Origin of the sequence: Microbacterium resistens (assembly GCF_031456305.1) — a bacterium.
Lineage (GTDB): Bacteria > Actinomycetota > Actinomycetes > Actinomycetales > Microbacteriaceae > Microbacterium > Microbacterium resistens_A.
This window is the reverse complement of sequence record NZ_JAVDUM010000003.1, coordinates 1-57,671: the sequence shown is the minus strand read 5'-3', so window position 1 is coordinate 57,671 and position 57,671 is coordinate 1. Positions and strand designations below refer to the sequence as shown.

At 71.4% G+C, this 57,671-nt stretch carries 47 protein-coding genes; 21 read left to right on the top strand and 26 right to left on the bottom strand.

What is annotated here, in order from left to right; translation table 11 throughout:
• Positions 1–207: 207 nt before the first annotated feature.
• Positions 208–2,070 carry a phosphoenolpyruvate carboxykinase (GTP) gene (locus J2Y69_RS04150; RefSeq protein WP_310017869.1) on the bottom strand — a complete coding sequence of 621 codons (1,863 nt, stop codon included), beginning with the start codon at positions 2,068–2,070 and terminating at the stop codon, positions 208–210.
• A 109-nt stretch (positions 2,071–2,179) separates the two neighbouring features.
• Here J2Y69_RS04150 and J2Y69_RS04145 point away from each other — a divergent pair, with 109 nt between their 5' ends.
• Positions 2,180–3,622 (top strand): helix-turn-helix domain-containing protein, encoded by a 1,443-nt coding sequence (locus tag J2Y69_RS04145; protein WP_310017867.1) that lies wholly within the window; start codon positions 2,180–2,182, stop codon positions 3,620–3,622.
• Between the two features lie 565 nt (positions 3,623–4,187).
• On the opposite strand, the gene J2Y69_RS04140 is transcribed toward J2Y69_RS04145, so the two are convergent.
• From J2Y69_RS04140 to J2Y69_RS04120, 5 genes are all read right to left on the bottom strand, one after another.
• Positions 4,188–5,270 carry a winged helix DNA-binding domain-containing protein gene (locus J2Y69_RS04140; RefSeq protein WP_310017865.1) on the bottom strand — a complete coding sequence of 361 codons (1,083 nt, stop codon included), beginning with the start codon at positions 5,268–5,270 and terminating at the stop codon, positions 4,188–4,190.
• 177 nt (positions 5,271–5,447) lie between these two features.
• Positions 5,448–6,908: a glyceraldehyde-3-phosphate dehydrogenase gene (locus J2Y69_RS04135; protein ID WP_310017863.1), complete on the bottom strand. Its 1,461-nt coding sequence runs from the start codon at positions 6,906–6,908 to the stop codon at positions 5,448–5,450.
• A gap of 270 nt (positions 6,909–7,178) precedes the next feature.
• A complete protein-coding gene (locus tag J2Y69_RS04130) occupies positions 7,179–7,898 on the bottom strand; it encodes an alpha/beta fold hydrolase (protein ID WP_310017861.1) in 720 nt (239 codons plus the stop codon).
• Positions 7,899–7,905: 7 nt separating this feature from the next.
• Positions 7,906–8,541: a TetR/AcrR family transcriptional regulator gene (locus J2Y69_RS04125; RefSeq protein ID WP_310017859.1), complete on the bottom strand. Its 636-nt coding sequence runs from the start codon at positions 8,539–8,541 to the stop codon at positions 7,906–7,908.
• A gap of 119 nt (positions 8,542–8,660) precedes the next feature.
• Positions 8,661–9,260, bottom strand: coding sequence for a hypothetical protein (locus J2Y69_RS04120; protein ID WP_310017858.1), 600 nt, complete (start codon positions 9,258–9,260; stop codon positions 8,661–8,663).
• Positions 9,261–9,362: 102 nt separating this feature from the next.
• Here J2Y69_RS04120 and J2Y69_RS04115 point away from each other — a divergent pair, with 102 nt between their 5' ends.
• Positions 9,363–9,947, top strand: coding sequence for a TetR/AcrR family transcriptional regulator (locus tag J2Y69_RS04115; protein ID WP_310017856.1), 585 nt, complete (start codon positions 9,363–9,365; stop codon positions 9,945–9,947).
• 115 nt (positions 9,948–10,062) lie between these two features.
• The gene (locus tag J2Y69_RS04110; RefSeq protein WP_310017854.1) at positions 10,063–12,090 is read left to right on the top strand and encodes a primary-amine oxidase; all 2,028 of its coding nucleotides are present in this window, start codon (positions 10,063–10,065) and stop codon (positions 12,088–12,090) included.
• A 107-nt stretch (positions 12,091–12,197) separates the two neighbouring features.
• Here J2Y69_RS04110 and murQ read toward each other — a convergent pair whose 3' ends face one another.
• Complete coding sequence (murQ, locus tag J2Y69_RS04105; RefSeq protein ID WP_310017852.1) at positions 12,198–13,133, bottom strand: N-acetylmuramic acid 6-phosphate etherase; 936 nt, start codon at positions 13,131–13,133, stop codon at positions 12,198–12,200.
• Positions 13,123–14,091, bottom strand: coding sequence for a BadF/BadG/BcrA/BcrD ATPase family protein (locus tag J2Y69_RS04100; RefSeq protein WP_310017851.1), 969 nt, complete (start codon positions 14,089–14,091; stop codon positions 13,123–13,125). The genes murQ and J2Y69_RS04100 overlap by 11 nt, the downstream gene beginning before the upstream one ends.
• Positions 14,092–14,137: 46 nt before the next feature.
• On the opposite strand from J2Y69_RS04100, the gene J2Y69_RS04095 reads away from it, so the two are divergent.
• Positions 14,138–14,998 carry a MurR/RpiR family transcriptional regulator gene (locus J2Y69_RS04095; RefSeq protein WP_310017850.1) on the top strand — a complete coding sequence of 287 codons (861 nt, stop codon included), beginning with the start codon at positions 14,138–14,140 and terminating at the stop codon, positions 14,996–14,998.
• Positions 14,999–15,019: 21 nt separating this feature from the next.
• Here the strand turns inward: J2Y69_RS04095 and J2Y69_RS04090 are convergent, their stop codons facing one another.
• The 10 genes from J2Y69_RS04090 to J2Y69_RS04045 are packed head-to-tail and all read right to left on the bottom strand — an operon-like array spanning position 15,020 to position 25,216.
• Positions 15,020–15,991 (bottom strand): ABC transporter ATP-binding protein, encoded by a 972-nt coding sequence (locus J2Y69_RS04090; protein WP_310017847.1) that lies wholly within the window; start codon positions 15,989–15,991, stop codon positions 15,020–15,022.
• A complete protein-coding gene (locus J2Y69_RS04085) occupies positions 15,984–16,958 on the bottom strand; it encodes an ABC transporter ATP-binding protein (protein ID WP_310017845.1) in 975 nt (324 codons plus the stop codon). The genes J2Y69_RS04090 and J2Y69_RS04085 overlap by 8 nt, the downstream gene beginning before the upstream one ends.
• Before the next feature lie 2 nt (positions 16,959–16,960).
• Positions 16,961–18,007, bottom strand: a complete 1,047-nt coding sequence (locus tag J2Y69_RS04080; RefSeq protein WP_310017843.1) for an FGGY family carbohydrate kinase — start codon at positions 18,005–18,007, stop codon at positions 16,961–16,963.
• On the bottom strand, positions 18,004–18,735 hold the full coding sequence (locus J2Y69_RS04075) for a KDGP aldolase (protein WP_310017840.1): 732 nt from the start codon (positions 18,733–18,735) through the stop codon (positions 18,004–18,006). The genes J2Y69_RS04080 and J2Y69_RS04075 overlap by 4 nt, the downstream gene beginning before the upstream one ends.
• On the bottom strand, positions 18,735–19,844 hold the full coding sequence (locus J2Y69_RS04070; protein ID WP_310017838.1) for an aminotransferase class V-fold PLP-dependent enzyme: 1,110 nt from the start codon (positions 19,842–19,844) through the stop codon (positions 18,735–18,737). The genes J2Y69_RS04075 and J2Y69_RS04070 overlap by 1 nt, the downstream gene beginning before the upstream one ends.
• Positions 19,841–20,899, bottom strand: a complete 1,059-nt coding sequence (locus J2Y69_RS04065; RefSeq protein ID WP_310017836.1) for a glutamate cyclase domain-containing protein — start codon at positions 20,897–20,899, stop codon at positions 19,841–19,843. Before J2Y69_RS04065 ends, J2Y69_RS04070 begins: the two co-directional genes overlap by 4 nt.
• A gap of 2 nt (positions 20,900–20,901) precedes the next feature.
• Positions 20,902–21,750 carry an ABC transporter permease gene (locus J2Y69_RS04060; protein WP_310017833.1) on the bottom strand — a complete coding sequence of 283 codons (849 nt, stop codon included), beginning with the start codon at positions 21,748–21,750 and terminating at the stop codon, positions 20,902–20,904.
• A complete protein-coding gene (locus J2Y69_RS04055) occupies positions 21,747–22,679 on the bottom strand; it encodes an ABC transporter permease (RefSeq protein WP_310017831.1) in 933 nt (310 codons plus the stop codon). Before J2Y69_RS04055 ends, J2Y69_RS04060 begins: the two co-directional genes overlap by 4 nt.
• Before the next feature lie 13 nt (positions 22,680–22,692).
• Positions 22,693–24,324: an ABC transporter substrate-binding protein gene (locus J2Y69_RS04050; RefSeq protein WP_310017829.1), complete on the bottom strand. Its 1,632-nt coding sequence runs from the start codon at positions 24,322–24,324 to the stop codon at positions 22,693–22,695.
• Between the two features lie 43 nt (positions 24,325–24,367).
• Positions 24,368–25,216, bottom strand: a complete 849-nt coding sequence (locus J2Y69_RS04045; RefSeq protein ID WP_310017827.1) for a MurR/RpiR family transcriptional regulator — start codon at positions 25,214–25,216, stop codon at positions 24,368–24,370.
• A gap of 152 nt (positions 25,217–25,368) precedes the next feature.
• Between J2Y69_RS04045 and J2Y69_RS04040 the strand changes: the two genes are divergently transcribed.
• Entirely contained in the window at positions 25,369–28,185 is a 2,817-nt protein-coding gene (locus J2Y69_RS04040) for an FAD-binding and (Fe-S)-binding domain-containing protein (RefSeq protein WP_310017826.1), read from the top strand.
• Positions 28,186–28,303: 118 nt separating this feature from the next.
• On the opposite strand, the gene J2Y69_RS04035 is transcribed toward J2Y69_RS04040, so the two are convergent.
• On the bottom strand, positions 28,304–29,233 hold the full coding sequence (locus J2Y69_RS04035) for a LysR family transcriptional regulator (protein WP_310017824.1): 930 nt from the start codon (positions 29,231–29,233) through the stop codon (positions 28,304–28,306).
• Positions 29,234–29,311: 78 nt separating this feature from the next.
• Between J2Y69_RS04035 and J2Y69_RS04030 the strand changes: the two genes are divergently transcribed.
• Positions 29,312–31,066: an FAD-binding protein gene (locus J2Y69_RS04030; RefSeq protein WP_310017822.1), complete on the top strand. Its 1,755-nt coding sequence runs from the start codon at positions 29,312–29,314 to the stop codon at positions 31,064–31,066.
• Here J2Y69_RS04030 and J2Y69_RS04025 read toward each other — a convergent pair whose 3' ends face one another.
• A complete protein-coding gene (locus J2Y69_RS04025; protein ID WP_310017821.1) occupies positions 31,067–32,212 on the bottom strand; it encodes a DUF998 domain-containing protein in 1,146 nt (381 codons plus the stop codon).
• Positions 32,213–32,377: 165 nt separating this feature from the next.
• Here J2Y69_RS04025 and J2Y69_RS04020 point away from each other — a divergent pair, with 165 nt between their 5' ends.
• From J2Y69_RS04020 to J2Y69_RS03985, 8 genes are all read left to right on the top strand, one after another.
• Entirely contained in the window at positions 32,378–33,334 is a 957-nt protein-coding gene (locus J2Y69_RS04020; protein ID WP_310017819.1) for an AraC-like ligand-binding domain-containing protein, read from the top strand.
• 175 nt (positions 33,335–33,509) lie between these two features.
• Positions 33,510–34,322: a MoaF C-terminal domain-containing protein gene (locus tag J2Y69_RS04015; RefSeq protein WP_310017817.1), complete on the top strand. Its 813-nt coding sequence runs from the start codon at positions 33,510–33,512 to the stop codon at positions 34,320–34,322.
• Between the two features lie 49 nt (positions 34,323–34,371).
• Entirely contained in the window at positions 34,372–34,761 is a 390-nt protein-coding gene (locus J2Y69_RS04010) for a nuclear transport factor 2 family protein (RefSeq protein ID WP_310017816.1), read from the top strand.
• Positions 34,762–34,826: 65 nt separating this feature from the next.
• Positions 34,827–35,993, top strand: a complete 1,167-nt coding sequence (locus J2Y69_RS04005) for an ABC transporter substrate-binding protein (RefSeq protein WP_310017814.1) — start codon at positions 34,827–34,829, stop codon at positions 35,991–35,993.
• 64 nt (positions 35,994–36,057) lie between these two features.
• Positions 36,058–36,918 (top strand): branched-chain amino acid ABC transporter permease, encoded by an 861-nt coding sequence (locus tag J2Y69_RS04000; protein WP_310017812.1) that lies wholly within the window; start codon positions 36,058–36,060, stop codon positions 36,916–36,918.
• Positions 36,905–38,677 carry a branched-chain amino acid ABC transporter ATP-binding protein/permease gene (locus J2Y69_RS03995; RefSeq protein WP_310017811.1) on the top strand — a complete coding sequence of 591 codons (1,773 nt, stop codon included), beginning with the start codon at positions 36,905–36,907 and terminating at the stop codon, positions 38,675–38,677. Before J2Y69_RS04000 ends, J2Y69_RS03995 begins: the two co-directional genes overlap by 14 nt.
• A complete protein-coding gene (locus J2Y69_RS03990) occupies positions 38,674–39,366 on the top strand; it encodes an ABC transporter ATP-binding protein (RefSeq protein WP_310017809.1) in 693 nt (230 codons plus the stop codon). The genes J2Y69_RS03995 and J2Y69_RS03990 overlap by 4 nt, the downstream gene beginning before the upstream one ends.
• A 91-nt stretch (positions 39,367–39,457) precedes the next feature.
• Positions 39,458–40,108, top strand: coding sequence for an HAD-IA family hydrolase (locus J2Y69_RS03985; protein ID WP_310017807.1), 651 nt, complete (start codon positions 39,458–39,460; stop codon positions 40,106–40,108).
• Positions 40,109–40,884: 776 nt separating this feature from the next.
• Here J2Y69_RS03985 and J2Y69_RS03980 read toward each other — a convergent pair.
• Positions 40,885–41,700, bottom strand: a complete 816-nt coding sequence (locus J2Y69_RS03980; protein WP_310017805.1) for an SDR family NAD(P)-dependent oxidoreductase — start codon at positions 41,698–41,700, stop codon at positions 40,885–40,887.
• Between the two features lie 87 nt (positions 41,701–41,787).
• On the bottom strand, positions 41,788–42,618 hold the full coding sequence (locus tag J2Y69_RS03975; protein WP_310017803.1) for an SDR family NAD(P)-dependent oxidoreductase: 831 nt from the start codon (positions 42,616–42,618) through the stop codon (positions 41,788–41,790).
• Between the two features lie 287 nt (positions 42,619–42,905).
• Here J2Y69_RS03975 and J2Y69_RS03970 point away from each other — a divergent pair, with 287 nt between their 5' ends.
• From J2Y69_RS03970 to J2Y69_RS03960, 3 genes are read left to right on the top strand one after another with little or no spacing between them, the layout of a single operon-like run.
• Complete coding sequence (locus J2Y69_RS03970; protein ID WP_310017798.1) at positions 42,906–44,393, top strand: APC family permease; 1,488 nt, start codon at positions 42,906–42,908, stop codon at positions 44,391–44,393.
• Positions 44,394–44,443: 50 nt separating this feature from the next.
• Positions 44,444–45,280: a molybdenum cofactor biosynthesis F family protein gene (locus J2Y69_RS03965; protein ID WP_310017796.1), complete on the top strand. Its 837-nt coding sequence runs from the start codon at positions 44,444–44,446 to the stop codon at positions 45,278–45,280.
• Between the two features lie 9 nt (positions 45,281–45,289).
• Positions 45,290–46,939, top strand: coding sequence for an amidohydrolase (locus J2Y69_RS03960; protein WP_310017794.1), 1,650 nt, complete (start codon positions 45,290–45,292; stop codon positions 46,937–46,939).
• Between the two features lie 163 nt (positions 46,940–47,102).
• Here the strand turns inward: J2Y69_RS03960 and J2Y69_RS03955 are convergent, their stop codons facing one another.
• The 3 genes from J2Y69_RS03955 to J2Y69_RS03945 all read right to left on the bottom strand — a co-directional run bounded on the left by J2Y69_RS03955 (position 47,103) and on the right by J2Y69_RS03945 (position 50,615).
• The gene (locus J2Y69_RS03955; protein ID WP_310017793.1) at positions 47,103–48,584 is read right to left on the bottom strand and encodes a GMC family oxidoreductase; all 1,482 of its coding nucleotides are present in this window, start codon (positions 48,582–48,584) and stop codon (positions 47,103–47,105) included.
• Positions 48,585–48,589: 5 nt separating this feature from the next.
• Complete coding sequence (locus J2Y69_RS03950; protein ID WP_310017791.1) at positions 48,590–50,029, bottom strand: aldehyde dehydrogenase family protein; 1,440 nt, start codon at positions 50,027–50,029, stop codon at positions 48,590–48,592.
• 148 nt (positions 50,030–50,177) lie between these two features.
• Positions 50,178–50,615 (bottom strand): Lrp/AsnC family transcriptional regulator, encoded by a 438-nt coding sequence (locus J2Y69_RS03945; protein WP_310017789.1) that lies wholly within the window; start codon positions 50,613–50,615, stop codon positions 50,178–50,180.
• Positions 50,616–50,777: 162 nt separating this feature from the next.
• On the opposite strand from J2Y69_RS03945, the gene J2Y69_RS03940 reads away from it, so the two are divergent.
• The 3 genes from J2Y69_RS03940 to J2Y69_RS03930 are packed head-to-tail and all read left to right on the top strand — an operon-like array spanning position 50,778 to position 54,450.
• Positions 50,778–51,902: a thiamine pyrophosphate-dependent enzyme gene (locus J2Y69_RS03940; RefSeq protein ID WP_310017787.1), complete on the top strand. Its 1,125-nt coding sequence runs from the start codon at positions 50,778–50,780 to the stop codon at positions 51,900–51,902.
• A complete protein-coding gene (locus tag J2Y69_RS03935) occupies positions 51,899–53,020 on the top strand; it encodes an alpha-ketoacid dehydrogenase subunit beta (RefSeq protein ID WP_396653035.1) in 1,122 nt (373 codons plus the stop codon). Before J2Y69_RS03940 ends, J2Y69_RS03935 begins: the two co-directional genes overlap by 4 nt.
• Positions 53,017–54,450, top strand: a complete 1,434-nt coding sequence (locus J2Y69_RS03930) for a dihydrolipoamide acetyltransferase family protein (RefSeq protein WP_310017783.1) — start codon at positions 53,017–53,019, stop codon at positions 54,448–54,450. The genes J2Y69_RS03935 and J2Y69_RS03930 overlap by 4 nt, the downstream gene beginning before the upstream one ends.
• A gap of 269 nt (positions 54,451–54,719) precedes the next feature.
• Here J2Y69_RS03930 and J2Y69_RS03925 read toward each other — a convergent pair whose 3' ends face one another.
• Positions 54,720–55,229 (bottom strand): phosphoribosyltransferase, encoded by a 510-nt coding sequence (locus J2Y69_RS03925; RefSeq protein WP_310017780.1) that lies wholly within the window; start codon positions 55,227–55,229, stop codon positions 54,720–54,722.
• A 289-nt stretch (positions 55,230–55,518) separates the two neighbouring features.
• Here J2Y69_RS03925 and J2Y69_RS03920 point away from each other — a divergent pair, with 289 nt between their 5' ends.
• Positions 55,519–57,222 (top strand): thiamine pyrophosphate-binding protein, encoded by a 1,704-nt coding sequence (locus J2Y69_RS03920; protein ID WP_310017778.1) that lies wholly within the window; start codon positions 55,519–55,521, stop codon positions 57,220–57,222.
• The last annotated feature ends 449 nt before the right edge of the window (positions 57,223–57,671 follow it).

Sequence of the window (57,671 nt, the reverse complement as noted above, 5' to 3'; positions counted from 1 at the left end):
CACGATCGTGAGCAGGCGGGCGACACGCCCCACCTCCGGGCGGCACGCCTCAACGTCCGCGCAACCCGGCCTCACGGCTCAACCCTGCACCACGCGAAAACGCGGCGACGGGATACCGGGGATCACTCAGCCTGTTCATCCCTGACATCCCGCCGCCGCGGCATATGGCCCGCCCGTCGGCGGGGATCCGGCAGCGCCGGAGGCCGGCTACGCCTGCGCGAGCCGGTAGCGCAACGAGGCGAGCTCGGCGCGGAGCGCCGCCGGGAGCTTGTCGCCGAAGGTGTCGTAGAACTCCTCCGTCAGATCGGCCTCCGTGCTCCAAGCAGCGGTGTCGACGGTGAACAGCTCGTCCAGATCGGCCTCCGGAAGATCGAGTCCGTCGAGGTTGAGGTCCTCGGTCTTCGGCAGGCGGCCGATCGGGCTGTCCACGGCACCGACCTCGCCCGAGATGCGACGGATGATCCAGTCGATGACGCGTGCGTTGTCGCCGAAGCCCGGCCACAGGAACCGGCCGTCGTCGCCACGGCGGAACCAGTTGACCTGGAAGATCCGCGGCGAACGGTCGAAGCGCAGGTTCCGACCGACGCTGAGCCAGTGACCGAAGTAGTCGGCCATGTTGTATCCGCAGAAGGGAAGCATCGCGAACGGATCACGCCGCAGCTCCCCCACGGTCCCCTCAGCCGCGGCGGTGCGCTCCGAGGAGATGGTGGATCCGAGGAACACGCCGTGCGTCCAGTCGGTCGCCTCGACCACCAGCGGGACGTTGGTGGCACGACGACCGCCGAACAGGATGACGTCGAGCGGGACGGCCTGCTCCCAGTCCTCCGAGATCTGCGGGCACTGCGCGGCGGCGACCGTGAAGCGGGAGTTCGGGTGCGCCGCAGGCCGACCCGAGTCCGGCGTCCAGGGCTGACCCTGCCAGTCGATCAGCTCTGCCGGCGGCTCGTCGGTCAGTCCCTCCCACCAGACGTCGCCATCGGGGCGCAGCGCGACGTTCGTGAAGATGGTGTTGCCCCAGAGCGTCTCGACCGCCGTGACGTTGGTCGACTCACCGGTGCCCGGCGCGACGCCGAAGAAGCCCGCCTCGGGGTTGATCGCCCACAGACGCCCGTCCTCGCCAGGGCGGATCCAGGTGATGTCGTCGCCGAGCGTCTCGACGCGCCAGCCCGGGATCGACGGACGGAGCATGGCGAGGTTGGTCTTGCCGCAGGCCGACGGGAAGGCCGCCGCCACGTGATGCGCGGTGCCCTGGGGGTCGATGACGCGGATGAGCAGCATGTGCTCGGCGAGCCACCCCTCGTCGCGCGCGATCACCGAGGCGATGCGGAGCGCGAAGCACTTCTTCGCGAGGATCGCGTTCCCGCCGTAGCCGGAGCCGTAGGAGTAGACCTCGAGCGTCTCGGGGTAGTGCACGATGTACTTCTCGTCGTTGCACGGCCACTCGACATCGGCCTGCCCCGGCTCCAACGGCGCCCCGACGGTGTGCACGGTGCGCACCCACGGCGCGCCCTCGGCGATCTGACGCGTCACGGCCTCGCCGACGCGGGTCATGATGCCGATCGACGCGACCGCGTAGGCGCTGTCGGTGATCTGGACGCCGATGTGAGAGAGCGGACCGCCGACGGCACCCATCGAGAACGGCACGACGTACATCGTGCGACCGCGCATGGAGCCCTCGAAGAGCCCGTCCATCTTGACGCGCATCTCCGCAGGATCGGCCCAGTTGTTCGTGGGACCGGCGTCCTCCTCCCGCTCGGAGGCGATGAAGGTGCGGCCCTCGGTGCGTGCGACGTCGCTGGGGTGCGAGCGCGCGAGGTACGACCCGGGGCGCCATTCGGGGTTGAGCTTGATGATCTTGCCCTCATCGACGAGCTCGCGCAGGAGCGCGTCGTTCTCGGCCCGGGAGCCGCCCACCCAGTGGACCGCGGCGGGCTGCGTGAGAGCGCGGATCTCCTCGACCCATGCGGCCAGCTCGGCGAAGGCCGGAGAGTCATACTCGGGCGCCGCTCCGAACGCACGCACGGGTGCGACGGCGGGGATGCGCGGGGTGGACGTCTCGGCGATGGCCATGTCTGCTCCTTTGGAAGAGGCGGGCGTTGCATCCAGTCTTGACGATAGTTCGCTCATTTCGCATCAATTTCACGTATAAGAAACTGGATTCTTTCGCTATGATCAAGGAATGGCCACGCCAGGACTAGAGCTCACGACCCTCGGACACCGCATCCGCCATCACCGCACCCAGCGCGGGATGACCCTCGACGAACTGGGAGCGGCCGTCGGCGTCGCCGGCTCCCAGCTCAGCCTGATCGAGAACGGCAAGCGCGAGCCCAAGCTCTCCCTGCTGCAGGCGATCGCCGAGGCGACAGGCACACAGGTCTCCGACCTCATCTCGAACGAGCCGCCCAATCGCCGGGCGGCGCTGGAGATCGAGCTGGACCGCGTCCAGCGCAGCCCCGTGTTCCGCCAGCTCGGGATCGCGCCCGTGCGGATCTCCAAGAGCATGTCCGACGAGACGATCGAGTCCGTCCTGGGACTGCACCGCGAGCTGCATCGACGCGAACGCGAGGCGATCGCCACTCCGGAGGAGGCCCGCCGCGCCAACACCGAGCTGCGCCTGCGGATGCGCGAGCAGCACCATCACCTCCCCGAGATCGAGAAGCTCGCGGAGAAGCAGCTCAAGGCCGCTGGGCACTCCTCGGGCGCGCTCACGCACCGCACGGTGAGCATCATGGCCGAGCAGCTGGGCTTCGAGCTGCTCTACGTCGACGACCTCCCCCACTCCACGCGGTCGGTGACGGATCTGGAGAACGGGCGGATCTACCTGCCCCCGGCCTCCATCCCCGGCGGCCACGGCCTGCGCTCGATGGCGTTGCAGGCGATGGCCCATCGGCTGCTCGGGCACACCCCTCCCACCGACTACGCCGACTTCCTCCAGCAGCGTCTGGAGATCAACTACTTCGCCGCCTGCTGCCTCATCCCCGAGACCGCCGGCGTCGCGTTCCTGCAGCAGGCCAAGAAGGACCGCAACCTCGCCGTGGAGGACTTCCGCGACGCCTTCGGAGTCACGCACGAGGCGGCGGGCATGCGGATGACCAACCTCATGACGGTGCACCTCGACATGCATCTGCACTTCCTGCGCGTGGACGAGAGCGGAGCCGTCATGCGCGTCTACGAGAACGACGACCTGCCGTTGCCGATGGACGTCACCGGCGCGGTGGAGGGACAGCGGGTGTGCCGCCACTTCTCCGCTCGCGCCGCGTTCACCGAGCACAACCGCACCACCGAGCACTACCAGTACACGGACACGCCATCGGGGACCTACTGGTGCTCGACGCAGACGGGGTCCTCCAGCGACGGCGGCTACTCGATCACCGTGGGAGTCCCGTTCGACGATGCCCGGTGGTGGCGCGGCAGGGAGACCTCCCACCGGGCGACCTCCACCTGTCCCGACGAGTCGTGCTGCCGGCGTCCTCCCGCCGAGATCACCCATCGATGGAACGGGAAGGCCTGGCCGAGCGCGCGGGTGCACACGCACATGTTCTCCCCGCTCCCCCGCGGCGCCTTCCCCGGCGTGGACGACAACGAGGTGTACTCGTTCCTCGACCGCCACGCCGTCGAGTAGGCCACCCGGGTCGGTGGAGTGCCGGGGTAGGTGGGTCGGCGGGTCGGTCGGGTCAGTGGGCCGGCGGGCCGCAACCCGGATGCATGGAGATACCCCAACCGGCGGGAAAATGACCGGCGATTCACCCGCCATCCGAGCAGACTCCCGCCATCCGGACTGTCCCGCCATCTCTGCATCCAGGCTGTCCCTGTGGACCACCACCACCCGCCCCCAACCAGAAGCCCGGATGCATGGAGATCCCCCATCCGGCGGGAGAACGCACGGCGATTCGCCCGCCATCCGGGCAGACTCCGGCCATCCGGATCGTCCCGCCGTCCGGTCATGCTTCCGGCATCCGGACCATCCCTGCGGACCACCGCCCGCCCCTAATCAGCAACCCGGATGCGTGAAGATCCCCCGGATGGCGGGTGGATACCCGGCGATCCACCCGCCATCCGAGCAGACTCCCGCCATCCGAACCATCCCGCCATCCGAACCCATCCCGGCACCCGGGCAGACACCCGCCATCCGGGCAGACTCCCGCCATCCGGACCATCCCGCCATGCGGACCGGTTCGCGGAGGGGATCAGGCCAGGAAGTCGGCGTAGCGGCGGAGGGCCGCGGACACGGCGGCCGAATCGACTCCGAGAACGGCCGGATCGATCTCCTCGCCGAAGAGCTCGGCCGTCGGCTCCTCACGATGGCGCCCCACGGCCGCGGAATGCGTCCATGCGCCGACGATCCGGCCGCCCGCCACGAGACTCGCGCGCACCATGCCGTTCTTCCCCGGCCCGATCCGCGCGGCGGCGTCGGCCGAGGCGACCGGGCTGCGATCGGCGTAGGAGATGTAGTACTCGTCGAACATCGGCAGTGCACGGATCTCGGCATCGTCCGCACCGCGAGCCCGCCGGGGCGCGGACAACGCCATGAACACCCCCGGACCCACCTCGCGCACACGACCCGCCGCACGCTCCGCGGCCTCCCTGGCGACGCTCACCGGGAGACCCGTCCACCAGGCGAAATCGGTGACGCCGGCCGGCCCGTGCCCGTCGAGGTAACGGATGAAGAACTCGGCGAGCGGATCGTCGGGCGACGGCGACTCCGGAACGTGCTCGTCGGCGAGGACGAACAGCTGCTCACGGGACACCGCGTCCGGACGACGGACGACCGGCCCCTGCACGAGCACGCCCCGGAGCGACAGCGCGCAGAGGAGGTGGACCCCGCGCTGACCCGTGGGATCGATCCCCAGCCCCTCGATGTCCGCGAAGAGCTGCGTCCTGGTCCGCCCGCCATCGGCCAGGACCTCTCGCAGCCGACGTTCGACGCGGCCGAGCATCTCGGAGTCGATCCCGAGCTCGCGGTGCCGCGCGGCCGCCTGGCGCAGCTGCCGCTCCGCCGTGATCGACAGCACCCAGCGGAGATCGGACGCGGGGACGATGTGGAGCGTCCCCCGCATCGTCCAGGTCCGCACCAGGTCGCCGCGGGCGAAGGCGCGATCGACGCCGCGCAGGGTCGCCGCGGACGAGCGCGCCCCCAGCGCCCAGCGTCCGGCGACGAAGTCCTGGCTCTGCACGGCGAGCATGTGCCGCGCGGCATCGACCGGCGTGCGCGCCGGCGCCGTGAGACGGTGGGCGCGAAGCCTCTCGGACAGCAGCGCGGTCGGCGTCATGTGCTCATTCTGCCCGGCGCCTCCGACATCCCCGTCCCCCGCGCTCGGATTCACCCCGACCGCACCGCGAGACGGCATCTGCCGATCGAGACAGCATCAAAATCGCGCAGTCTCGTGACGCAGATGCAGTCTCGCGGAGGACGTGCGGCCCCGGGATCAGCCCGGGATCAGCCGGGATCAGCCCGAGGTCTGGAGGGTGACCTCGCGTCGGGTCGGGATGACCACCGGGTGCGACCCCGCCATCGTCTCGATCACGCGGACGACCTGGCAGGAGTAGCCGTACTCGTTGTCGTACCAGACGTAGAGCACGACGTCGTGGTCGTTCGCGATGGTGGCGAGGCCGTCGACGATCCCGGCGCGGTGCGAGCCGACGAAGTCCGTCGAGACCACCTCGGGGGACTCGATGTAGTCGATCTGCTGACGCAGCTTGGAGTGCAGCGAGACCCGGCGGAGGTAGTCGTTGATCTCGTCCTTGGCGGCGGGGCGCTCCAGCGTCAGGTGCAGCACGGCCAGCGAGACGTCCGGGGTGGGGACGCGGATCGCCGAGCCGGTGAGCTTTCCGGCGAGCTCCGGCAGCGCGCGGGCGACGGCCTTGGCGGCCCCCGTCTCGGTGATCACCATGTTCAGCACCGCGGAACGGCCACGTCGGTCGCCGCTGTGGAAGTTGTCGATGAGGTTCTGGTCGTTCGTGAACGAGTGCACGGTCTCGACGTGCCCGCGCACGATCCCGTAGGCCTCGTCCACGGCCTTCAGGACCGGGGTGATCGCGTTGGTCGTGCACGAGGCGGCGGAGAGGATGCGGTCGCCGGCCTCGATCGTGTCGTGGTTGATCCCGTGCACGATGTTCTTCAGCTCGCCCTTGCCGGGAGCGGTGAGCAGCACTCGGGCGACTCCCGGGGACTCGAGGTGGCGGCGAAGCCCCGCCTCGTCCCGCCATCGGCCGGTGTTGTCGACGACGATCGCGTCGTGGATGCCGAAGGCGGTGTAGTCGACCGTGGCGGGGTCGTCGGAGTAGATCACCTGGATCCGCGTGCCGTTGGCGATGATCTGCTCCGCCTGCTCGTCGACGTCGACGGATCCGGCGAAGCGTCCGTGCACCGAGTCGCGCAGCAGGAGCGAGGCCCGCTTGACGAGATCGTTCTCGGAGCCGCGGCGCACGACGACGGCGCGCAGCCGCAGACCGCTCCCGCCGCCGGTGTGCGCGATGAGGATGCGGGCGAGCAGGCGACCGATCCGACCGAAGCCGTAGAGCACGACGTCGGTGGGCTCGGCCTGGTCGACCGAGCCGTCGAGCGCGGGGGCGAGCTCCCGTCGGAGGTAGTCGGTCAGGTCCTCTCCGCTCTCGGCCGCGCCGGCGGCGAGGCGCGCCACATCGAGCGAGGAGGACGACGGCGAGAGGTCGCGGAGCGCCTCGAGGACCGCGAGGGTGTCTTCGAGGGATGCCTCCCCGTGGCCCAGCGCGGCGATCCGTTCGTGGACCTCGAGCAGGCCGGTCGTGGAGAGCCCGAGCAGGCGGTGCCCGTGCAGCGAGGTCACCACGTCCCGATCCCTCTTCAGGCGGCCGATGAGCGGGATCATCCGCTCGGCCAGCTCTTCTCGTGCGTTCCAGTCGTCGCGGTGTGCCGCGAAATCGTTCATCTGCGTCCTTGCATGCGATTCGTGCGCCGCGGGGGATGTCGGCGCGGGTGGATGGCGGGCGGATCGGCCCACGACAAGGGTACGGTCACCCGTGCACAGGTGCACGACCGCGGCACACCTGCACGATGGATCGGGCGGAAACGTCGTGCAGGTGGGTGCGGATCGTGCATCCGTGACGGGACCGGGACGGGACGGGAGGCCCGGGACGGGGTCCGGACCGGACCGGATGGGACGGGGTCCGGACCGGACTGGACGGCAGACGGGCCGGGGTCAGGCCTCGGCGACGAAGTCCAGGGCGGCGCGACGGAACTCCGGTGTGTGGAGGGCCGAGAGATGGTCGCCGGGCACACGGATCACACGGGAGTCCGGGATCGCGGCGGCGAGGACGTCGATGCCGGCGACCAGCGGATCCTCCACGCCGCCGAGAAGCAGGGTCGGCTGCGTCGGCGCCGCGACCGCCGGATCGAAGGGCTCGGACGCGAGACCGTCGGCGAGGTCGAGGAGATCCGCCGATCGATTCCCGGGGAGGGTGATCATGTGCAGGATCATGCCGGTGAGCGGATCGGACGGGGCGGGCCCGCCCGTCAGCGCCCGACGGGCCGCCCCGCGATCGACGACCGTGAACGGCTCGCGGAGGCTGAGTCCGCCGAGCACGACCCGCCGCACCGTTACCGTGCGATCCGAGGCCAGCGCCCAGGCGAGTCGCGCGCCGAGCGAATACCCGACGACGTCCACCTCCTCCCCGCCCGCGGCCTCGGCGAGGAGCCGGACGACCGCGCTCGTGGGCAGGGGCCCCAGCGCCGGACTGCCGCCGTGCCCGGGGAGATCGACGAGGATGCTCCCCCTCCCCGCCTCGGCGAGGGGCGCCGCCCATTCGGCGTCCGGCCAGTCCAGGCGGCCGCGCGACGCGAAGCCGTGCACGAACAGCACAGGACGCCCGGCGCCCTCGCGCCGACGGACGGACAGCCCGGTGCCGGACAAGACGCTCACCGCCCGCTCACCTCCCGCTCACCTCCCGACGATCGCCCGGGGCGGCGAGGACCGCTCCGCGCAGACGCGCCAGGAACCGGTCGATGTAGGACCGGTAGCCGGCGATCCGCTCGCCGTCGGGGTACATCAGGTTGACCACCGTCGCCCCCACGGCCGCGGTGATGTACTCGTCGGCCATGGCCTCGAAGTCCTGCTCCGGGACCGCCCCCTCGTCACGGGCCGCCTCCATCCGCTCGATCAGGGAGGACCGCCAGGAGCGGAGGTGTCCGCGGTACAGCTCGGCGAGCGCGTCGTGCGACATCGCGTGCTCCCAGAGGGCGAGCAGCACCCGGCCCGCGGCGATCTGCTCGGTATCGCGCGGGATGGTCGCCTCCAGGAACCCCCGCAACGCCCCCTCCGCCGTGGTCGAGGCAGCGTCGGGCGGCGCGACTCCTTCGGAGATCCGGGCGAGCATCGTCTCGAACGTCGCCGCGACGATGCTCTCCTTGCCGGGGAAGTAGTGCTTGAGCGCCCCGTTCGCGAAGCCGGCCTCCGCGGCGATGCTGCGCATGGTGGCCGCCTCGAACCCGCCCTTGAGGATGATCCGCGTCGCCACGTCGACGATCTCCCTGCGCCGGCGATCGTGATCGATGCTCCTCGGCATGTCTTCCCTCCCCGCCTCGACAGCCTCCTCCGCCATCCAAGGCCTCGCGCCTCGACGGTGCGGGCACGGGATCGCGTGAGCAGGCTGTCTGCAACCGTACTCGCGCGGACGCCCCGCCCTCACGCGTGCCCCGCCCACATCGCCACCAGGCCGATGGACATCGCGATCGGCTCCAGGCCCAGCAGCACGTCCGACAGCCGATCCTGGAGCCGGGCTCGCCTGCCCGGAGGGCTCCGGCGCGCACGTCCGGAACGGTGCTCGACGGCCGCCCAGACCACCATGGCGAGGACGGCGATCCCCGTGAGCGCCGACAGCTGCGGGATCCCGTGGCCGACATGGGCGGTCGCGTGCCCGCCGCCGCGCACGGGCAGGGCGGCGAGCGCGCAGGCCGCCATGACGACCCCGCCGACCGCGCGGTGGCAGCAGGCGACCGCCGCCGGGTGCCCCCGAAGACCCGCGGTGCCGACCATCGCGGAGAGGATCCAGCCTGCGGCGACCAGGACCGTGAACCCCTCCCCCAGGCCGTCCTCCCCCAGGCCGTCCTCCCCCAGGCCTGTCTCTCCCAGGCCTGTGGAGAGGACGATCATCCCCGCAGCCATCGCGACCGCCGCCTGCCTCCCCTGCCAGGGCACCGTCCGCCCCGCGAGCAGGCAGCACACGGCGGCCGTGATCGCCGAGGCGAGCATCAGCCACATCGCTGCGGGGTGGGCGTGCACCATGCGAGAACTATATTGATCAATCGCTCAATAAAACCATCCCCGAACCGGCCGATGCCCGGAGCCGGCTCCCACCCGACCGGACCGATGCGAGAGGATGGCTGCATGCCCCGAGTCGTCGATCACGACGAGCGCCGCAGGGAGATCGCCGCGGCGCTCCTCGCCGTCGCCGCGCGCGACGGGCACGAGAACGTCTCCTCCCGGGCCGTCGCGAGGGAGCTGGGCGTCGCCACCGGCTCCCTGTGGCACTACTACGACAACTTCGACGACGTGGTCCGCGCCGCCGCCGCCGAGGTGACGCACCGCACGGACGAGCGGATCCGCGCCGCGACCACCGGGCTCCGGGGCCTCGCCCGCCTGCAGGCCCTGATGCGCGAGGTCCTGCCCGTCGACGAGGTGACCAGGACCGAGGCGCGGGTCGTCGTGGGCTTCTGGGGCCGCCTCGCCTCGCTGGCCCCGGTCGCCGGCGCGACGATACCGACGATCGCGCCCTGGCAGTCCGGGATCTCCACCGCCCTCGACGAGGCGGTCGCCGACGGGGAGCTGCGCGCGAACACGCCCACGGCGGATCTGCTCACGCTCCTGCGCGCCCTCACCTACGGCCAGCAGGTCGTGGAGGTCGCCGAGCCCGCATCCGCGACGGATCATCTGCGCGCGCTCTCCGCCGTCCTCGCCCCCTGGCGCGCATAACCGCACCGACCCCAGACCACCACGCCGGCTTCCGCCCCTTGCCGAACGCCGTGGGCGGGCGTACCATCGTCGCAATCCGTTTATTGAGCAGTTGCTCGAAATAGTGAGGTCGACGATGTCCCACCCCGCGCCGCAGCCCGTCACGATCGATGAGGTCGCCGTCCCGCACCCCCTGGACCCGCTCACCGGCCCGGAGATCGCCGCCGCCCGAACGATCCTGGAGGAGGCGGGCCTCCTCGGCGAGAGCGTCCGCGTGCCGATGCTGCTCCCGGACGAGCCGACCAAGGCCGAGCTCGCCCGCTGGACGCCCGGGGATCCGATCGACCGCCGCGTGGACGCGACGCTCCTCGACGTCGCCACGGGGGTCGCGACGGAGGTGATCGTCTCGATCACGCACGGGGAGGTCAGAAGCGCCGACCGCGTGCCCAACGACGCCCCGCCCTACGGGCAGCCGCAGTACCTGTTCGAGGAGTACGAGCGGGCGGAGGCCATCGCGAAGGCGTCGCCGGAGTGGCAGGCCGCCATGACCCGGCGCGGGCTGGACGCGCATCGTGCCCTCGCCTTCTGCTCGCCGCTGGCGCCCGGGTACACCGGCCGCCAGGACGAGGCCGGTCGCCGCATCCTCCGGTCCCTCACCTTCCTGCGGTACAACGAGCACGACTCCCCCTGGGCGCACCCCGTGGAGGGGCTCATCGTCCACATCGACCTCACCGAGAACCGCGTGATCCGCGTCGAGGACCACGGCGACGTCCCGGTCCCCGCCGGCCACGGCAACTACTACCCCGAGGCGCAGGGCGAGGCGCGGACGTCCCTAAGGCCGATCGAGATCACGCAGCCCGCGGGGCCGAGCTTCTCCGTCTCCGGCGCGCGCGTCGAGTGGGAGGGCTGGTCGATGCGCGTGGGGTTCAACGCCCGCGAGGGCCTCGTTCTCCACGACGTCGCCTTCCGGGGGCGCTCGATCCTCAGCCGTGCGAGCGTGCCCGAGATGGTGGTGCCCTACGGCGACACCGCGCCCGGCCGGTTCTGGATCAGCTACTTCGACGCCGGCGAGTACCTCCTCGGCAAGAACGCCAACCACCTCGCGCTCGGGTGCGACTGCCTCGGCGTCATCCGCTACCTCGACGGGTACGTCGCCGATGACCACGGCAATCCCGTGCGCATCCCGAACGTCGTCTGCATGCACGAGGAGGACGACGGTATCCTCTGGAAGCACACCGACCTGTCCGGGCGGTCCGACGTGCGCCGTGCCCGCCGCTTCGTCGTGTCCTACTTCTCCACGATCGGGAACTACGACTACGGCTTCTACTGGTCCTTCGGCCTGGACGGATCGATCGCGCTCGAGGCGAAGGCCACCGGAATCGTCTTCGCGGGCGCCGGAGAGCCGGGCGTCCGCCAGCGGCATGCGACCGAGCTCGCCCCCGGAGTCTTCGCCCCCGTGCACCAGCACCTCTTCTGCGCCCGTCTTGACGTGGCGGTGGACGGCGAGGACAACCGGCTCGTCGAGGTCGACGCCGAGCGCATCCCGATGGGTCCGGAGAACCCGTTCGGCAACGCCTTCGGCTGGACCGAGAGGACGCTGCGGAGCGAGTCGGAGGCCCAGCGCGACGCCGACTCCTCGGTCGCCCGGGTCTGGGAGGTCCAGAGCGCATCGCGCGTCAACGCGGTCGGACGCCCCACGGCGTACCAGCTCATCCCCCAGCCCACAGCCCTGCTGATGGCGGACCCGGCCTCCTCGGTGTCCGCACGGGCGACGTTCGCGACACGACATCTCTGGGCCACGGCGCACGAGGACGGGCAGATCTGGCCCGCCGGACGCTACCCGAACGCGCACCAGGGCGGATCGGGGCTGCCGGAGTACGCGGCCGGCGACCGCCCGCTCGACGGCGAGGACATCGTCCTCTGGCACACCTTCGGCCTCACGCACTTCCCCCGTCCGGAGGATTGGCCGATCATGCCCGTCGACCGTGCCGGATTCACGTTCCGCCCGTACGGGTTCCTCGACGAGAACCCGGCGATGGACGTGCCGGAGTCGGCGCAGGCGCACGCCGTGGCAGGTTCTGCGGGTTCGCCGGGCGCTGCGGGTTCATCGGGCGCTGCCGGTTCATGCTGCGGAGGCGGCGACGCCTGCCGCTGCGGACACTGACCCGAGCGGCGGACGGCGGACCGCAGACGCCAGAGCGCGGACCACAGCCGTCAGAGCGCGGACGGCAGACGGCAGAGCGCGGACCGTGGACGTCGGCGCGCGGACGGTCAGCCCAGCGCGACGATCGCCTCGCGCAGGATGCCGCCGGACTCCGTGAGCGCCGCCCGCGCCGCCTCGGTCTCGGCACCGGAGATCAGCAGCAGGAGGGCGAGCTTGACCGACCCGTCGGAGCGCCGCAGCGCATCGACGGCGTCCTCCACCGGCGCGCCGGTGAGCTGCATGATGGTGCGGACCGAGCGCGCGCGCAGCTTCTCGTTGGTCGCGCGCAGGTCCACCATCACGCCGCGGTAGGTCTTGCCGAGCTTGACCATCGCGAGGGTGGAGAGCATGTTCACGACGAGCTTCTGCGCGGTCCCGGACTTCAGGCGCGTCGAGCCGGTGACGAACTCGGGGCCGACCTCCACGTCGATCGCGATGTCCGCGGCCGCGCCGATCGCCGACGGCGCGTTCGCTGCGACGGCGACGGTCAGCGCACCGGCCTCGCGGGCGGCGGCGAGCCCGCCGAGCACGTACGGCGTGCGCCCGGAGGCCGAGATCCCGACCACCGTGTCCTCCGCACGGACACCCAGCGCGCGCAGCTCGGCCGCGGCGGCCCGGTCATCGTCCTCGGCGTTCTCCACGGCGGAGCGGATGGCGGTGTCCCCGCCGGCGATGATCCCGACCACCTGGGACGGGTCGGTGCCGAAGGTCGGAGGGCACTCGGATGCGTCGAGTACCCCGATGCGACCGGCGGTGCCCGCCCCGAGGTAGATCAGCCGTCCCCCGCGCCGGAAGCGCTCGGCGATGCCGTCGACGGCCTCGGCGATCTGCGGCGCCCTGGCGGCGACGGCCGCGGGCACCCTCGCGTCCTCGGCGTTCATCAGCTGCACGAGCTCGACGGTGGGGAGGAGATCCAGGTCGCCGCGGTCGGTGTCGGCGGTCTCGGTGGCAAGGCCCGAGAGCTCGTCGATGAGCCCTTGGAGGCGGGCGGCGTCATCCAGCACGGTGCACGAACCTTTCATGGAGGGGGGTCCGGCCCTCGGCGATCATCGCCGCGCCGGTGAGAGCGTCGCCCACCGAGGGGCGCACGTCGAGGCCGAGTCCGGCGAGCGCGGCGGAGACCGCCGCCCGGTAGCCGGCGTGGTCGAGGAGCCCGCCGTGCAGGGCGACGGCGGCAAGGGTGCCGGACGCGGCCGCCGCGGTGGAGGCGAGCAGGCTCGCCCCCTCGTCCCGGATCGCGACCGATGCCGCATCACCGGTGTCGGCGAGGTCCAGCACGAGCGGAGCGGCCGTCGCGAGCCGCCGCGCGAGGGGCTCGTCGCCGGCCAGCCAGGTGATCGGCGTGCGCCCGTCTCCGATGAGTGCGGCGAGGGCCGCGGTCAGCGCGGTCGAGGGGCCGAGCCCGTCCCTGGCGCGCAGGACCGCGCGCACGGCCTCCCGGCCGAGCCACGATCCGCCGCCGAGGTCGCCGAGGTCCGGGCCCCAGCCATCAGCCTGTCGGGCCCCGTGCTCGTCGATCCCGAACGCCACGGCGCCGGTCCCGGCGATGAGGAGGGTTCCCGCCTCTCCCGCGAGCGCTCCGGCGTGCGCGGTGACGACGTCGGAGGCCACGGCCGTCTCCGCCCTCGCCCCTGCTCCCGTCTCCGCGGAGAAAAGCTTCGCGGAGAGGAGCTCGGCAAGCCGCAGGGAGGACGCGGCGTCGGCGAGGGCACCGGCCGCCCCCACCCCGATACGCAGCCGGACGGACTGAAGGCCGGCAGGACCGGAATCGGACGCGGCGAGCACGACGAGCGCGTCGCGCAGCAGGGGCATGATCGCGCCCACGGCCTGTTCCACGCCGCCGACGGCCGCGAGCCCCGGAGTGCCGGGGCCGTCGCGGAGGATCCGGATGTCGCCGGCCTCGACGGACAGCCGACAGCGTGACTTCCCGAGGTCGACGGCCACGGTCGCCGAATCGATCATGGAAACAATCTACACAACTGACGTGATAGCTGAAAGAATGTTTCAGATGAGCATCCTGACCACGATCGACTCCTCGGCGGACACGCTGCCCCCGTCGCTGGCGCGGATCGCCACGGCGGTCCGCGAGAGGCCGTCGCTGACCGTCGAGATGACCATCACCGCCCTCGCCGCGCACTGCGGGTCCTCGGTCGCCTCGGTGGTGCGGTTCTGCCACGCGATCGGCCTCAGCGGCTATGGCGAGCTGCGCCGCACCCTCGCCGCGGAGCTCGGCCGGGAGTCCGCGCAGTTCTCCGCCGCGGGCGACTACGGATCGGACATCGGCGCCGACGACTCCCTCCGCGAAGCCGTCGACAAGCTCGCCGCCCTGGAGCGTCTCGCGATCGAGGAGACGATCGCCCGTCTCGACGACGCGGTGCTGGAGCGGGTGGTAGACGCGGTGGACGCCGCGGACCGGCTGCTCCTCTACGGCATCGGCGCAAGCCGGTACGTCGCCGCCGATCTCGGCCACAAGCTCCTCCGCATCGGCCGGAACGCCATCGTCCTCTCCGACCCGCACGAGGCGCTCGCATCCGCCGCGGTCCCCTCGGCCCGGACCGCGGCGATCGCCTTCTCGCACTCCGGGACCACCGCCGAGACGGTGCGCTTCATCGAGGCCGCGCGCGAGACGGGAGCAGCCACCATCGGCGTGACCTCCGCCCCGTCCTCGTCCCTCGCCCGACTCGCCGACCACGCGCTCTTCACGCACGCGAGGGAGTCCGCCTTCCGCGCCGGGGCGATGGTGAGCCGGATCGCGCAGCTCGCGATCGTCGACGCGATCTTCATCGGAGCCGCCCAGCGCCGCCACGACGAGACGATCGTCGCCCTCAAGCGATCCCGCGACGCCACCCGCCCCCTGCACGACGCCTGACCCGACCCCGACGGCGTGCTCTCATCGCACCGGGATCGTCGGAAAATGGCAGGAGACCACCCGGCCTGGTGCAATGTCGCGCGGCACCGGGACCTCCTCGGCGCATCGCGCCTCCGCCCGGGGGCAGCGGGTGCGGAACACGCAACCGCTCGGCCTGGCGAAGGGGCTCGGCACGTCCCCGCTCAGCACGATCCGCTCCCGTCGGTCGCCGATAGTGGGCGACGGGACCGCGGAGAGCAGCGCCTGCGAGTACGGATGGGCCTGGGCCGCGAAGAACTCCGTGGCAGGAGCCGACTCCACCGTGCGTCCCATGTACATCACGACCACCCGGTCCGAGAGATAGCGGACCGCGCTCATGCTGTGCGAGATGAAGAGATAGGCGATCCCCAGACGCTCCTGGAGGTCATGGAGCAGGTTCATCACCTGCACCTGCACGGAGACGTCGAGGGCGGACACCGCCTCGTCCAGCACGATCAGATCGGGCTCGGTGGCGATCGCCCTCGCGATCCCGACCCGCTGACGCTGCCCACCGGAGAGCTGGTGAGGGTAGCGGTCCGCCATCGCTGAGGGGAGACCGACCAGGTCGAGGCATTCCTCGACGCGTCGCGCGATCTCCGAGCGCCCTCGCCCGCCGATCGACCGTAACGGCTCCGCGATGCTCTGCCTGATCGCCATGCGAGGATCGAGCTGCGAACGGGGGTTCTGCATCACCATCTGCATCCGGGCGCGCTGTCGCCGAAGCTCCGCCGCGGACATGGTCCGGATGTCGTCGCCACCGAGCAGGACCCGCCCCGCGGTCGGCTCGACGAGACGGAGCACCGACAGCCCCGTGGTGCTCTTGCCGCACCCCGACTCGCCGACGAGCGCGACGGTCTCGCCCCGCGCGACGTCGAAGGAGACGTCGTCCACGGCGCGGAAGGTCCTGCCCCGTCCGGGCGCCGCATACTCCTTGCGCAGTCCCTCGACGCGCAGGAGCAGATCCGTATCAGTCATCGTCCGCTCCGATCACCCAGCAAGCCGCGTCTGAGCGGCCTGGTCCTCCAGCGAGCACCGGGACCTCGACCGCGCAACGATCGATCGCCACCGGGCACCGCGGATGGAACCGGCAGCCCGTCGGCATCAGGTCCAGCGTCGGGACGCTCCCCGCGAGAGAGGGGAGTCGCCGCCATTCGCCCTCGATCGGCGGAAGCGATGCGAAGAGCGCCTTCGTGTACGGGTGTCTGGGGGCAGTGAAGACCTCACCCACCGTCCCCGACTCGACGATCCTCCCCGCGTACATGACGTTCACCCGATCGCAGTTCTGAGCAACGACGCCGAGATCGTGGGTGACCAGGAGCAATCCCATGCCGAGGTCCCGACAGAGAGTCTTCAGCAGGTCCAGCACCTGCGCCTGGATCGTGACGTCGAGGGCGGTGGTCGGCTCGTCCGCGATGAGAAGCCTCGGTCTGCCTGCGAGGGCGATCGCGATCATGATCCGCTGACACATCCCACCGGACAGCTCATGGGGATACTGTCGGAGCCGCTGAGCGGGCTCCGTGATCCCGACCTGATCGAGCAGCCGGATCGCCGCGGCACGCCGCTCGGCCCGCGGGGCGCCCCGCATCCCCCGCAGCGCCTCGAACAGCTGGGTCTGCACGGTCAGCACCGGATTCAACGACGACATCGGCTCCTGGAAGATGACGGCGGCGGCGGTGCCACGCACCTCCCGCAGTCGTCTAGGGCTCATCCGGACGACATCCTCGCCGGCGAGCCGGATGTCCCCATCGACCTGAAGCGAGTCGGCGAGCAGTCGCAGCGTCGCCATCGAAGTGAGGCTCTTGCCGCTTCCGGACTCCCCGACGAGACCCACCGTCTCACCGGCACGGATCTCGAAGGAGACGCCGTCGACGAGAGGCGTCTCCTTCCCTCTGGCACGTACCGTGAGACGCTCGACCTCGAGCACCACGCCTTCCTGATCCATCGTCATCCTCCCTTCGCTCCTGTGCACACCCGGTCCAGTGCCCGCCCACGGGCGACTGCGTCGACGCCGCAGGTGCCATCGGCCACGTCGCGGGGTATCTGCTCGACGGGGATGCCCGCGATCTCGGTCCGACCGGCGGCTGCTCCACCGATCGCGATGACCCGGTGGATGTCGAGTCGGCCGCACACCTTCTCCAGGACCCGGACATCGGCCTCAGGGACAGAGGACAACATCCTGGTACCGACCGCCCACCAGCCCTGCGCGACGCGCACGGTGAACCAGTCGTCGTCCACGACGGGCGGTCGCCCCGCGCCGAGCAGACGGGCCACGGTCGTAGTACCGATCGAGAGGCAGACCGCGTCCCATCCGACGGCTCCTGCCGAGAGACTCGCCGCAGGCCCGTCGCCGAGCCCGCAGAGCACCGGGATCCCCGGAGAGAGAACACATCGCGCGGCCGCCTCATTCGTGAGGAGACCCACCACTTCCCCGGGCTGATGCACTGCCGGCATCCGACCCTCGGGGATCGCGAGCGTCGCAAGGGCATCCCCCGACCACGCGTCGGCCGCGATGTCGTAAAGACCCGTGGCGCAGGCCGAGGCCGGATCGGTCATCCAGCGCCCGGTCATCCGTTCGAGGACGAACTCTTTGACGCCACCGATGAATCCCGCCCGATCACGGATGGCGGGGGCGACGCCGAGGAGCGCGTCGGCCGTGCTCCCCTGCCCGCTGGCCACCCCGGATCGCCGGGTGTCCATGACTCCGACGGTCCGGCGCACGTCGACCCCGGGCACGAGGGGTCCGAGCGGCCGGCGGTCGTCGTCCAGGAGACACAGTCCGGCCATCTGCGCGGCGACAACGATCGCCTCGGGCTCGATCCCGGCGCTGAGCTGGCGAATCGTCTCGGTCACCACCGTCCAGACGGCGTCGTGATCGCCGGACCGCGGATACGGCAGGCTGCTTCGGGCGTGCACGGTCCCCGCCCCGTCGCGCACCGCGCCCTTCACCATCGTCGACCCGATGTCCAGCGCGCAAATCACCCCGTCGGTCATGACGCTGCCTCGGCGGCCTCGATGACTCCGACCGCGGCGGCAACCCGCTCCGGATCGAGGAGATCCGTGCCCGGCACCTTCACCGAGCTGTAGAGGTGGGGCATGATCCGCTGCGCACCTCCCCCGATCGAAACCCGGAGCACGGCACCGAGGTTCTCCGGCGTGAGACCGCCCGTGGCCTCGACCATGAATCCCGCGGGGGCCGCGGCATCGACCAGCGCCGCGTAGTCGTCGAGGCGCGTCAGTCCCGACATCGGGAAGAACTTCACCGAATCGACCCCGATGTCCTTCAGAAGCGCCACCGCGAGCTCGACCGGCAGCGGATGAGGCCGGAGCTTCTCGCTGTGGATGCCTGTCCCGATGACCACCCGCCCCGGCGCATCCCCCGGGCGCACGAGAGCGTTGACGATGGTCTCCGCCCCTACCGCCCGCAACGCTCCGCGAGAGTACCCGGCCGCGGGGAAGACCTGGTTGAGATGGAACGGACGGGTCTCGACGGCGAGCCCGTGCGCACGCTCCCACTGGTCGGCAGCCCCGTCGCCGAGCCCCGCGGAGATGAGCACACCGGCCTTGTGCATGCCCCGAACGACCGTCGCCGCCGTTGCCACATCCGCGAAGCCCTTCATCGGCACCCCGACGACGATGCGGCCCGGATGTGCCTCGCTCACCGCACGGGCGCCCTCGACATCGTTCGTCTGGACGTTGAGCAAGATCCGTGGGGACGCCATCAGCTCTCCTCTCCGGTGAGGAGGCGCCGAAGCGCCCTGCCGACCTCGCGCGCATCTTCATCCGTCAGCTCTCGCGGATCGACAGCGATCCGACCGCGGGCGGCCTCGTGGTTGCGCGTGCGGATCGACGGCGACCCCATCTCCAGGACGTCGCCCAGCTCGCGGGCGGTCAGATGTGCGTCATCGGAGGGCTCGATCACGAGCCGTGGGATCGGTCGGGTCGGGTCGAGCACGACCTCGAAGCGGGCCCTCAGCCCGTCTCCGGCCGCCTCGACCACCGACGCGAGCCGGGCATGCAGCTCCTCCGGATCCGGGGGGACTCGGAGATACTCCTCGACCGCGGCGAGCACGCCGGCGATCGTCTCCTTCCCGACCTTCATCGCCCTCCCGATACCCACCTCCTGCGCAGCGCAGGAGGCGACCAGCACCGACTTCCCGGCGACGACGCCGGCCGTCGGCCCGCCGATCGCCTTGTGCCCGCTGAAGCACACGAGGTCGGCCCCGGACCCCGCATACCCACGGAGATCGGTCTCCGCGGCCGCATCCACGATGACCGGAACGCCCGCTGCGTGGGCGATCGCGATGCTCTCCTCGAGAGACACCTCGGATTCGGCCATCACATGATGGCTCACGACGTGCAGGACCGCGGCGGTGTCGGCATCGATCGCCTCCGCCAGATGGGCGGGGGTGCAGCGGTTCGCGCTTCCCACCTCAACCGGCAGCCCGCCGCCGAGCCGGACCATCTGGGTGATCGGCGCCCCGAAGTGCACCGCGTGCGCGTTCTGCAGCAGCACCCTGCGCCGGGTCGTGCCCGGCACAGGGACGCTCTCGATCGCGGACAGGTCCCGGCCCACGACCACGGCGGCCACCGCGAGCGCGATGCCGGAGGCCGCCGAGGAAACGACCTGCGCCGACTCCGCGCCGATGAGCTCGGCGATCCTGGCCCCGGCGGCGTGCTTGAGCCTTGCCATCTCGACCGGCTCGACAGCGGCGGCGGACATCGCAGCGACAACCCCCGGCGACAGGGTCGCGCTGCCGAGATAGGTCATCTTCCCGGCGGCGTTCACGACTCTCGGGAGCCCGAGGTCTGCCCAGTGCCCGGCGGTCATCCTTTGTTCCACCCTCCGAGGTGCATCTCGACCGCCGTGGCGACGAGCTCCACGAGCGCGCGCGTTCCGACAGGGGGGAGCCCGTCGTTGTTCGCTGTGACGTAGGCGGTGAGGCCGTCGATCGCTCCGGCGTCGGCCAGGCGATCGGTGATCCGCTGAAGGTCGACCGTGCGCAGCAGCTCGGGCCTCCCGTGCAGCGCGGCGAGCGCCGCACCGACGCCGAGTGCTCCGAAGTTCGAGACCGATCCGACTACGAGGTGATCGACCGTCGTCGCCGGGGAGATTCGGTCACCATGGGGCAGGAGCCGGCGGACGGCCTCGGCGATGTTCCCCATGCCCAGCTCATTGCCACCGTCGCCGATGCCGACTGTGAGAATGTCTCGCGCCGTCGCGCTGCGGACCAGGGCGTCAGCTTTTGCGACCAGGGACGAGGGGACGAGCCGCGCCGTCACGTTGTGATACTCACCGTCCGCATTCGCCCCCGGCATCTCGATCGCGATGATCGCCGCCGGGTCGAGACGATCCAGCAGTTCCTCCGCCTCGGCGAGCGCGCGTTCCGGGTCCGTCGTGAGAGGCTGGACCGCCGCGACCGCCGCACGGTGTGCACCGCTCTTGCTCCGCAGCGCCGTGTCCACATCGGCGAGGATGAGACCGGCGCCCCGGAGCGCCGCCTCGGCGAACGACTCCAGCCCGGGGGCGACGACCAGGATCGGCACGAGGCCGAGGGTCTGCTCCAGGAAGCGGGCGAGGTAGGCGGCGCCGGCAGGCCCGTCCGTCTCGGTCAGTCCCTCCATCAGCCAGGACCTGGACGGCCATCCGGTGCAGATCAGCACCGCTCTGCCCTCTTCGGCCCTCGCGCTGAGCGCGCGCGCCGCTGCCATCGTCAGCGAGGTGGTACCTTCCCCGACGCACGCCGCCTCATATAGACCCGGCAGGACGCCGCGCGCAGTGATGTCGTTCGCGACGAGTCGGTCGAGCACCTCGCCCACCGCATCGTGTCGCGGGTCCTGTTCCCAGTCGTCCTGTTGCACGGCGATCTCCTTCTGCGTAGCCACTGTTAGGCGTTCCTCTTGTCCACGAGGTCTCGGAGACCGTCTCCGAGAAGATTGAAGCCCAGGATCATCACGGCGATCGCGAGGCCGGGGAAGAGCATCACTTGGGGCGATGCCATGAAGTCCTGCCGGCCCTCACTGAGCATGGTTCCCCACTCCGGCGTCGGAGGCTGCACGCCGATACCGAGGAAACCGAGGGCGGCGACGATCAGCAGGACCTCGCTGGCGAACAGGCTCGCCACCACGAACACGGACCCCGCGATGTTCGGGACAACGTGGCGGATGAGCGTCAGCGTCGTGCGCGCCCCTGAGGCCCGCGAGGCGGTGATGTAGTCCGCGCCTGCGACCGACGAGGTGAACCCGCGCGCATATCGGACCATCTGCGGCAGCTGGGTGAGGGCGATGGTCACGACGATCGAGAGGTAGCCGTTGCCGATCACGGCGACGAGGACGATCGCGAGGACCATGGCGGGGAATGAGAGGACCGAGTCGGACACCAGGGAGACGAGGCGGTCCACGAACCCGCGCCGGTAGGCCGCGACGATGCCGATCGGGACGCCGACGACGACGACGATCAAGACGGTGGGGACGATAACCGAGAGCTCGTACTGCGCCCCGTGGAGGACCCGGGAGAAAATGTCCCTCCCCAGCGCGTCGGTGCCGAAGGGGTGGGCGGCTGAAGGAGATTGCAACGCGGCGAGCAGATCCTGCGTCGTCGGTGACGCTGGGGAGAGGACGCCGGCCAACGCCGCGATCACGGCGACGAAGCCGAGGATCACGCCGCCGGCGACGAGCGAGACCGGCACAGCCCGCTTCGGCCGGGCGAGCATCACGGCTGTCGTGTTCATGGTCATCGGGCACCTCCGAGGATCCGGACGCGGGGATCGATCCGGGACGAGACCAGGTCTACGACGAGGTTGATGAGCAGGAAGCCGCAGACGAACACGATCGTGATCCCCTGCATCAGCGTGTAGTCGCGCTGGCTGACCGAGGCGAGCAGCAGCTGGCCCATTCCCGGGTAGGAGAAGAGGTTCTCCACGACCACGGCACCGCCGAGCAGATACCCCGCCTGGAGGCCCACCATCGTCAGGATCGCCGGTGCCGCTGGCTTCAACGCGTGCACGAGCACCATCCGCGCCGGCGAGACCCCACGCGCCGCCGCCGTGCGCATGCAGTCCTCGCCGAGCGTCTCCAACATCGTGGCCCTGGTGAGCCGCGCGATGAGGGCCACGAGACGCGCCGCCACCGCGACGGCCGGCAGGACGAGGCCCGCAAGCCCCGCCGAGCCGATCGCCGGGAGCCATCCGAGCTGCACGGCGAAGAGCTGGATGAGGATCATCCCGAGCCAGAAGTTCGGCACGGCCAGCAGCAGCACCCAGAGCAGGAGGGTGCCCTTCGAGAAAAGCGAGGCTGGACGGACCGCCGAGAAGACCCCCGCGGATACGCCCACCCCCACCGCCAGCAGCAGGCTGCATCCCAGCAGCGCGAGCGTTGCGGGGATCCGGCCGAAAACGACCTGCATGACGGGCGCCGAGTAGCTGGTCGACTGCCCGAAGTCGCCGACGATGAGCCCCCCGAGGTAGTTCAGGTACTGCATGAGGATCGGGTCGTTCAGGCCCATCCTGGTCCGCAGCAGCTCGACCTGCTCGCCCGTCGCGTTCGGCCCGAGGATGAGCGCGGCGGGATCGCCGGGCGCCACCCGGAACAGGACGAAGACGAGGGTGAGCACCAGGAAGACCTGGACCAGCAGCATCACCACGCGGGAGACGAGATACCGCAGCACGGGAGTCCGCCGATCAGGAGGTGCGCGACGGGAGGACAAAGCCCACGGGCAGCACCACCGGCGTCGCGGCCTTGTCGTTGTAGCCGACCAGGATGTTCGGGCTGTAGAGCCAGATGTACGGTGCATCGTCCCAGACGATCTTCTGCGCCTCGTCCATCGCCTTCTGCTGCGCCGCGACGTCGACCGTGGTCATCGCCTGATCGATGAGAGCATCGGCCTCCGGATTCGAGTACCAGGTGAAGTTCCAGCCGTTGACGGCGTCCTCGGTCGGGTTGGATCGGTACATGATGTCGAGCTGCAGCGCCCCTGACCCGTGGGAAGGGTTGAAGCCGAACAGCACCAGGTCGTAGTCGACGGCGGACTTGGCCACCTTGATGCCCGCCCAGAAGGTGGACTTGTCAACCTTCTGGATCTCGACGTCGATCCCGAGGTCGGCAAGCTGGGCCTGAACGGCCTGGGCGACGAGGACGTCGTTCGCATACATGCCGTCCGGGGTGCGCAGACGGAGCGTGAACGGCTTTCCGTCCTTGCTGAGCTTCCCTTCGCCATCGGCTTGGAAGCCCGCCTCCTTCAGGAGCGAGAGCGCCTTGTCCTTGTCATAGGACGGCTTCCCGACGTCCGTGTGCCCGTTGGTGCGAGCCGCAAGCGGCGAGGTCAGCGGCTCCGCGAATCCGCGCAGCACAGCCTTGACGATCGCGTCCACGTCGACGGCCGCGTTCAACGCCTGCCGCACGGTCGGGTCCGCGAGGAGGGGGTTTGCCTGGCTCATCCCGATGCCGAACGCCTGGAGGCCCGGGAAGCTGATCACCCGCGTCTGCGGCGAGGACTCCAACGCCTTGGCCTGCTCCACCGGGACACTGCCGACGACGTCGGCCTGTCCGGCCTGGAGGCCGGCAAGGCGACCGGAGGCGTCCCCGACATAGCTGTAGGTGATCGTCTCGTACTGCGGCTTCTCACCGAAGTAGTCCTCGTTGGCTGCCAGCACGAGAGTGCTCCCCGGCTCGAACGTCTTGAGCTCGTAGGCGCCGGTCCCCACAGCATCCAGCGTCGCCTTCGCTTCGCCCGCCGCGACGAGCTCGATGCTGGGGATCAACGCGGAGCCGTGGGCAAGGGTATTCAGCAACGCCGCATAGGGCTTCTTGGTGGTGATCGCGACGGTGTTCGCGTCGACTGCAGCGACGGACGCGATCGGCGCCCACAGGCTGTAGGCGGACAGGTTGTACTCCGGGTCGAGCATGCGCGTGAAGTAGTCGACCACATTGGCCGAGGAGAAGGACGCCCCATCGTGGAAGGTCACTCCTTCCCTGAGCCGGAACGTCCAGGTCAGACCGTCTGCCGAGGTCTCCCAGCTCTCGGCGAGATCCGGTTGGAAGGTCATGTCGGCACCCAGGCGCACCAGCCCGTCGTAGATCGCGAACGCGGCCTCGTAGCCCGATGGGTATCCCTGGGGCTGCTTCCCCATCGGTGCAAGGGAGGTGATCTGCACGGCCTGAGCGAAGACTGGGTTCTCGGTCGATGCGGTCTGGGCGGACGGCGTCGACGAGCCGCCGGATGTCGGGCCGGATGCGGCGGAGCAGCCGGCGAAGGTCAGACTCGCGGCAGCGACGATGCTGACGGCGAGCAGGCGATTCCTCAGGAGTCGCATGGGTTCCTCGTTTCGGGTCGGGTCGGTGAATTGGATCTCGGGTTCAGTTGTCGTGCAGCGCCTCAATGAGGCGGTGGTTCTCCTCGATCGCCGCGATCACCTGTTCGGATCGGGGGAGCGAGACGGCCACGAACAGCGCGTCCAGGAGCGTGTGCTGCGCCACCCTGGACGCCATGGCCTCTGAGCGGAATGCGGTCTCGACGGAGGAGGTCGACAGGGTGAGGTCGGCGCTGGAGGCGAGCTCGTTGCGGCCGTACTGCGTGACGGCGATCACCGTCGCGCCCTTGGCTCGGGCACTCTCCACGGCGAAAACGAGGTCGCGCGTGTGGCCGGAGTGGGAGATCGCGACGACGACGTCCCCCGGTCCGAGCATCGTCACCCGGCTGAGCTGGGCAGCGACGTCGGTCAGCACATAGCTCGGCATCCCCAGCCGCATGAAGCGGAAGTGCGCGCTCTCGGCGGTCGCGCCGGAGGCCCCGAACCCAAAGAAGTTGATGCTGCGCGCGACGGAGACCGTCTCCACCGCGCGGGAGAACTGCTCGATGTCGACCACGCTGAGCGTGTCGGCGAGCGCGTTGGCGAACGAGGCGAAGACCTTCGCCAGCAACGTGGCGTCGTCGTCGGTGTGCAGCACGTCCTCGTGGATCGCAGGAGCCGTCTCACCGACCTGGTCCTGGGCGAGCGCCATCCGCAGCTCACGGAATCCCGTCAGCTCGACCCGGCGGCAGAGTCGGATGATCGTCGCCTCGCCGACCTCGCACGCCTCCGAGACCTCGTTCAGCGGGTGCCGCATGACGTACTCGGCATTGTCGAGGATGAACTCCACCGCCCGCTGCTCCGCGGCACCCACATCGCCGGAGACCTCCCGCAGTCGAACCAGCACACCATTCATTCGGAATCCCCTATCGCCGGAAAACTTCATATGATTATCCTGATACTGAAGTTTTACTCCATGCGGCGAAGCTAGCGACTCCCGGCCACGAAGTCAACAGGCATCCGGCGCCGATAGTCTCGAAGCGGACGTTCGAAGCAAGGAGACATCCCATGACCACGGACCCGTTGATCGAACGCCTGCGCGACCTGCTGGGTCACGACGCCGTCCGCGACAGGGCGATCGACGTCCACGCCGTCGCCCACGACGCCTCGCACTACCTCCTCCTCCCCCGCGCCGTGGTCGTCGCCGAGGACGAGGACGCCGTCGCCCGGGTCCTCGCCGCGGCGAACGAAGCGGGCGCCCCCGTGTCCTTCCGCTCCGGCGGGACGAGCCTCAGCGGCCAGGCGAGCGCGGACGGCGTGCAGATCGATACGCGCCGCTCCTTCCGCCGCATCACGGTCGAGGACGACGGCGCGACCGTCCGGGTCCAGCCCGGGGCGACCGTGCGTCAGGTCAACGCGCGGCTCGCACGGCACGGACGCAAGCTGGGCCCCGACCCTGCGAGCGAGATCGCCTGCACGATCGGCGGCGTCGTCGCCAACAACTCCAGCGGGATGTCCTGCGGGACCGAGCGGAACACCTACCGCACCATCGCATCGATGCGGATCGTGCTCGCCGACGGCACGGCGCTGGACACCGCGGCCCCCGACGCGGACGAGCGGCTGCGGACGGCGCGCCCGGAGCTCCACTCCACGCTCCTCGCCCTCCGCGACCGCGTGCGCGCGGACGACGCGTCGGTCGAGACCATCCGCCGGCTGTTCTCGATCAAGAACACGATGGGGTACGGCGTCAACGCGCTGCTGGACTTCGACCGGCCCGTGGACATCCTCGCGCACCTCCTCGTGGGGAGCGAGGGCACGCTCGGCTTCGTCGCCGAGGCCGTGTTCCGGACGGTCCCCGCGCACCCGCGCGCGAGCACGGCGCTGCTGATCTTCCCGACGCTGCGTGCCGCGACCGAGGCGCTGCCCGCCCTCGTCGCGACGGACCCCGCCGCGATCGAGCTCATGGACGCGGCGAGCCTGCGCGTCGCGCAGACCACCCCGGATCCCGCCGGCGGGATCGCCGACCTCACGGTCGATGCCCACACCGCCCTCCTCGTCGAGTACCAGGAGCCGGACGAGGAGACGCTCGCCGCACGGGTCGCCACCGCCGAGATGCTCCTCCCCTCGCTCCCCCTGACGATCGGCGCGGCCTTCACGAGCGATCCGTCGACGAGGGCCGGGCTCTGGCAGATCCGGAAGGGCCTGTACACGACCATCGCCGGCGCCCGCCCCTCCGGCACGACCGCGCTGCTGGAGGACATCGCCGTCCCCGTCGAGCGCCTCGCCGACACCTGCTCCGCGCTGACGGACCTGTTCGCCGTGCACGGCTACGAGGGCTCCGTCGTCTTCGGACACGCCAAGGACGGCAACATCCACTTCATGATCACCGACCGCTTCGACACCCCCGAGGGGAAGGAGCGGCTCGCCCGCTTCACCGACGACATGGTGGACCTCGTCCTCGGTCAGGGCGGCGTCCTGAAGGCCGAGCACGGCACCGGCCGGGCGATGGCCCCGTTCGTCCGTCGGCAGTACGGCGATGACCTCTACGCCGTGATGCAGGAGATCAAGCAGGCCTGCGACCCCGCGGGAATCCTCAACCCCGGGGTCCTGCTGAGCGGAGACGACGAGGCGCACCTCCGCGACATCAAGGTCGCCGTGCAGGTGGAGGAGGAGGTCGACCGCTGCGTCGAGTGCGGCTACTGCGAGCCGGTCTGCCCGAGCCGCGACCTCACGCTCACGCCCCGTCAGCGGATCGTCGTCCGGCGCGCCGCCGCGCAGGCCAGGGAGGACGGCGATGACACGCTCGCCGCCGAGCTCGACCAGGCGTACCGCTACGACGGGATCGACACCTGCGCCGTCGACGGGATGTGCCAGACCGCGTGCCCGGTGCTGATCAACACCGGCGACCTGGTGCGCCGCCTCCGCGCCGAGCAGACCAAGGCGCCGGCCGCCGCGGTCTGGAACACCGCCGCGGGCCACTGGGGAACGACCACCCGTGCCGCCGCCGCCGCACTCTCGGTCGCCAAGGCGATGCCTGCACCCCTGGTCACCGCCGCCAACACCGCGGCCAGGGCCGTGCTCGGCGCCGACACGATCCCGCTCTGGACCGAGGACCTCCCCGGCGGCGGCACCCGGCGCGGATCCGTCGCCGTCTCCTCCCCCGCGGCGGGCGCGGACGCGGTCTACCTGCCGTCGTGCCAGAGCGCGATGTTCGGCCCGGCCGGCGACGGCCCCGGCCTCCAGCGGAGCTTCCAGGACCTGTGCGCCGACGCCGGCGTCGTCCTGCACATCCCGGAGGACATCGACTCCCTCTGCTGCGGCACGCCGTGGTCGTCCAAGGGATATCGTCCGGGCAAGGCGCGTATGCAAGAACGCGTGGTCGCCGCGGTCCTCACCGCCTCCCGCGACGGGGAGCTGCCCGTGGTCTGCGACGCGTCGTCCTGCACCGAGGGGTTCATCGGACTGCTCCGGGACGCGGAGACCTCCGTGCCCCTGCGAATCGTGGACGGCGTGGAGTTCCTGCGCGACCGCGTGCTCCCGGCGCTCGGCGATCTCCCGAAGGCCGCCTCCCTCTCCGTGCACCCGACGTGCTCGTCCACCCATCTCGGCTCCACCCCCGCGCTTCTGGAGCTCGCGGGCGCGGTGGCCGAGACCGTGCACGTCCCGGAGTCCTGGGGCTGCTGCGCCTTCGCAGGCGATCGCGGGATGCTGCATCCCGAGCTCACCGCCTCGGCGACGGCTCAGGAGGCGGCGGAGGTCCGCGCGGCCGACGCCGAGCTGCATGCGTCCTGCAACCGCGCGTGCGAGCTCGGGATGAGCCGCGCGACCGATCGTCCCTATCGCGGCATCATCGAGGTGCTCGCAGCCGCGTCCGCCGCCCGCTGACCGGTACGTTTGCAGGCTTCCGGCCCGGATGGCGGGAGGAGTCCGGGGGTCCGGCCATGCAGGTGGGATTCGGCCATGCAAATGGCCCGCCCAGAGCCGGGGTGAACCGGCCGGGCCGTCAGTCGGCGCGGGTGACGAAGGCGCCGGCCGCGGCGAGCGCGTCCGCCGTCGCCACGATCGTCTCCCGCATGGCCGCCGCCGCGCGGGTCGGCCGCACGTCGGCGCGGTGGGCGAGTCCCACGGTCCGGGTCAGCCGCGGCGAGGCGAGCGATGTGGTCCGGAGCTCGTCACGCCCCAGGCTCACCATCGCCGGCACGACCGCGACGCCGACGCCGCGCTCGACGAACCGCAGCACCGCGTCCATCTCCGGCCCCTCCACGACGATCGACGGCACGAGCCCTGCGTCCGCATAGGCCGCGTCCGTCGTCAGACGCAGGTCGTAGCTGCGCGGGAAGGCGATCTGCGGGAGCCGCGCGACGTCCGCGAGGGTCAGCGGACCGCGTCCGATGAGGGGCGGATGGGAGGCCGCGGACACCACGACCAGCTCCTCGGTGAGCAGCGCCATGCGCGCGAGGCTCACCGGCGCCGCGGACGCGTCGTCCGACGACGTCACCAGGGCGAGGTCCAGCGCGCCCTCGCCGAGGGCGGCGATGAGGCCGCGGGACCCGCGCTCCGTGATCTCGATCTCGATCCCGGGGTGCGCCGCGCGGAAGGCGGCCAGCACCTCGGTCACGATGCTCGCGCACAGGGACGGCGGCGCGCCGAGGCGCACCCGTCCCCGCCGGAGCCCCGCGATCTCGTCCATCTCCTGGCGCACCGCGTCGGCGTCGGCCAGCATGCGCCGGGCGTACGGCAGCAGGGTCTCCCCGGCGGCGGTCAGCGCGATGTTGCCCCTCGCGCGATGGAAGAGGCCGGAGCCCAGCTCGCGCTCCAGGGTCGAGATCTGCCTGCTGAGGGACGGCTGGGCCAGGTGCAGGTCGGCGGCCGCCCGGGTGAAGCTGCCTGTCCTGGCGACCTCGACGAAGCCGCGGAGCTGTTCGAGGTTCATGTTTCATAGCATAGCCGCATTGAAACGACCAGCATTATGCATTGGAGTAATGCGCGAGACGCTCCTACCGTGGAGCGCATGACTGAAAAGCGCACCCCCGGCTCGCCACGCGGCGAGCGCCTCGTCACCACCGCCGTCCTCGTGATCGGCACCGGCGGCTCAGGGCTCAGGGCCGCCATCGAGGCGGCCGAGCAGGGCGTCGACGTGGTCGCGGTGGGCAAGCGCCCCCGTCAGGACGCCCACACCTCCCTCGCCGCCGGCGGCATCAACGCGGCGCTCGGCACCATGGACCCCGCCGACACCTGGCAGCAGCACGCCGCCGACACCATCAAGGAGAGCTACCTCCTCGCCGACCCCCGCACGGTGCAGATCGTCGCGCAGGGGGCGGAGGAGGGCATCCGGGACCTGGAGCGATACGGGATGAACTTCGCCCGCGAAGCGGACGGCCGCATCTCGCAGCGCTTCTTCGGGGCGCACACCTTCCGCCGCACCGCCTTCGCCGGCGACTACACGGGGCTCGAGATCCAGCGCACGCTCGTCGACCGCGCCGAGGAGCTGCGCATCCCGATCCTCGACACCGTCTACATCACGCGCCTCCTCGTCGACGACGGCACCGTGTTCGGCGCCTACGGCTTCGACCTCCTCGACGGCACCCGCTACCTCATCCGCGCCGACGCGGTGATCCTCGCCGCCGGCGGGCACAACCGCATCTGGCGACGCACCTCGTCCCGTCGCGACGAGAACACCGGCGACTCCTTCCGTCTCGCCGTCGAGGCGGGCGGCCGTATCCGCGACCCCGAGCTCGTGCAGTTCCACCCGTCCGGGATCATCGAGCCGGAGGACGCGGCGGGCACGCTCATCTCCGAGGCGGCGCGCGGCGAGGGCGGAGTCCTCCGCAACGCGCTCGGCGAGCGCTTCATGGAGCGCTACGACCCCGAGCGGATGGAGCTCTCCACCCGCGACCGGGTCGCCCTCGCGGCCTTCACCGAGATCGCCGAAGGTCGCGGCACGCCCCGCGGCGGCGTCTGGCTCGACGTCTCCCACCTCCCCCGCGAGACGATCATGAGCCGCCTCCCCCGCGTCTACCAGACGATGCTCGAGCTGCAGATGCGCGACATCACGAAGGAGCCGATGGAGATCGCCCCGACTGCTCACTACTCGATGGGCGGCGTGTGGGTGCATCCGGAGGACCACCGCACCGACGTCGACGGGCTCTACGCGATCGGCGAGGCCTCCAGCGGCCTCCACGGCGCCAACCGGCTCGGTGGGAACTCCCTCATCGAGCTGCTGGTCTTCGGGCGGATCGTCGGCCGCGCGGCGGCGTCGAGGGCGCGGGACATCGAGGCGCCCCGCCGCTCCGCCGCCGCGGTCGAGCAGGCGAGGTCGGAGATCGACGCGCTGCTCGCGGCGGACGGACCCGAGAACGTCCGGGCGCTGCAGCGCGCGATCCGCGACACGATGACCGCGCACGCCGGCGTCGTCCGCGACGAGGAGGGGCTGCGGGCAGGACTCGCCGAGCTCGACGCGATCGAGGCACGGATGCGGGCCGTCGGCATCCATCCCGATCTCGCGGGGTTCCAGGACCTGGCCCACGCCTTCGACCTGCGCTCCTCCGCCCTCGCCGCGCGGGCGACGCTGGAGGCCGCTCTCGAACGCCGGGAGACCCGCGGCTGCCACAACCGCCGCGACTACCCGGAGCTGGATCCCGCGCTGCAGGTCAACCTCGTCTGGTCGCCCGGGACCGGCGTCGTCCGGGAGGCGATCCCACCTGTCCCCGAGGAGATCGCCGCCCTCATGCGGGAGGTCGACACCACGGGCAAGCTCGTCGAGTGATCAGGCCCGCGCGCGGGCCGCGGCGTCCCCGACGTCCGCGGTCCCCGGCGCGGCGGGCACGGCGGCGCTCGCCGCGGTGCGCAGGAAGACGATGATCCAGCTGAAGATCAGCACGGCGGCGATCAGCTCCACGGCGGTGAGGTTGTAGTAGCCGACCGCGAAGAACGCCGACAGCAGCAGGATCACCGCGACGTACAGGTATCCGAGGCCGAAGAACACCCGCGGCAGCGTCGGCAGGAGCCAGGGCAGACCGATCACGACCGCGCCGAAGGACACCGCCATGCCGATGGCGGCGCCGGTGTGCAGCAGGAAGAACTCGTCCACCGGGAACACTCCGACCGTGGCGAGCAGGAGGCCGATGAGGATGAGCCCGATGCGGACCAGGAGCCTCCCCCGCCGCTGCTGTTGCTCCCCCACCGGGAGCCCGGCCGTGGCATACCTGGCGATCGTGGCCACGATGATCCCGGAGAGGATCAGCGTGAGGTTGAACACCGAGGAGGAGCGGTTGGTGGTCATCCCGAGAGCCGAGAGGTTGTCCTGCCACCAGTGCGCATCGCTCGAGGTGAGCATGCTGGCGAAGGCACCCACCACGAGGAAGATCGCGAGCCCCAGGGACAGCGACATCGGGCGCAGCTCCGTCGAGGCGAGGAACGCGACGTAGCCGGTCACCGCGAACGCCACGGCCACGAGGAGCGATCCGGGGAAAGCGAACACCGGCGCGTCGGTGAAGCTCAGCGCGAGGAGCTCGGCGATCCCGAGCCAGCCGAGCAGCGCGATCGCGGCATAGGCGGCGGCCACCGCGGCGAGGTCGTACCAGCGCAACCGGTCTCCAGGGACGCTGAAGCCGTCCCGCGGCTCGTCCGGCGACGGCGCGACCGGACGCACCGCGATCCGGCCGAGGACGAACGCCGCCACGGTCACGACCGCCCCGCCGGACGCGGCGTACCAGCCGATCGACCCCTCGCCGCTGATCTCCAGACGACGCCCGACGAACAGCAGATACGACAGCGGGAACCCCACGGCGAACGCGGCGGCGCCGACCAGCAGCGCGATGGACTCGAGGGTCTGGGTCGAGCGCGCAGGGGTCCGCAGCGCTGCCAGGGTCTCGCGGACATGCCGGGCCTGCGCCCTCATCCAGTCGCGCATCCGCACTCCGGCCGGATCCGCCGGCCGCCTCCGTCCCCCACTGTAGAGCGCGGCCCTGTGGCCGCACAGCGCGCGGGCACAGGAGACAGTCGTCCCGCCGCGGTGATACCATGCCGGAACGGATCGTATACAACGTCGTCGCTCCCCCACCCGAGGTGATCAGCCGTGATCGATGCCCCTTCCGCACCCGCCGAGTCGGTCTCGACCCTGATCGCGCGCAGCATCAGCGAGTTCCGCTCCGCCGTGTCCGACTCCTTCGTCCCGCTCCAGGTCAGCGCCGACGGGCCTGACCGCTTTCGCGGGGTCCTGCGCGGAGCGTCGGTCGACGAGGTGCGCGTGACCGATCTCCGCGCGACCTCCCACGTCGTGGAGCGCACGCCGGAGCTCATCGCGCGCGGCGACCGCCCCTACTTCAAGGTCTCGCTGATGCTCGCCGGCACCGGCCTGCTCATCCAGGACGACCGCGAGGCGGTCCTGTCCCCCGGCGACCTGGCGGTGTATGACACCGAGCGCCCCTACTCGCTCGTGTTCGACCAGGACTTCCGCACCATGGTCGTGATGTTCCCGAAGCACCTGCTGAGCCTTCCGCCGGAGATGGTGGGGCAGCTCACCGCGGTGCGGATCTCCGGGCAGGAGGGCCTGGGCGGGATGGTCGTGCCCTATCTCCGCCAGCTCGCGGGGAACCTCGACCAGCTCGCCGGCTCCACCGGCGCCCGGCTCGCCCACAGCGCGCTCGATCTCGTCTCCACGGTCTTCACCCGCGAGCTCGGCCTCGACGAGGCCTCCGCCGACCCCCATCGCGCACTCATCCACCGCATCCGCGGGTACATCGACCGCAACCTCGCCTCGACCGACCTCGGTCCGTCGATGATCGCGGCGGCGCACTTCATCTCCACCCGGCATCTGCACGGGCTCTTCCAGGAGCAGGGGACGACCGTGTCGACCTGGATCCGCTCCCGGCGTCTGGAGCGGTGCCGGCGCGATCTGCTGGACCCGATGCTCGCCGACCGCTCCGTCGCCGCCATCGCCGCACGATGGGGCTTCGTGGACGCCGCCCACTTCAGCCGCGCGTTCAAGACCGCCTACGGCGTCTCCCCCAGCGAGTATCGCGCGTCCCGCTGACGTCGCCTCCCGCGCGGCGAGATGTCGCGCGTCCGCCGCCCTTGCCCGTGCGGGCACGGCGGTTGTCTGTCGGCGCGCGATCGCCCTGGATCCCTTGAGGGTGTGATCCGACGCGGCAGAGCATGGGGCACACGCCCTGCAACACCGCGGGGCAGGGCCGAAGGAGTCCCGCCGAATGACCGATACCACCACCGACCCCGCGACCGATCCAGTGCTGGATCCGGCGCTCGACACCTGGCGCACCTATGACGAGTTCGCCGCCGGGATCGACACGTTCCGACTTCCCGGCGTCGACCTCGACGGGACCGCGCTCGCTCTCTCCCTGGACGACGGCTCCGCACTGACGCTGCGCTTCGACGGCGACCGCGTCGCCTGGGAGGGCCTCGGCGCCTCCGGCATCGATCCCTATGACGCCGTGGCCGTTCGCGCCGACGTCGTCTTCGTGAACCTCCCGCTGGAGAGCAGGGAGCGGGAGTCCCTCACGGTCGTCTACTCCACGACGAGCCACCGTGCGACCGTCGTCCGCTCCCGCATCGCCGCCGAGGCGGTCGAGGGCGTCCCCCAGGTCGGACAGGACTTCTGGGCGGCGACCACCGACGGCGGGGAGCCGACCGGCGAGACGCCAGGCCCCAGCCGCGACCTCATCGGCAAGCGGAACGTCTACCGCTACAGCCCGCACCACCTGTACGAGCACGTCTACATCTCCAGCCAGCGCTACGCCTGGCAGTGCCTGGAGGGCGTGCAGCGCGGACACGGCGACATGGACCTGTCCACGGTGTGGAGGTTCGCCGACGGTCTGTACCTGTTCTGCTTCCGCGAGTTCCGGATCGCCGTCGCGAGCGTGTGGCTGCACGACCTCGGCTACCAGCTGATGACCACCGGCGTCTTCCTCGGCCTCGCCGGCGACGGCTCCGCCGAGCACTCCCGCGCCGGCGGCCACATCTACCCCCTCGGCTCCGTCACCTACCCCGACGCCCAGCCCGTCTGACCATCCGCAGACCAGACCAGACACGATCAGCCCCGATCCGAGGAGAGACATGAGCAACGCCGACATCATCCGCGCCCACTACGCCGCCAGCGAGCGGGGCGACCTCGCGGGGATGCTCGCACCCCTCGACGAGGGGATCCGCTGGACCGAGGCCGCCGGCTTCCCCTATGCGGGCACCTACATCGGTCCCGCGGCCGTGGCCGAGAACGTCTTCTCCCGCATCCAGGCCGACTGGGACGACTACATGGTCGCGATCGACGAGGTCTTCGACGCCGGCGAGGCGGTCATCGCCATCGGCACCTACAGCGGCACCTACAAGGCGACGGGCCGCTTCTTCGTGGCGCGCGTCGCCCACGTGTGGCGCCTCCGCGACGGCAAGGCCGTCGCCTTCGAGCAGTTCACGGACACGGAGCTCGTCGGTCGCGCGATCCGCGACTGAGGGCACCGCCCACCATGCACCCCCACGGCGAGGGAGACCTCGCCCTTCCGAGAGGCAGGAATCACATGAACAAGCGGATCAGCGCCGCAGCGGCGCTCGTCGCCGTCGGCGCCCTCGTGCTCGCCGGCTGCGCCGGCGGGAGCGGCGATGGCGGTGGCGACGCCCCCATCGTCGTCGGCTCCGTCAACACCATCAGCGGCCCGGCGACCTTCCCCGAGGCCTCGCAGGCGGCGAAGGCCGTCTTCGACGCCTTCAACGCGGCAGGCGGCCTGAACGGCCGCACCATCGACTACAAGATGCTCGACGACAAGGGGGACCCGGCCACGGCCACCGCCTCGGCGCGCGAGATCGTGGGCAGCGACAACGCGGTCGCGCTCGTGGGCTCGGCGAGCCTGATCGAGTGCGAGATCAACGCGAAGTACTACCAGCAGGAGGGGATCCGGTCGATCCCCGGCATCGGCGTCGACACCGGCTGCTTCGACAGCGAGAACATCTCCCCGGCGAACGTCGGCCCGTTCAACGACATGACCCTCACGCTCATGTACGGCTCGGAGGCGCTGAAGCTCGACGACATCTGCGTCCTGCTCGAGATCGCGGGCTCCACCCGGCCGACCTACCAGGCGGCGATCGACAAGTGGACCGAGATCACCGGCAAGAAGCCGAAGTACGTCGACGACACCGTGCCCTACGGCGCCAGTGACTACACGCCGTACATCGTCAAGGCGCGTGAGGCCGGCTGCAAGGCCCTCGCGATCAACCCCGTCGAGCCCGATGCCATCGGCCAGGTCAAGGCCGCCAACGCCCAGGGCTGGAACGACGTGACCTGGCTCTACCTCACGAGCGTCTACAGCGAGAACTTCGCCCAGGCGATCGATGACGCCGGCGCCGGCATCTACGTCCCCGCGGAGTTCTACCCGTTCTCCGAGGAGAACGAGACCAACAAGGAATGGCGCGACCTGATGACGAAGAACGACATCCCGCTCACCTCGTTCAGCCAGGGCGGCTACCTCGCCGCGACGTACTTCATCGAGGTCCTGAAGACGATGAAGGGCGACATCAACCGGGAGACGGTGAGCGCGGCGCTGGCCTCCATGAAGCCGATCGAGAACCCGATGATCGGCACGCCGTACACCTTCGGGGTCGACAACACCGCCGGCTGGCCGATCGTCCTGAAGTCCGGGACCCACAAGTGGGAGAAGGTCGCCGAGGACTGGTTCCGCATCGGCGGCTGACCCATCCGCCCCTGCCGGCCCGGCTCATCCCGGGCCGGCGGGGATCCCTCAGAAAGGAGGCGCCATGCTGCAGGGCGCCATCGCCGGCCTCGCCGCCGGCGGGCTCTACGCCGTTCTCGCGGTGAGCCTCACTCTCATGTCCCGACTCGTCCGCGTCGTGAACTTCGCCCAGGCCGCCACGGGCATGTTCGGGGCCTTCGCCGCCGTCTGGCTCGTCACGGACCTGGGGCTGCCGATCTGGCTGGGATCCGTGCTCGGCATCCTGGTCGCCGGGCTCCTGGCCGCGACCATCGGATGGATCGCGGCGACCTGGCTCTCCGAGGCGTCCACCACCACGCGCTCGGCGATGACCGTCGGCCCGCTCCTCCTGCTCATCTCGCTGTCGTTCATCCTGTTCGGCAACAAGCCGCAGCCCTTCGCCCCCATCATCGCGGGCCCCGCGTTCCAGGTCGGCGGCGTCGTGATCAGCCAGGTGACGGTCGCCACCGTCCTCATGGCGATCGTCACGGCGGTCGGCGTCAAGGTCGTCCTCAGCCGCACCAGGGTCGGGACGCAGCTTCGGGCGCTGTCCGAGCGGCCGACGACCGCCGAGCTCCTGGGGATCCGCTCCCGCCCGCTCTCGATCGCCGTGTGGTTCGTCACCGGCGTCATCAGCGCGATCGCGATCATGATCGTCGCCCCGTCGCAGTCCAACGACGCCACGAGCCTTGCCCTGCTGATCATCCCCGCGGCCGCCGCGGCGCTGCTCGGCGGCTTCAAGCGCCTGGACCTCGCCGTGTTCGGCGGCCTGGTGCTGGGCGTGCTCGGCGGCCTCGTCGCGCAGATCGACGAGGTGGCGCTCGTGCGCAACTTCCTCCCGTTCCTGTTCATCGTCGTGCTGCTCCTGTGGACGCAGCGCAAGGAGGTGTGGGATGCCGCTCGCTGAACGCCCCTGGTTCCGGGTCTCCTGGCCCTTCGCCGCCGCCGTCGTCGCGATCCTGCTCGGGGTCGCCCTCTCCGGCGTGCTGCCGGGCTACTTCGTCTTCCTCGCGATCAGCGCCGTCACGGCCGCGATCGCGATCCTCGGCCTCGGCATCGTCACGGGCTCCGCGGGCATGATCGCGCTGTGCCAGCTCACCTTCGCCGCGATCGGCGCCTGGGTGGTGTCCCTCCTCAACGTGGCCCAGACACCCGGCGGGTTCCTGCTGTGGCTCGCGGCCGGCGCCGTCGCCGCCGGGATCGCCGGCGTCCTCGTCGGGCTCCCCGCACTGCGTCTGCGCGGCGTCAACCTCGCCGTGGTGACGCTCGGCTTCGCCGCAGCGGCCGATGTGACGCTCGTCCAGATCCAGTTCCCCGGATCCGCGGACGGCATCCCCGTCGAACGGCCGGCGATGTTCGCGAACGACAAGCAGTTCTTCGTCCTCTCGATCGTCGTCCTGGTCATCTGCTGTCTGGTCGTCTTCTTCCTGCAGCGCGGCCGGTGGGGCGCGAGCTGGAAGGCCGTCGCCTTCTCCGAGCGCGGGACGGCGGCGGCGGGGCAGAGCGTGCAGAGCGCGAAGCTCACCGCGTTCGCCGTCTCGGCCGCGCTCGGCGGCATCTCCGGCGGGCTGCTGGCGGGGCAGGTGCAGCTGCCGTTCGCATCGAGCTTCACGCCGCTGCAGTCGCTGGCCCTCTACGTGCTGGCGATCATGTCCGGCGCGCACCTCATCGACATGGCCGTCTTCGGCGGGCTCCTGTGGGTCCTCGTCCCCGAGCTCCTCAAGCGCTGGGGCGTGCCGCAGGACTGGGGGTTCGTCATCTTCGGCGCCCTGGGCGTCCAGGCCCTCACGAGCGGCACCAACCTCGGACAGGGCATCCGCAACCTCATCTGGCGCCGCCAGGACCGACGGACCGCCGAGGCGACGCTCACGGCGCTGCCCCCGGATGCGGGGGCAGGCGCGGAGGCTGTGACGACCACGACCACCGCGGCCATCGACGAGGCGGCTCTGAACGGCGAGCCCGTGCTCACGGTCGAGGGGCTCACGGTGCGGTTCGGTGCGCTCGCGGCACTGGACGGCGTGACCTTCCAGGTGCCCGCAGCCTCGATCATGGGGCTCATCGGCCCGAACGGCGCCGGGAAGTCGACGTTCGTCGATGCGATCAGCGGCTTCCTGCCCAAGCACGACGGCCGGGTGCTGCTCGGCGGACGCGACCTCGCCGGGCTCTCCCCGACGCGACGCGCACGCCTCGGCCTCCGCCGTACGTTCCAGCAGGATCGCGTGCCCCCGCTCCTCACCGTCGGCGCGTACGTGCGGTTCGTCGCCCGACGACGCCTCTCCTCCGCCGACATCGACGAGGCGCTGGCGTTCTTCGGCTGCCCGCCGGCGCGGGCCCGGCTCTCGCGCGTCGACGTCGGGACGCGGCGGCTCGTCGAGGTCGCCGCGGCCGTGCTGGCACGCCCCCGGCTGCTGATCCTGGACGAGCCGGCCGCCGGCCTCTCGCACGAGGAGCACCTGGCCCTCGCCGCGCGCCTGCGCGAGCTGCCGGCGCGCTACGGGATCGCGCTCATCATCATCGAGCACGACCTCGACCTCGTCCGCTCGGTCTGCCCCATGCTGACCGTCCTGGACTTCGGCAAGGTGCTGGCGAGCGGGCCGCAGGCCGAGGTGCTGTCGAACCCCGACGTGATCAAGGCCTACATGGGCGAGACGGAGCTGCTGTCATGAGCGAACTTGTGCTGGACTCCGTCACCGTCAGCCGCGGAGCAGGCCCCGTGATCTCGGACGTCTCCCTCACCGTCCGCGGCGGCGAGGTGCTCGCGCTCGTCGGGCCCAACGGCGCGGGCAAGACGAGCCTCATCGAGGCGATCTCCGGCGTCACCCCGCACTCGGCCGGCGCCCTCCTGCTGGACGGGGAGCCGATCGACCGGCTCTCCCGGGTCGCACGGGCACGGCGCGGCATCGTGCACATCGAGCAGGGGCGGGCGGTGTTCCCGTCCCTCACGGTCCGCGAGAACCTCTCCCTCACCGCGCGGACGCCGCAGGGGATCGAGGAGGCGCTCGCGCCCTTCCCGGAGCTGGAGAAGCGGATCGACTCGCCCACGGCCCTGCTCTCGGGCGGCGAGCAGCAGATGGTGGTGCTCGCGCGGGCGTTTGCGGCGAAGCCGCGCATCCTCCTCATCGACGAGATGTCCCTCGGCCTTGCCCCCGTGGTCTTCCTGCGACTGATGCCGATCGTGACCTCGATCGCGGAGTCCGGCGTCGGCGTGCTGCTCGTGGAGCAGTTCACCCAGCTCGCCCTCGGGCTCGCCAGGGAGGCGGTGGTCGTCGCCGGCGGCCGCATCTCCTTCCAGGGCACCTCGCAGGGCCTGAAGGCCGACCCCCACCTGCTGCACCGCGCCTACCTCGGCGGGTGAGGCGGCGGGGCGTCTCGCGGGGGCCGTCTCGGTGATCCGTCTCGGTGGTCCGTCTCGCGGCGGGGCGTCGGTTCCCCTCTACGCTGGGTTCATGACCCAGACTCTGCGCGCCCGTGCCGTCCTCCTCGACATGGACGGGACGCTCGTCGACTCGACGGCCGCGGTCGAGCGGCTGTGGCTGCGGTGGGCCGAGCCCCACGGGCTGGACCCGCAGACCGTGCTGAGCGTCGTCCACGGTCGGCAGGGTCATCAGAGCATGGCGATCCTCCTTCCGGAGCGCGATCATGCGGTCAACCTCGTCGAGAACGATGAGCTGCTCGCCCAGGAGAGCGCCGATGTCGACGGCGTCGTCGAGATCCCGGGCGCCGCCCGTTTCCTCGCCGCGCTGGAGGGGCTCCCCCACGCGATCGTGACCTCGGCGAACGTGCCGCTCATGACCGCGCGGATGCAGGCCGCGGCCCTGACTGTCCCCGCCGAGCACGTGACCGCGGAGGACGTGACCGCCTCCAAGCCCGACCCGCAGGGGTTCCTCCTCGGTGCGGAGCGGCTGGGCATCGACCCCGCCGACAGCATCGCCTTCGAGGACTCCGAGGCGGGCATCACCGCTGCCCGCGCCGCGGGGATGCGCGTGGTCGGGGTCGGTGCGGGCTCCGCGGCCTACGGTCCCGACGTCGTCGTCGACGACCTCACGACGGTCGCCGTCACGTCCGACGACGGCGGCATCGTCCTGACGATCGGCTGAGCTCTCTCCCCCTGAGCTGCTGCTCAGCTCTCTGCTCGCCGCAGTCCCCTGACTCGCGCTGCTCTTTCCTGCTCGCGCTGCTGTTCCCTGGCTCGCGCTGTCCTTCTCTGCTCGCGCTGCTCTTTCCTGATCCGCCATCGCGCTCGCGCTGCTGATCGCCGCTCACGCTGCCGAAAACTGAGCAGCGCATGCGGACTTCCGCAGCGCGACAGGAAAGGACAGCGCTACAGCCCCGCCCGCGCTGCCGTTCCCTGGCCGTGCTGCCGTTCCCTGGCCGTGCTGCTGTTCCCCGTCCGCGCTACAGTTCCCTGCCCGCGCTGCCGTTCCCTGGTGCGCTGCCCTTCCTGACTCGCGCGGTCCTTTCCTGATCCGCCTCGCCGCCACGCTGCTGATCCCCGCTCACGCTGTCGAAAACTGTGCAGCGCAAGCGAACTACAGCAGCGCGACAGGAAAGAGCAGCGCCGCGGCCCCACCCGCGGTGCGATTTCCTACCTGTACCTGTACCTGTACCTGTCCTCGCCTGCCCGCGCCTGCCCGCGCCGCCCTCTGGCTAGCGCTGCATTTCCTTGCCCGCGCTGCTCTTCCCTGATCCGCCTCGCCGTCACGCTGCTGATCCCTGCTCACGCTGTCGAAAACTGTGCAGCGCGGGCGAACTACAGCAGCGCGACAGGAAACGACAGCGCCAGAAAGAGCGGCGCGAGCGGAGCGGAGCAGCGGCGCGCAACGCGGGCAGCACGAGCGACGCCCGCGCTACATGCAGGCACTACATGCAGGGGCTACATGCCGGCGTGGTCGAAGGCGACCGTGGGGAGGTCCACCACGTGCGCACCGCCGTCGGCGACGATCACGGCTCCGGTGATGTAGGAGGACTCGGACGAGCCGAGGAAGCGCACGACGGCGGCGATCTCGGAGGGAAGGGCCGGACGCCGCAGCGGCACGTCCGCGGTCACCGCGGCGTACGCCTCCTCGCGCGAGGCGAGCGCGGCGTGGGCGGCGAACTCGTCCATCTCCTCGTCCGCCATCGGCGTCTGCACCCACCCCGGGCACACCGCGTTCACACGCACGCCGTGCCGGCCGTAGTCGCGGGCCAGGGTGCGGGTCAGGCCGATGAGCGCATGCTTGCCGACCGTGTATCCCGCCACCGAAGGACCGGCGAACAGCCCGGCGAGGGAGGAGACGACGACGATCTGCCCCTTCGCCTCGATGAGCGCCGGCAGCGCCTCGCGCGCCATCGTGAACGCGGTCGTGAGATTGGCGCGCAACGCCGCGTTCCATCCCGCGTCGTCGGTCTCCGCGACCGGGGAGAAGCCGTGTCCGCCGGCGTTCGCCACGAGAACGTCGATGCGGCCGAACCGCGCGAGCGTCTCGGCGACGGCACGCCGGGCGTCCTCGGTCTCGGCCGCGTCCGCCACGATCGGATGCGCGCCGACGGAGCGCTCGACCGCGCGGAGCGGCTCCTCGCGGCGTCCGACGACGACGACGTGGGCGCCCTCGCCCGCGTACCGCTCCGCGACAGCCGCCCCGATGCCGGTGCCTCCCCCGGTGATGACGACGACGCGTCCTGCGACGCTCGATCCGAAGGTCTGTCCCATGCTCTTCTCCTGTCGACGACTGATACTCGATGGCTGTTGCGGATGACTGATGCCGGATGACTGTTGCTGCTCGAATGCGGCCGCGCGTCAGGCGGGGAAACCCGATCGCGCGCTGTACCCGAAGTCGCTGAGGATCCCGGTCCCGTTGACGGCCCTGGTCCGCGGCGAGGCCAGGTACGCGACGTGCGCGGCGACCTCGTCCGCCGTCTGTACCGGATAGCCCACGCCCTCGAAGCCAGCGGCTCCGGAGCCGACGCCCTCGAAACCAGCGCCCTCGAAACCTGTGCCCTCGAAGTCCTCGATCCCGAGGTCGGCGCGGCTCATCGGCGTGTCCACGATCGAGGGCGAGACGGTCGTCACGCGGATCCCCGACGGCGCGAGGTCGACCGACAGCGCTCTGCCGAACTGCACGAGCGCCGCCTTGGAGGCGCAGTAGGGGGCCATGCCGGGCGATGCCACGACGGCGGAGTCGCTCGCGACGAGCACGACCGACGCGCGATCCGCCTCGCGCAAGGCCGGCAGCGCGTGCTTGAGCACGAGGAAGGCGCCGGTGACGTTGACGGCGAACACCGCGTCCCACTCCGCCCGTGCGATCCCCTCGATCCCGGAGCCGACCGGGCCGGAGATCCCCGCGCAGCAGACGACCGTGTCGAGCCCGCCGAGCCGCTCGCGGGCGATCGCGACGGCCGCGGCCACCTGCTCCTCGTCCGTGACGTCGGCGACGAGCAGCGCCGCGCCGGGCGACAGCTCCTCGTCCGTCCGGCGGAGGCCGGGCTGATCGCGATCGAGGAGCGCGAGGCGCATCCCCTCCGCCGTCAGCGTCCGGGCGACGCCTCGGCCGATCCCGCCGGCCGCGCCCGTGACCAGGGCGCTCCTGCCCCGCAGCTCCAGCTCCATCGCCGTCCCTTCACCGATCACGCAGCTCCGTCACACGGATCCGTCGCGCGGCTCCGTCGGTCGGCAGTCGGTCGGCAGCCGATCCGCGGCCCGCCCCGCCATCCTGCTCCGGCACGGCCGCCGGTGCGGGACGGCGCCGACGGCTGTGCACCCTGGCACCACGGTCCTTCGCTCAGGGTCAAGTCGCCGTCCACGCCAACGGGCAGACTCGCAGCACCCCCATCCGGCGCGAGCATCGACGCCCGCACCGCCGCACCACTCCTCAGGAGCGCGATCGCCGCCCTGGTCACCCGAGCGAAGGAGCCGACGTGGCATCGCAGACCTCCCCCTCTTCCCCTCCCGGCCCCAATCCCTCCCCGTCCTCGCCGGACGCCTCCCACACCGCGCTGCGGCCGGGCGCCCTGGGCGTCGCCGGGATCGTGTTCCTGGTCCTCGCGGCCGTGGCGCCGCTCACCGGCATCGTCGTCGTCGCCTCGCTCGCGATCGCGCTCGGCAACGGCGGCGGGACGCCCGTGTCGTTCTTCCTCGTGGCGACGATCCTGCTGCTGTTCGCCGTGGGCTACGCGCAGATGTCGAAGCAGCTGGTCAGCGCCGGCGGCTTCTACGCGTTCGTGGTCAAGGGCCTCGGCCGCACCGGCGGGCTCGTCGCAGGCCTCATCGCCACCCTCGGCTACAACTTCTTCGTCGTCGGCACGATCGGCACGAGCGGCTTCTTCATGCAGTCGATCATCCGCGAGCTCACCGGCTTCGACATGAGCTGGATCCTCTGGGGCCTGCTGTCGATCGCGGTCTGCTTCATCCTCGCCCGCATCGGCGTCGACTTCTCCTCGAAGATCCTCGGGGTGTGCCTGGTGCTGGAGGTGCTGATGCTCGTCGTCTTCGACATGTCGGTGCTCGTGCAGACCGGTTACGACGTGTCGGCCTTCAGCCCCGAGGCGGTGTTCGGCGGCTCCCTGCCGATCGGCCTGCTACTCGCCGCGACGGGGTTCCTCGGCTTCGAGGCCACCGCGCTGTTCGGCGAGGAGGCGAAGACGCCGCTGCGGACCATCCCGCGCGCCACCTACACCGCGATCACCGCGATCGGCGTCATCCTCGGCGTGACGACCTGGGCCGTCGTGAGCGCCACCGGCGTCGCACAGGCGCAGGCGACCGCGCGGGAGCACCTCCCCGCGGGCGATCTCATCTTCTCCGTCGCCGAGCGGTATCTGGGCGGCCCGCTCACCGTCGTCATGCAGATCCTGCTGCTGGTGAGCCTGTTCGCCGCGATGCTCGCGTTCCACAACTCCGCCTCCCGCTACCTCTACTCCCTGGGCCGCGCCCGCGTCCTGCCCCATGCGCTCGCCAGGACGCGTCCCGGCGGCGCCCCGCAGATCGCCGGGATCGTCCAGGCCGGCTTCGCCGCGATCGTCGCCCTGGTCTTCTTCCTCACCGGGGCCGATCCGATGATCACGCTCGTCCCCGCGATGCTCGGGTTCGGCACCCTGAGCGTGCTGATCCTCCAGGGGCTCGCCGCGCTGTCGATCGTGGTGTTCTTCCGCAGGCAGGGCGACCGACGCTGGTGGAGCACTCTCTTCGCCCCCGGGATCGGCTTCCTCGGGATCGCCGCGATCTCGATCCTCGCCGTGGTGAACTTCGACATCGTCGCGGGCTCGCAGGAGATCGCGATCCGGCTGATGCCGCTGCTGTTGGTGCTCGCCCTGGTCGGCGGAGTGGTCTACGCCGCCTACCTCCGACGCGCACGGCCCGCGGTCTACGCCGGGCTCTCGTCCGACCTGGAGAGGTTCAGCGTCCGCTGAGCGCCCCCTCCCTTCCTCCCGCTCCGATTTCCCGCCACACAAGGAGAGACATGACCACGATGAACCCCGCCGACACCTCCACCTGGCTGCCGCTGGACGGCCTCGCCCCCGGGTTCGATGCGAACAAGGCCACGCCCTCCACGGCGCTGGCGGGGCGCGAGGTGAACGTGACCGCACCGGACGGCACCCGCATCGCGCACCGCTTCGGCGAGGACCGCGTGGCCTGGTCCTTCGTGCCCGGCACGGACGACGACTCCCCCGCCTCGACGGGGGACGACGCCTACGAGGCGTTCGAGGTGGACGACGGCCTCCTCTTCGTGCAGTTCCCCCACGACTCCCGTCCCACCGAGGCCGTCTCCCTCGTCGTCGACCTCCGCCACGGCAGAGTCCTGTCGATCGTCAGCAGGATCCTGGCGCCGGAACCCGGGCGGACGCGGGTGCAGCACGCCTTCGTGCCCGCCGAGATCGACGGGGCCGCCGTCTCCGGGACGGCCCCCGCACCGACCACCGCCCTGATCGGACGCCGCGTGGAATGGGTCTACAGCCCCGAGCACGCCTACGAGCACGTCTACCTCTCCTCCCGCTGGTACTCCTGGCAGTGCCTCGCTGGCCCCGAGCGAGGACTGGCCGACACCGACGAGAACAGCGTGTGGGAGATCCGCCCCGGCATCTACGTCTTCGCCTGGCGTGAGAAGGTCATCCCCTGCGCGTCGGTCACGATCGCGGACCACCGCGATGCCGGCCGGATCCGCTCGCACGGTGTCCTGTTCGGCCTCGACGAGTCCGGCGAGGTTCCGACGCACTTCACCTTCGGCGCCTGGGGGCGGCTGATCTCGGTCACCTCCCACACGCCGGAGCTGGAGCCCGCCTCGTTCGGTCAGGCCTGAGGAGGGGTCATGGAGCAGGAGCACGCCGACCTGATCCTCGTCGCATCGACGATCCGCACCGTGGACCGCACGGCGCCCGAGGCACGAGCGATCGCCGTCCGGGACGGGCGGATCGCCGCGATCGGCACCACCGCCGAGGTCGAGAGGCTGCGCGGCCCCGGGACGGAGGTGCGCGATCTCGGCGACGCCGTCGTGTATCCGGGGTTCGTGGACGTGCACACGCACCACGCGATCGCCGGCCGGACCGAGCTGTTCGAGCTGGCTCTCCCGCCCTCGCTCACGCTCGACGAGATCCTCGCCCGCGTCCGGGCGACGGCGGAGGCCCTTCCGGAGGACGCCTGGATCGTCGGCGGCGTCGTCGCCACGACCCTGCTGCCCTCGCTCGCGGACACGGCCACGCGCCTCCGGCTCGACGAGGCGGCGGGCGGGCGCCCTGTGGTGATCGTGGAGGACTCGCGGCACAACCGCTGGGCGAGCACGCGCGCCATGGAGCTGGCCGGGATCACCGCCGCCACGCCGCCCGCGGGCGGCGTCACGGTGCTCGACCCCGTCGACGGAACGCCGACCGGCGTGCTCCTGGAGGCCGCGGGCATCCCCGTCCAGGAGGCGTACGACCGCTCAGGGGGCCTGACCCGCGCGCAGCACGTCGCCGCCTCGCGGCGAGGCGTCGAGCTCCTCAGCTCCTTCGGCATCACCGCGTTCCAGGACGCCGGCGTCTCGACAGACATCCTGGACGCCCTCGCCCTGCTCGACCGGGACGGTGAGCTGAACGCCTGGGTGGTCTCGTCGTTGCTCGTCAACGACGAGATCTTCGGGTTCGACCCGATCGGCGAGGCGCTCATCGACCGGGGCGAGGGGTTCCGCACCGCGCATCATCGGCCGGACTTCGTGAAGATCTTCCTGGACGGGGTCCCACCCGCCCGGACGGCCTCGTTCCTCGAGCCCTACGTCGCCGACGCGGCGCACGGGGCCCACTTCCACGGCGAGACGACGATGACGAGCGAGGAGCTCCACGGGTGGCTGCGCGCGGTCGCGGACCGCGGCCTCGGCGCCAAGGTGCACTGCACGGGCGACGGCTCGGCCAGGCTCGTGCTCGACGTCGCGGAGCGGCTGCGCGCGGAGGGCGTGACGACGCCGATCCAGGTCGCCCACGGGCAGTTCCTCGCGGAGGCCGATATCCCGCGCCTCGCCGAGCTGGACGTCTCGGCCGACATCTCCCCGTTCATCTGGTTCCCCGGCGTCATCCCGCAGGCGCTCGCGGAGGTCCTCGGCCCTCGCGCGGAGCACTCCCAGCCGAACCGCTCGCTGCTCGACGCCGGCGCGCTCGTCGCGGGCGGCTCGGACTGGCCGGTGAGCGAGTCGCCGAACCCGCTGGAGGGGATCCAGGGGCTCGTGACCAGGGCGGATCCGCTGAAGCGGGCGCCGGGCACCCTCTGGCCCTCGGAGGCGATCTCCGCCTCCGAGGCCCTGGAGGTCTTCACGATCAACGCGGCACGGGCGATGGGCGTCGGCGCCGAGACCGGCTCGCTGGAGGTCGGGAAGTCCGCCGACCTCGTCGTGCTCGACCGCGACGCGATCGCGGGTCACCCCGATTCGATCATCGAGGCCCGCGTCCTCTCGACCTGGTTCGCCGGTCGCGAGGTCTACACCGCCCCCTGACCCCGTCCCGCCCCCGCCCCCGCCCGCCCCCTGGCGCCCTTGACCCTCTTGACCGCGAGACTGCAACTGCGTCTCGAGACAGCGTAATTTTCACGCAGTCTCGGAACGCAGTTGCAGTCTCGGGGTTGGGGGCGGCGCGACCTGGGCCGGCGGCGGGGCCGGCTCAGCCGGCGTCCTCCTGTAGGAAGCGGGCGCCGCGCTCACCGATCATGGCCGCCGGGGCGTTGGTGTTCCCGGTGGGGACGCGGGGCATCACCGAGGCGTCGATCACCCGCAGCCCCTCGATGCCGCGCACCCGCAGCCGCGGATCCACGACGCTCGCCGCATCCGATCCCATCCGGCAGGTGCCGACCTGGTGGTGGTAGGTGATCGCGGTGCGGCGCACCCAGTCCTCGACCCCGTCGTCGGCGACCTCCGGCCCCGGATAGACCTCGACCGCGCCCCACTCCTCGGCGAGCGCCGGGCGCGCCCCGATCCGCCGGCACTGCCGCACCGAGGCGGCGAGGGCTGCGACGTCGCGCTCGTCCTCGAGAGCGGCGAGGTCGATGAGGAGCGGATCGGACAGCCCCGGCCCCGAGAGGCTCAGCGCCCCGCGGCTGTACGGGGTGACGAGCCCGGCCATCAGCGTGAAGCCGTCGTCCCCCCGCGGCTCCAGCTCGCCCCACATCGGCACCGAGAAGTTGATCGGCTGGGTGTCCGGCTCGTCGAGCCCCGCCCGGCTGCGCCAGAACAGATGCGTCTGCGTGACCGAGACGCCGGGGGTCGGCGGGCCGACGCGGCGGGCCGAGGTCGTGAAGACCACCGGGGAGAGGAGGTGGTCGTGCAGGTTCGCGCCGACGCCCGCGGCGTCCCGGACCACCTCGATCCCGAGCGCCTCCAGCGCGGCGCGCGGACCGATGCCGGAGCGGAGGAGGATCGCGGGGCTCCCCAGTGCACCGCCGGCGAGGACCACCTCGTCCGCGCGCAGCTCCCGCTCGTCCGCCGCCTCGCCGAGGCGCACGCCGACGGCCCTGCCGTCCTCGACGATCACCGAATGCACCTCGGCATCGGTGACGATCGTGAGGTTCGCCGCAGAGCGGATCGGCTCGACGTACGCGGTCCAGGTGTTGGCCCTGCGACCGTCCCGCATCGTCACCTGCTCCTGGGAGATGCCGTCGAGCGTCCCCGCGTTGTAGTCGGGGTTGTGCGCCAGCCCCTCCTGCACGGCCGCGTCGATGATCGACTGCTGGACCGGGACCAACGGGTAGTCGGCGGTCACCGGGAGGAGGTCGTTCTCGATGGCCCGGAACACCGGCTCCACCTCGCCCCAGCCCCAGCCGGTCGCGCCGTCCTGCTCCCAGCGGTCGTAGTCGGAGGCGGCCCCGCGCACCCAGATCATGGCGTTGAGCGCGTGCGACCCGCCGGTCACCCGGCCCCGGGGCAGGTGCAGCCGGCGTCCGCCCGCGTGCTCCTGCGGCACGGTCCGGTAGCCCCAGTCCTCGGCGGAGTCCCAGAGCTCGCCCGCGCGGGACGGATCGTGGATGGCGGGGTTGACGTCGTAGCCTCCGGCCTCGACGAGGGTGACCTCGTATCCGGCGTCGACCAGGCGGCGGGTGACGATGCTCCCCGAGGTGCCTGCCCCGACGACGATGACCGAGCGCGCCACGGCGGTCAGCCCTTCCGTCCGGGGCCGCTCACGACCTGGGAGACGGCGACGGACTTCAGTCCCTCGACGCCGAACTCCAAGCCGTAGCCCGAGCTCTTCACCCCGCCGAAGGGGACCATCGGGTGCAGGCCGCCGTGGGAGTTGATCCAGACGGTCCCGGACTGCATGCGCGTCGCGACGGCACGCGCGGCCTCAGGGTCGCTCGCCCAGACCGAGGCGCCGAGGCCGACGTCGAGGCCGTTCGCGCGGGCGATCGCCTCGTCCACGTCGGAGTACCGGATGACCGGGAGCGCCGGCCCGAACTGCTCCTCGTCCACGAGCGCGGCGCCGTCCTCGATGTCCGCGACGATCGTCGGACGGTAGAACAGCTCGCCGAGCTCGGTGGCCGCCTCCCCGCCGGTGACGATGCGGGCGCCCCGCTCCCTGGCGTCCGCCACCAGGCGCTCGACGATGTCGAACTGCGCCCGGTTCTGCAGCGGGCCGAGCACGTTGCGCTCGTCGAGCCCGTTGCCGATCGGGACGGTCGACGCGATGGCCGCGAGCGCGTCGACCACCTCCTCGTAGATCGAGTCGTGCACGTAGAGGCGCTTCATCGCGGCGCAGGTCTGCCCGGTGTTGATGAACGCGCCCCAGAACAGGTCCTCCGCGATCGCCGCGGGATCGGTTCCGGGGAGCACGATGCCGGCGTCGTTCCCGCCGAGCTCGAGCGTGAGCCGGGCGAGGTTGCCGGCGGAGCTCTCGATGATCTTGCGCCCGGTCGCGGTCGATCCGGTGAACATCACCTTGTCGATGTCCGGATGCGAGGACAGGCGCGCGCCGATCTCGCGATCCCCCGAGACGCCGATCAGGACGTCGGCGGGGAGCACCTCGTTCATGACCGACAGCATCGCCAGCACGCTCAGCGGGGTGTACTCGCTGGGCTTGACGACGACGGCGTTGCCCATTCGCAGCGAGGGGCCGATCTGCCAGATGGAGATCATCAGCGGCCAGTTCCACGGCCCGATCGCGCCGACGACGCCCGCGGCCTTGTACACGAGCTCGGCGTGCAGGGTCTCGTCGTCCACGAGCACCTCGGGCTCGATCACGATCCCGGCGTTCGTCCGCAGCCAGGCCGAGCAGGCGCCCAGCTCGAACCGCGCGTTCGGGCCGTTGAGGGGCTTGCCCTGCTCGCGGGAGAGCAGATGCGCCAGCCCCTCGGCGTTGGCGTCGATCGCGTCGGCGGCGGCGAGGAGGAGCTCGCTGCGCCTCGCGTGCCCGAGCGCCTCCCAGGCGGGCTGGGCGGCGCCGGCGCGCGCGATCGCGTCGTCGAGGTCGGCGACCGTCTGCACGGGTGCGCGACCGATGACCTCGCGGGTTGCGGCGTCGGGGATGTCCCGCCCCGCCCCTTCCGGCGCCTGGATGCGGTCGAGCAGTGCGGTTGCGGCGGCTGCGGCGGATTCGGACATCGATGTCTCCTCACGGTGATGCGTCGGACTCCACAGCCTCGGGACGGCAGCTGAACTGTGGAGTCCTGTCCATTCTCGTGCCGGCCCCGGCACCGGCACTTGACCGCGAGCGCGCCGGAGATGACCCTGGGCGTACGGTTCCGCGGGCTCAGGGCCTGGACCAGTCCTCGAAGATCAGCGTCGTCCTGGTGGAGCGGATCGACGGGATCGCCTGGATGTCCTCCAGGACGATCCTGCGCAGGTCCCTGGCGTCGCGGGCGCGCACCAGGAGGATGACGTCGAAGTCTCCGCCGGCGAGCGCCATGTGCTCGACCTCGGGGATGCGCTGGAGCCGGTCGCGCACGTCCTGCCAGGTGGTCTGCTCGATCGCCAGCATGACGTAGGCCGAGGCGTGGTGGCCGAGCAGCACCGGATCGGTCCGCACGGCGTAGCCCGCGATGACGCCGGCGTCCGTGAGCCTCTTGATCCGCGCATGGGCGCCGGCGCGGGAGATGTGCACGGCCTCGGCGATGGCCGTCATCGACGCTCTCGCGTCCCGGCGGAGCTCCGCGAGGATCGCGCGGTCCATGTCGTCGATCTCGGTCATCGGGACTCCTTCGTCGTTTGATCCGTTCAGCGCGTCACTGACACTCTGCATCATCTGGCGCCCTCATGCACGCAGACGTTCAGCATTTCCTTGATCCCATTGGACGATTGCATGGCGCGACGCAGACTAGGACGCAAGGTTCGGCAAGGAAGGCGGACACGCATGCAGGACGATCTGCTCCCCCGCGACATCCCCGTGCAGCTCATCGACGTCGACGGCACGGCCTCGCCCGACGACCGCTACACGCTCCCCGATGAGGACGCGCTGCTGCGCGCCTACCGCGGCCTCGTCGAGGGACGACGCGTCAACGACCAGGCCGGGGCGCTCGTGCGGCAGGGCCGGCTCGCCGTCTACCCGTCCTCGCACGGCCAGGAGGCCTGTCAGGTGGCGGCCGCCCAGGTCCTCGGCGAGCGCGACTGGCTCTTCCCCACCTACCGGGACTCGGTCGCCGTCATCGCCCGCGGCGTGCCGGCCGCCGAGGCGATGGTCCTCCTCAAGGGCGACTGGCACTCGGGCTACGACGTGCACGCGCATCGCGTCGCGCCGCAGGCGACGCCGCTGGCGACCCAGCTGCTGCACGCGGTGGGCTTCGCGTACGCGGCCCGACGGCGCGGGGAGGACACCGTGGTGCTCGCGCTGTGCGGGGACGGCGCGACGAGCGAGGGCGACTTCCACGAGGCGATGAACTTCGCCGCCGTGTTCCAGGTGCCCGTGGTGTTCTTCGTCCAGAACAACGGCTTCGCGATCTCGGTCCCCCTCTCGCGTCAGACGCATGCGCCGTCCCTCGCGCACAAGGCGATCGGGTACGGGATGCCGGGACAGCGGGTCGACGGCAACGACGTCGCCGCGGTCCTCGCCGTGCTGGGCGAGGCGGTCGATCGCGCCCGCCGCGGCGACGGGCCGTCGCTCGTCGAGGCGCACACCTATCGGATGCAGGCCCACACGAACGCGGATGACGACACCCGCTACCGGGAGCGCGCCGAGGTGCAGGAGTGGCTGGCGCGCGATCCGCTGCTGCGGCTCCGCGCCCATCTCACGACCGGCGGCGTGCTGGACGAGGAGACCGAGGCGCGTCTCGCGGACGGGGCCGAACGGATCGCGACCGACCTCAGGGCGGCGCTGAACGCGGAGTCCGACCTCGACCCGGAGGACCTGTTCCGCTTCGTCCGCACGACCCGATCCCCGCAGCTCGACGAGCAGTGGGCGCTCCTGCACGGGGAGCTCCTCCGCGGGGAGCTCGCGCGGATGTCGCCCGAGGAGACCACGACCGCCGGAGGCACCCGATGACGCTCATGCACGACGCGCCCCGCACGGCCGCACGGAACGGCGCCTCCCCCGGCCCATCTGCCGCCGCCTCGCCTTCCACCTCGCCTTCCGCCGCTTCTCCCGCCGCACCTTCCGGCACGATCCGGACGATGACGATGGCCGCCGCCCTGAACCTGGCCCTCGCCGACGCGATCGCCGCCGACCCGGAGGTCGTGGTCTTCGGCGAGGACGTCGGCGCGCTCGGCGGCGTGTTCCGCATCACCGACGGCCTGGCCGCGCGCTTCGGCGAGGACCGCTGCTTCGACACCCCGCTCGCGGAGTCCGGCATCGTCGGCACCGCGGTGGGCATGGCGATGAACGGCATGCGACCGGTCGTCGAGATGCAGTTCGACGCCTTCGCTCTCCCCGCCTTCGAGCAGGTGGTCAGCCACGTCGCCAAGCTCCCCAACCGCACCCGGGGCGCGCTCCGCATGCCCCTCGTCATCCGCATCCCGGTCGGCGGCGGCATCGGCGGCGTGGAGCACCACTGCGACTCGTCCGAGGCCTACTACGCGCACACCCCGGGCCTGACCGTGGTCACCCCGTCCACCCCGCAGGACGCGTACTCGCTGCTGCGCGCGGCGATCGCATCCCCGGACCCGGTCGTCTTCCTCGAGCCCAAGAAGCTGTACTGGGCCAAGGGCGAGGTGGACACCTCGGCCGTCGCGGAGCTCGGCACCGCGCGGGTCGCCCGAGACGGCACCGACGTGACCGTGATCACGTACGGCGCCTCGGTGGCCGTCGCGCAGGAGGCGGCCGACATCGCCGCCGGCGAGGGACGGAGCGTGCAGGTTGTCGACGTGCGCTCGCTCTCGCCGTTCGACGACGCGACGGTCCTCGCCGCCGTCCGCTCCACCGGGCGCGCGGTCGTCCTCGCCGAGGCGCCCGGGTACGCCAGCGTCGCCGCCGAGATCCAGGCCAGGGTGTCGGAGCGCTGCTTCGAGCACCTCGAGGCCCCGGTCCGCCGGGTGACCGGGTTCGACGTGCCGTTCGCGCCGCCGAAGTTCGAGCACTGGTACCTCCCCGATGCCGACCGGCTCCTCGACGCCATCGACACCCTGCACTGGGACGACGATCCGGACACGGAGGAGGGTCGATGAGCACGGCGACGACGCGGGTCTTCCGTCTGCCCGACCTCGGCGAGGGGCTCACCGAGGCGGGCCTCGTCCACTGGCTCGTCGCGGTCGGCGACACGATCGGCACCGACCAGCCGATCGCCGAGGTGGAGACGGCGAAGAGCATCGTCGAGCTGCCCTCCCCCTTCGCCGGGGTCGTCCTCGCCCTGCACGGCGAGCCGGGCGACACGATCGACGTCGGAGCCCCCGTGCTGGAGGTCGGCGATGAGGACACGAGCTCCGCACCCGACGCCGGTTCCCCTGATGCTGGTTCGTCCGATCCGCACGAGGCGTACCGCACCGAGGAGCGGGCGGGCGCGGGAAGCGGCTCCGGCAACGTGCTGATCGGCTACGGGACGACCGAGCGCGCGGGCTCCGGCCGCCGTCGCGCGCGGCTCTCCCGAGCAGCGGCATCGCGCCCCGACGCGAACGTCTCCAACACGAACGCCTCCAACGTTCCCCGGCCCGCGGCGCCCGGGCATCGCACGATCGCTGTGCGCTCGCCGATCGTCCGCCGTCTCGCCCGCGAGCTCGGCGTCGACCTCCGCGCCCTCGTCCCCACGGGCTCCGACGGCGCGATCACCCGTGCCGACGTGCTGCGCGCGTCCGAGGTCAGCGCCGGAACGTCACCGGACAACACCGTGCGCACGTCCGAGAGCATGTCCGGGAGCACGTCCGTGAGCAGCGCTGCGGGTGCGTCGGCCGAGGTGATCGAGGGACTTGCGGTGGCCTCCCGGGAGCGGATGTCCCCGCTCCGCAAGGCCGTGAGCGCGACGCTGAGCCGTAGTCGCTCCGAAATCCCCGAGGCCACGGTGTGGGTCGACGTCGATGCGACGAGGCTGTGGCGGCTCCGCGGCAGGATCGCCGCCGAGGGCGGGCATGGCCCGTCGCTCACGGCGCTCATCGCGCGGTTCACGCTGATCGCACTGTCCGAGTTCCCCCTGCTCGCCGGACGACTGAGCGGCGACGCCACGGAGATGCTGACCTTCGACGGGGTGAACCTCGGCGTCGCGACCGACACCGCACGGGGACTGATGGTCCCCGTCCTCCCCCGCGCGCACGGGCTCACGGTCGATGAGCTGGACGCGGCACTCCGCGAGCTCGCGGGCGCCGCACGGTCGGGCACACTGCCTCCGGAGCGCCTGCGCGGATCGACCTTCACGCTGAACAACTACGGCTCCCTGGGCGTGGACGGCTCGGCGGCCATCATCAACCACCCGGAGGTGGCGATCCTCGGCATCGGCCGGATCATCGAGCGCCCCTGGGTCGTGAAGGGCAGGATCGTGCCCAGGAGGATCGTCCAGCTCTCGCTCGTGTTCGATCACCGGGTGTGCGACGGCGGCTACGCCGCGGGCTTCCTCCGTCGCGTGGTCGAGCTGATCGAGCACCCCCTCCGCGCCTACGGCCGCCTCTGACGGCGTCCCCGCGACCCGGCCCCACGACCGCCGTCGGCTCGTCCCTCCGACCGCCCCGGGTCCGTCCGCGCTCCGGTCGCCCCGGCCCGTCCGGTCGCGACCGACCCGTCCGGTCGCGAAAACGGCCACCGCCATCGCTTCCGGTCGCGAAAACGGCCGCCCAAACCGGTCCGATGCGGCAGTTTTCGCGACCGGAAGCGGTCTCCTGCCACGCCGTGGCGGGTGGGGCCGGGCTCCAGCGGGCCGCAGGCTGGGCCGGGGCGGGTGGATCAGGCCGAGGCGGGGAGCCCCTCGTCCTCCTCGCGGACCGTGCCCTTGGACGACCACGGGAAGTCGATCCAGAGATCGGTGTCCTTCCAGGTGTAGTCGGGCTGGATGACCGTCGTCGGCTTGGCGTAGATCGTCACGGAGCGGACGTCGGCGCCCTTCGCCTTGAGCAGCTCCACCGCGAGCGCGAGCGTGCGTCCCGAATCGGCGACGTCATCGACCAGCAGCACTCGACGGCCACCGAGGTACTCCATGTCGAGCTCGGGCGGGAGGACCTCCGGAGCGTCCAGCACCGTGCCGATCCCGGTGTAGAACTCGACGTTGATCGCGCCGCAGTTCTTCGCGCCCAGGCCGTAGGCGATCGCGCCCGCGGGCAGCAGGCCGCCGCGGGCGATCGCGACGACGACCTCCGTCTCGAAGCCGCTGCTCAGGATCCGCCGCGCCAGATCGCGCGTCGCCACTCCGAAACCGTCCCACGTGAGCGTCTCGCGCTCGACAGGTGCATCCGTCATGGACCAACTCTCCCACGTCGCGCACCCCGCCGATACGCGTCGCGACGAGACCGGGCCGGGCCGGGCCGGCAGGTTGGGGCGGCCGGGCCGGGCGGGCAGGTTGGGGCGGCCGGGCCGGGCGGGCAGGCCGCCGATTCCTCGGCCGCGGGGCGCGGTAGAATCGTCACGTCCGGCGTCCCCGTGCCGCCGGTGCTCGAAAAAGGGGCACGAAGCCCGCGGCGCGATGACGCCCGCGGGACGAGACACATACGGAAATCCCCATCCGTCTGCCGTCTCGAAAGGCATCGTCATGTCCACCGTCTCCGCCCATGTCGCCCTCACCCTGGCCCAGCACATCGACGCCGTCTTCGGCGTGATGGGCAACGGGAACGCCTATTTCCTCGACGCGATCGAGAGGCAGACCGCCGCGACGTTCACCGCCGTCCGGCACGAGCAGGGCGCCGTGGTCGCCGCCGACGCCCACTTCCGCGCCTCCGGCCGCATCGCCGCGGCCACGACGACCTACGGCGCCGGGTTCACGAACACCCTCACCGCGCTCGCCGAGGCGGTCCAGGCGCACGTCCCCCTCGTCCTCGTCGTCGGGGACGAGCCGACCTCCGGCCCCCGCCCCTGGGACGTCGACCAGATCGCGCTCGCCTCCGCCGTCGGCGCCCGCACCTATACGACCGGCCGCACCGATGCCGCGGCGACCACCGTGATCGCCATCGAGCACGCGCTGACCTATCGCGTCCCGGTCGTCCTGGCGATCCCCTATGACGTCGCCGCCCGTGAGGCGGGCGATGTGCCCACCGCACCGGCCCCGCGCATCCCCTCCCCCCTCGCCCCGGCCGGGGAGTTCGCCGACGGCGTCCTCGACAAGATCGCCGATGCTCTGCGGACGTCCGAGCGCCCGTTCCTCCTCGCCGGTCGCGGCGCCTGGCTCGCCGGTGCGGGCGAGGCCCTCGGCGCCCTCGCAGCGGCGACCGGCGCGTTTACCGCCTCCTCCGCGCTCGGCCGCGGCATCTTCCCGGACGCCCGCTACGACCTCGGCGTGACCGGCGGCTTCGGCGCCGACGGGGCCATGTCCCTCGTCCGCGAGGCCGACGTCGCCGTCGTCTTCGGCGCCTCGCTGAACCAGTTCACGATGCGGTTCGGCGAGCTGTTCGCGCCAGGGACCCGTGTGTTCCAGGTCGATGTCGCCCCCGCCGCGACCCATGCCCACGTCGGCGGCTACGTCCGCGGGGACGCCCGCCTGGTGGCCGAGGCGCTCGTCTCCCGCCTCGGGAACGGAGACGGTGCCGGTGTTGATGGCGATGCCGGCGCCGGCGCCGGTGCCGATGGCGGGCACGTCGGGTCGGGATGGCGGGAGAGCGTCGACCTCACCGGCGTCCGCGCGTACGCCGCCGGAGACGATCTCGCCGCGGACGGACGCCTCGACCCCCGGTCCGCCGCACGAAGGATCGCCGAGCTCCTCCCGGAGGACCGGGTCGTCGTCTCCGACGGCGGCCACTTCATCGGCTGGGCGAACATGTACTGGCCGGTCGCCTCTCCCGACCGCATGATGATGATCGGAACCGCGTTCCAGTCCATCGGACAGGGCTGGCCGAGCGTGGTGGGCGCGGCCGCCGCCCGCCCCACCTCCACGGTCGTGCTCACCAGCGGCGACGGCGGCGGGCTCATGGCCATCGCCGACCTCGAGTCCGCCGTGCGCGCAGCCGGCGGCCGGGGGATGGCGGTCGTCTGGAACGACGCGGCCTACGGCGCCGAGGTGAACCTCTACGGCCTCAAGGGGCTCGCGGAGGGGCCGATGCGGATCCCCGAGGTGGACTTCGCGGCCTTCGCCGCCGCCGTCGGCGCGGAGGGCGTCGTCGTCCGCACGCTCGCCGATCTCGACCGCCTCGCGACCTGGGCAGCGGAGGATCCGTCCTCCCGCCCCTTCCTGGTGCTCGATCTGCGGATCTCCGGCGAGATCATCGCGCCGTACCAGCAGGAGATCATCCGCGTGAACTCCTGACCCGACGGGCCGCCCCGCCGCAGGTCCGCGACACACCTGCGCGGCCTACTCTCTGCACACCTGCACATCTGCACACCTGCACGACCCGGGCACACCCGCACGACTTATCTCCGCACGTCTGCACGACGCGGGCACACTTGCACGATCGATCCCCTGTTCCGATCGTGCAGACGTGTCCGCGTCGTGCAGGTGTGTCGTGTTCCTTCGGGCCCGGACGACGTCATCGACCGCTCAGGACAACGCCCCGACCACTCGGACCACTCGGACCACTCCGACGACTCGGACCACTCCGACGACCGGACCACTCCGGTCGGACTCCGCGCCACGCGACCCGACGGATCCGTCCCCGGATACGGGTTATAGGCCAGAAAGAGTGGATGGGTTCGGGCGTGGCGGCGTCAGTGGACGTGCCCTGACCGTGCCCAGAGGCCTTCGTCGGCGGATATGCC

Coding starts and splice junctions, on each gene's coding strand:
- J2Y69_RS03980 (WP_310017805.1), bottom strand. CDS start 41,700: ATGGGACAGACCTTCGGATCGAGCGTCGCAGGACGCGTCGTCGTCATC.
- J2Y69_RS04110 (WP_310017854.1), top strand. CDS start 10,063: ATGTCCCACCCCGCGCCGCAGCCCGTCACGATCGATGAGGTCGCCGTC.
- J2Y69_RS03950 (WP_310017791.1), bottom strand. CDS start 50,029: ATGTCCGAATCCGCCGCAGCCGCCGCAACCGCACTGCTCGACCGCATC.
- J2Y69_RS03990 (WP_310017809.1), top strand. CDS start 38,674: ATGAGCGAACTTGTGCTGGACTCCGTCACCGTCAGCCGCGGAGCAGGC.
- J2Y69_RS04070 (WP_310017838.1), bottom strand. CDS start 19,844: ATGACCGCCGGGCACTGGGCAGACCTCGGGCTCCCGAGAGTCGTGAAC.
- J2Y69_RS04145 (WP_310017867.1), top strand. CDS start 2,180: ATGGCCACGCCAGGACTAGAGCTCACGACCCTCGGACACCGCATCCGC.
- J2Y69_RS04075 (WP_310017840.1), bottom strand. CDS start 18,735: ATGGCGTCCCCACGGATCTTGCTCAACGTCCAGACGAACGATGTCGAG.
- J2Y69_RS04025 (WP_310017821.1), bottom strand. CDS start 32,212: ATGCGCGACTGGATGAGGGCGCAGGCCCGGCATGTCCGCGAGACCCTG.
- J2Y69_RS04005 (WP_310017814.1), top strand. CDS start 34,827: ATGAACAAGCGGATCAGCGCCGCAGCGGCGCTCGTCGCCGTCGGCGCC.
- J2Y69_RS04060 (WP_310017833.1), bottom strand. CDS start 21,750: ATGACCATGAACACGACAGCCGTGATGCTCGCCCGGCCGAAGCGGGCT.
- J2Y69_RS04030 (WP_310017822.1), top strand. CDS start 29,312: ATGACTGAAAAGCGCACCCCCGGCTCGCCACGCGGCGAGCGCCTCGTC.
- J2Y69_RS04010 (WP_310017816.1), top strand. CDS start 34,372: ATGAGCAACGCCGACATCATCCGCGCCCACTACGCCGCCAGCGAGCGG.
- J2Y69_RS04140 (WP_310017865.1), bottom strand. CDS start 5,270: ATGACGCCGACCGCGCTGCTGTCCGAGAGGCTTCGCGCCCACCGTCTC.
- J2Y69_RS03995 (WP_310017811.1), top strand. CDS start 36,905: ATGCCGCTCGCTGAACGCCCCTGGTTCCGGGTCTCCTGGCCCTTCGCC.
- J2Y69_RS04150 (WP_310017869.1), bottom strand. CDS start 2,070: ATGGCCATCGCCGAGACGTCCACCCCGCGCATCCCCGCCGTCGCACCC.
- J2Y69_RS04040 (WP_310017826.1), top strand. CDS start 25,369: ATGACCACGGACCCGTTGATCGAACGCCTGCGCGACCTGCTGGGTCAC.
- J2Y69_RS04135 (WP_310017863.1), bottom strand. CDS start 6,908: ATGAACGATTTCGCGGCACACCGCGACGACTGGAACGCACGAGAAGAG.
- J2Y69_RS04015 (WP_310017817.1), top strand. CDS start 33,510: ATGACCGATACCACCACCGACCCCGCGACCGATCCAGTGCTGGATCCG.
- J2Y69_RS03925 (WP_310017780.1), bottom strand. CDS start 55,229: ATGACGGATGCACCTGTCGAGCGCGAGACGCTCACGTGGGACGGTTTC.
- J2Y69_RS04085 (WP_310017845.1), bottom strand. CDS start 16,958: ATGGATCAGGAAGGCGTGGTGCTCGAGGTCGAGCGTCTCACGGTACGT.
- J2Y69_RS03965 (WP_310017796.1), top strand. CDS start 44,444: ATGACCACGATGAACCCCGCCGACACCTCCACCTGGCTGCCGCTGGAC.
- J2Y69_RS04080 (WP_310017843.1), bottom strand. CDS start 18,007: ATGACCGACGGGGTGATTTGCGCGCTGGACATCGGGTCGACGATGGTG.
- J2Y69_RS03985 (WP_310017807.1), top strand. CDS start 39,458: ATGACCCAGACTCTGCGCGCCCGTGCCGTCCTCCTCGACATGGACGGG.
- J2Y69_RS03920 (WP_310017778.1), top strand. CDS start 55,519: ATGTCCACCGTCTCCGCCCATGTCGCCCTCACCCTGGCCCAGCACATC.
- J2Y69_RS04115 (WP_310017856.1), top strand. CDS start 9,363: ATGCCCCGAGTCGTCGATCACGACGAGCGCCGCAGGGAGATCGCCGCG.
- J2Y69_RS03935 (WP_396653035.1), top strand. CDS start 51,899: ATGACGCTCATGCACGACGCGCCCCGCACGGCCGCACGGAACGGCGCC.
- J2Y69_RS04000 (WP_310017812.1), top strand. CDS start 36,058: ATGCTGCAGGGCGCCATCGCCGGCCTCGCCGCCGGCGGGCTCTACGCC.
- J2Y69_RS04050 (WP_310017829.1), bottom strand. CDS start 24,324: ATGCGACTCCTGAGGAATCGCCTGCTCGCCGTCAGCATCGTCGCTGCC.
- J2Y69_RS04090 (WP_310017847.1), bottom strand. CDS start 15,991: ATGACTGATACGGATCTGCTCCTGCGCGTCGAGGGACTGCGCAAGGAG.
- J2Y69_RS03930 (WP_310017783.1), top strand. CDS start 53,017: ATGAGCACGGCGACGACGCGGGTCTTCCGTCTGCCCGACCTCGGCGAG.
- J2Y69_RS03940 (WP_310017787.1), top strand. CDS start 50,778: ATGCAGGACGATCTGCTCCCCCGCGACATCCCCGTGCAGCTCATCGAC.
- J2Y69_RS03945 (WP_310017789.1), bottom strand. CDS start 50,615: ATGACCGAGATCGACGACATGGACCGCGCGATCCTCGCGGAGCTCCGC.
- J2Y69_RS04095 (WP_310017850.1), top strand. CDS start 14,138: ATGAGCATCCTGACCACGATCGACTCCTCGGCGGACACGCTGCCCCCG.
- J2Y69_RS04045 (WP_310017827.1), bottom strand. CDS start 25,216: ATGAATGGTGTGCTGGTTCGACTGCGGGAGGTCTCCGGCGATGTGGGT.
- J2Y69_RS04100 (WP_310017851.1), bottom strand. CDS start 14,091: ATGATCGATTCGGCGACCGTGGCCGTCGACCTCGGGAAGTCACGCTGT.
- J2Y69_RS04125 (WP_310017859.1), bottom strand. CDS start 8,541: ATGCCGAGGAGCATCGATCACGATCGCCGGCGCAGGGAGATCGTCGAC.
- J2Y69_RS03960 (WP_310017794.1), top strand. CDS start 45,290: ATGGAGCAGGAGCACGCCGACCTGATCCTCGTCGCATCGACGATCCGC.
- J2Y69_RS04035 (WP_310017824.1), bottom strand. CDS start 29,233: ATGAACCTCGAACAGCTCCGCGGCTTCGTCGAGGTCGCCAGGACAGGC.
- J2Y69_RS04120 (WP_310017858.1), bottom strand. CDS start 9,260: ATGGTGCACGCCCACCCCGCAGCGATGTGGCTGATGCTCGCCTCGGCG.